Annotated in this window: 43 protein-coding genes (1 of these 43 running past the window's edge); 11 read left to right on the top strand and 32 right to left on the bottom strand. The window is 70.3% G+C overall.

Features of this window, described 5'->3' with window-relative positions; genetic code table 11:
* The 3 genes from OU415_RS16340 to OU415_RS16330 form a co-directional block, all read right to left on the bottom strand.
* A protein-coding gene (locus OU415_RS16340; RefSeq protein ID WP_270949647.1) for an SLC13 family permease crosses the window boundary here: on the bottom strand, positions 1-54 show its 5' end (the start). The gene continues 1,314 nt to the left of window position 1, outside the view; 54 of the gene's 1,368 nt are visible here — the first part of the coding sequence; it begins with the start codon at positions 52-54; its stop codon lies off the left edge, out of view.
* The gene (locus tag OU415_RS16335; RefSeq protein WP_270949646.1) at positions 51-1,523 is read right to left on the bottom strand and encodes an amino acid permease; all 1,473 of its coding nucleotides are present in this window, start codon (positions 1,521-1,523) and stop codon (positions 51-53) included. Before OU415_RS16335 ends, OU415_RS16340 begins: the two co-directional genes overlap by 4 nt.
* A 293-nt stretch (positions 1,524-1,816) precedes the next feature.
* Positions 1,817-2,755 carry an ornithine cyclodeaminase family protein gene (locus OU415_RS16330; protein ID WP_270949645.1) on the bottom strand — a complete coding sequence of 313 codons (939 nt, stop codon included), beginning with the start codon at positions 2,753-2,755 and terminating at the stop codon, positions 1,817-1,819.
* A gap of 436 nt (positions 2,756-3,191) precedes the next feature.
* On the opposite strand from OU415_RS16330, the gene OU415_RS16325 reads away from it, so the two are divergent.
* The 5 genes from OU415_RS16325 to OU415_RS16305 all read left to right on the top strand — a co-directional run bounded on the left by OU415_RS16325 (position 3,192) and on the right by OU415_RS16305 (position 10,502).
* Positions 3,192-4,769: an aldehyde dehydrogenase family protein gene (locus OU415_RS16325; protein WP_270949644.1), complete on the top strand. Its 1,578-nt coding sequence runs from the start codon at positions 3,192-3,194 to the stop codon at positions 4,767-4,769.
* Complete coding sequence (locus OU415_RS16320; protein WP_270949643.1) at positions 4,766-5,914, top strand: NAD(P)/FAD-dependent oxidoreductase; 1,149 nt, start codon at positions 4,766-4,768, stop codon at positions 5,912-5,914. Before OU415_RS16325 ends, OU415_RS16320 begins: the two co-directional genes overlap by 4 nt.
* Before the next feature lie 129 nt (positions 5,915-6,043).
* Positions 6,044-7,195 carry a Glu/Leu/Phe/Val family dehydrogenase gene (locus OU415_RS16315; protein ID WP_270949642.1) on the top strand — a complete coding sequence of 384 codons (1,152 nt, stop codon included), beginning with the start codon at positions 6,044-6,046 and terminating at the stop codon, positions 7,193-7,195.
* 161 nt (positions 7,196-7,356) lie between these two features.
* The gene (locus OU415_RS16310; RefSeq protein ID WP_270949641.1) at positions 7,357-8,283 is read left to right on the top strand and encodes a LysR family transcriptional regulator; all 927 of its coding nucleotides are present in this window, start codon (positions 7,357-7,359) and stop codon (positions 8,281-8,283) included.
* Positions 8,284-8,318: 35 nt separating this feature from the next.
* On the top strand, positions 8,319-10,502 hold the full coding sequence (locus OU415_RS16305; RefSeq protein ID WP_270949640.1) for a thiamine pyrophosphate-dependent enzyme: 2,184 nt from the start codon (positions 8,319-8,321) through the stop codon (positions 10,500-10,502).
* 60 nt (positions 10,503-10,562) lie between these two features.
* Here the strand turns inward: OU415_RS16305 and OU415_RS16300 are convergent, their stop codons facing one another.
* From OU415_RS16300 to OU415_RS16240, 13 genes are all read right to left on the bottom strand, one after another.
* The gene (locus OU415_RS16300) at positions 10,563-11,963 is read right to left on the bottom strand and encodes an FAD-binding oxidoreductase (RefSeq protein WP_270949639.1); all 1,401 of its coding nucleotides are present in this window, start codon (positions 11,961-11,963) and stop codon (positions 10,563-10,565) included.
* Positions 11,964-12,285: 322 nt separating this feature from the next.
* On the bottom strand, positions 12,286-13,266 hold the full coding sequence (locus tag OU415_RS16295) for a phosphatidylinositol-specific phospholipase C (RefSeq protein WP_270949638.1): 981 nt from the start codon (positions 13,264-13,266) through the stop codon (positions 12,286-12,288).
* Between the two features lie 58 nt (positions 13,267-13,324).
* The gene (locus OU415_RS16290) at positions 13,325-14,782 is read right to left on the bottom strand and encodes a carboxylesterase/lipase family protein (protein WP_270949637.1); all 1,458 of its coding nucleotides are present in this window, start codon (positions 14,780-14,782) and stop codon (positions 13,325-13,327) included.
* A 63-nt stretch (positions 14,783-14,845) separates the two neighbouring features.
* Positions 14,846-16,294: a carboxylesterase/lipase family protein gene (locus OU415_RS16285; RefSeq protein WP_270949636.1), complete on the bottom strand. Its 1,449-nt coding sequence runs from the start codon at positions 16,292-16,294 to the stop codon at positions 14,846-14,848.
* Between the two features lie 52 nt (positions 16,295-16,346).
* Complete coding sequence (locus tag OU415_RS16280; protein WP_270949635.1) at positions 16,347-17,669, bottom strand: wax ester/triacylglycerol synthase family O-acyltransferase; 1,323 nt, start codon at positions 17,667-17,669, stop codon at positions 16,347-16,349.
* 53 nt (positions 17,670-17,722) lie between these two features.
* On the bottom strand, positions 17,723-17,896 hold the full coding sequence (locus tag OU415_RS16275; protein ID WP_270949634.1) for a hypothetical protein: 174 nt from the start codon (positions 17,894-17,896) through the stop codon (positions 17,723-17,725).
* A gap of 424 nt (positions 17,897-18,320) precedes the next feature.
* Positions 18,321-19,214 carry a methylenetetrahydrofolate reductase gene (locus tag OU415_RS16270; protein WP_270949633.1) on the bottom strand — a complete coding sequence of 298 codons (894 nt, stop codon included), beginning with the start codon at positions 19,212-19,214 and terminating at the stop codon, positions 18,321-18,323.
* A gap of 144 nt (positions 19,215-19,358) precedes the next feature.
* The gene (ahcY, locus tag OU415_RS16265) at positions 19,359-20,816 is read right to left on the bottom strand and encodes an adenosylhomocysteinase (RefSeq protein ID WP_270949632.1); all 1,458 of its coding nucleotides are present in this window, start codon (positions 20,814-20,816) and stop codon (positions 19,359-19,361) included.
* 101 nt (positions 20,817-20,917) lie between these two features.
* Entirely contained in the window at positions 20,918-24,484 is a 3,567-nt protein-coding gene (gene metH, locus OU415_RS16260) for a methionine synthase (protein WP_270949631.1), read from the bottom strand.
* A gap of 20 nt (positions 24,485-24,504) precedes the next feature.
* On the bottom strand, positions 24,505-25,479 hold the full coding sequence (locus tag OU415_RS16255; RefSeq protein ID WP_270949630.1) for a carbohydrate kinase family protein: 975 nt from the start codon (positions 25,477-25,479) through the stop codon (positions 24,505-24,507).
* 120 nt (positions 25,480-25,599) lie between these two features.
* Positions 25,600-26,802, bottom strand: a complete 1,203-nt coding sequence (metK, locus tag OU415_RS16250) for a methionine adenosyltransferase (protein ID WP_270949629.1) — start codon at positions 26,800-26,802, stop codon at positions 25,600-25,602.
* Between the two features lie 75 nt (positions 26,803-26,877).
* Positions 26,878-28,581, bottom strand: coding sequence for a glycine/sarcosine N-methyltransferase (locus tag OU415_RS16245; RefSeq protein ID WP_270949628.1), 1,704 nt, complete (start codon positions 28,579-28,581; stop codon positions 26,878-26,880).
* 655 nt (positions 28,582-29,236) lie between these two features.
* The gene (locus OU415_RS16240) at positions 29,237-30,913 is read right to left on the bottom strand and encodes an AMP-binding protein (protein WP_270949674.1); all 1,677 of its coding nucleotides are present in this window, start codon (positions 30,911-30,913) and stop codon (positions 29,237-29,239) included.
* Positions 30,914-31,393: 480 nt separating this feature from the next.
* On the opposite strand from OU415_RS16240, the gene OU415_RS16235 reads away from it, so the two are divergent.
* From OU415_RS16235 to OU415_RS16225, 3 genes are all read left to right on the top strand, one after another.
* Complete coding sequence (locus tag OU415_RS16235) at positions 31,394-33,133, top strand: glycoside hydrolase family 2 protein (protein WP_270949673.1); 1,740 nt, start codon at positions 31,394-31,396, stop codon at positions 33,131-33,133.
* Positions 33,134-33,313: 180 nt separating this feature from the next.
* Positions 33,314-34,339 carry an aldose 1-epimerase family protein gene (locus OU415_RS16230; protein ID WP_270949627.1) on the top strand — a complete coding sequence of 342 codons (1,026 nt, stop codon included), beginning with the start codon at positions 33,314-33,316 and terminating at the stop codon, positions 34,337-34,339.
* Between the two features lie 69 nt (positions 34,340-34,408).
* Positions 34,409-35,248 (top strand): alpha/beta fold hydrolase, encoded by an 840-nt coding sequence (locus OU415_RS16225; protein WP_270949626.1) that lies wholly within the window; start codon positions 34,409-34,411, stop codon positions 35,246-35,248.
* 52 nt (positions 35,249-35,300) lie between these two features.
* On the opposite strand, the gene OU415_RS16220 is transcribed toward OU415_RS16225, so the two are convergent.
* Positions 35,301-36,176 carry an alpha/beta hydrolase gene (locus tag OU415_RS16220; RefSeq protein ID WP_270949625.1) on the bottom strand — a complete coding sequence of 292 codons (876 nt, stop codon included), beginning with the start codon at positions 36,174-36,176 and terminating at the stop codon, positions 35,301-35,303.
* 150 nt (positions 36,177-36,326) lie between these two features.
* On the opposite strand from OU415_RS16220, the gene OU415_RS16215 reads away from it, so the two are divergent.
* Positions 36,327-37,868: an acetolactate synthase large subunit gene (locus tag OU415_RS16215; protein ID WP_270949624.1), complete on the top strand. Its 1,542-nt coding sequence runs from the start codon at positions 36,327-36,329 to the stop codon at positions 37,866-37,868.
* A 268-nt stretch (positions 37,869-38,136) separates the two neighbouring features.
* Here OU415_RS16215 and OU415_RS16210 read toward each other — a convergent pair whose 3' ends face one another.
* From OU415_RS16210 to OU415_RS16190, 5 genes are all read right to left on the bottom strand, one after another.
* Positions 38,137-38,787, bottom strand: coding sequence for a LuxR C-terminal-related transcriptional regulator (locus OU415_RS16210; RefSeq protein WP_270949623.1), 651 nt, complete (start codon positions 38,785-38,787; stop codon positions 38,137-38,139).
* A 5-nt stretch (positions 38,788-38,792) separates the two neighbouring features.
* Positions 38,793-39,359, bottom strand: coding sequence for a sensor histidine kinase (locus OU415_RS16205; RefSeq protein WP_270949622.1), 567 nt, complete (start codon positions 39,357-39,359; stop codon positions 38,793-38,795).
* A gap of 241 nt (positions 39,360-39,600) precedes the next feature.
* The gene (locus OU415_RS16200) at positions 39,601-40,710 is read right to left on the bottom strand and encodes a glycosyltransferase (protein WP_270949621.1); all 1,110 of its coding nucleotides are present in this window, start codon (positions 40,708-40,710) and stop codon (positions 39,601-39,603) included.
* Positions 40,707-41,387, bottom strand: coding sequence for a LuxR C-terminal-related transcriptional regulator (locus OU415_RS16195; RefSeq protein ID WP_270949620.1), 681 nt, complete (start codon positions 41,385-41,387; stop codon positions 40,707-40,709). The genes OU415_RS16200 and OU415_RS16195 overlap by 4 nt, the downstream gene beginning before the upstream one ends.
* A gap of 78 nt (positions 41,388-41,465) precedes the next feature.
* Entirely contained in the window at positions 41,466-42,560 is a 1,095-nt protein-coding gene (locus OU415_RS16190; protein WP_270949619.1) for a LacI family DNA-binding transcriptional regulator, read from the bottom strand.
* Positions 42,561-42,749: 189 nt separating this feature from the next.
* On the opposite strand from OU415_RS16190, the gene OU415_RS16185 reads away from it, so the two are divergent.
* Both OU415_RS16185 and OU415_RS16180 read left to right on the top strand, forming a co-directional pair.
* The gene (locus tag OU415_RS16185) at positions 42,750-44,528 is read left to right on the top strand and encodes a glycoside hydrolase family 3 protein (protein ID WP_270949618.1); all 1,779 of its coding nucleotides are present in this window, start codon (positions 42,750-42,752) and stop codon (positions 44,526-44,528) included.
* Between the two features lie 68 nt (positions 44,529-44,596).
* Entirely contained in the window at positions 44,597-45,847 is a 1,251-nt protein-coding gene (locus tag OU415_RS16180; protein ID WP_270949617.1) for an MFS transporter, read from the top strand.
* A gap of 68 nt (positions 45,848-45,915) precedes the next feature.
* Here OU415_RS16180 and OU415_RS16175 read toward each other — a convergent pair whose 3' ends face one another.
* The 10 genes from OU415_RS16175 to OU415_RS16130 form a co-directional block, all read right to left on the bottom strand.
* A complete protein-coding gene (locus OU415_RS16175; protein WP_270949616.1) occupies positions 45,916-47,217 on the bottom strand; it encodes a glycosyltransferase family 2 protein in 1,302 nt (433 codons plus the stop codon).
* Positions 47,218-47,236: 19 nt separating this feature from the next.
* On the bottom strand, positions 47,237-48,418 hold the full coding sequence (locus OU415_RS16170; protein ID WP_270949615.1) for a glycosyl hydrolase family 18 protein: 1,182 nt from the start codon (positions 48,416-48,418) through the stop codon (positions 47,237-47,239).
* Between the two features lie 9 nt (positions 48,419-48,427).
* Positions 48,428-49,402 carry an NAD-dependent epimerase/dehydratase family protein gene (locus OU415_RS16165; RefSeq protein WP_270949613.1) on the bottom strand — a complete coding sequence of 325 codons (975 nt, stop codon included), beginning with the start codon at positions 49,400-49,402 and terminating at the stop codon, positions 48,428-48,430.
* The gene (locus tag OU415_RS16160) at positions 49,402-50,514 is read right to left on the bottom strand and encodes a glycosyltransferase (RefSeq protein WP_270949612.1); all 1,113 of its coding nucleotides are present in this window, start codon (positions 50,512-50,514) and stop codon (positions 49,402-49,404) included. Before OU415_RS16160 ends, OU415_RS16165 begins: the two co-directional genes overlap by 1 nt.
* Positions 50,515-50,647: 133 nt before the next feature.
* Entirely contained in the window at positions 50,648-52,090 is a 1,443-nt protein-coding gene (locus OU415_RS16155; protein WP_270949611.1) for a sugar transferase, read from the bottom strand.
* Positions 52,087-53,310, bottom strand: a complete 1,224-nt coding sequence (locus OU415_RS16150) for an NAD(P)-binding domain-containing protein (RefSeq protein WP_270949610.1) — start codon at positions 53,308-53,310, stop codon at positions 52,087-52,089. The genes OU415_RS16155 and OU415_RS16150 overlap by 4 nt, the downstream gene beginning before the upstream one ends.
* 115 nt (positions 53,311-53,425) lie before the next feature.
* Complete coding sequence (locus OU415_RS16145) at positions 53,426-54,709, bottom strand: carboxylate--amine ligase (RefSeq protein WP_270949609.1); 1,284 nt, start codon at positions 54,707-54,709, stop codon at positions 53,426-53,428.
* A gap of 10 nt (positions 54,710-54,719) precedes the next feature.
* Positions 54,720-56,066 carry a nucleotide sugar dehydrogenase gene (locus OU415_RS16140; protein WP_270949608.1) on the bottom strand — a complete coding sequence of 449 codons (1,347 nt, stop codon included), beginning with the start codon at positions 56,064-56,066 and terminating at the stop codon, positions 54,720-54,722.
* Positions 56,067-56,307: 241 nt separating this feature from the next.
* On the bottom strand, positions 56,308-57,048 hold the full coding sequence (locus tag OU415_RS16135; RefSeq protein ID WP_270949606.1) for a polysaccharide deacetylase family protein: 741 nt from the start codon (positions 57,046-57,048) through the stop codon (positions 56,308-56,310).
* 172 nt (positions 57,049-57,220) lie between these two features.
* Positions 57,221-57,671 (bottom strand): amidohydrolase family protein (locus OU415_RS16130; RefSeq protein WP_270949605.1); only part of this gene is annotated, 451 nt, incomplete at its 5' end.

The raw sequence follows: 57,671 nt of genomic DNA, 5'->3' as shown, positions 1-57,671 counted from the left end.
GACCAGCGCAGCGCCGAAGACCCCGGCCGCGACCCGCGGCTTCCAGCCGGTCATCGGGCGGGTTCGTCGAGGGAGGCGAGGTCGACCGAACCGCCCGGCATCACGCGGCGGGTGTTGCGGTAGCTGTAGAGCGAGTAGACCAGCAGGCCGATCACCAGCCAGCCGGCGAAGCGCAGCCAGGTCTCACCCGCCAGGAACGACATCAGCCAGGCCGAGAACAGCACGCCGAGGATCGGCACGAACGGCATGCCCGGGCAGCGGAACCCGCGCGGCAGGTCCGGCTTGCGGTAGCGCAGCACCACGACCGCGGCGCAGACCAGGACGAAGGCGAACAGCACGCCGATGTTGGTCAGCTCGGCGGCTTCCTCGACCGGCAGCAGACCCGCGAGCACCGCCGAGACGATGCCGAGGATCCAGGTCGCCCGGTGCGGGACCCGGCGCACCGGGTGCAGTTCGCCGAACCACTTCGGCATCAGCCCGTCGCGGCTCATCGCGTACCACAACCGGGAAGCGCCCATCATGAACGAGAAGCTGACCGTGACGATGCCCAGCACCGCCCCGACCGCGATCACCACGGCGACGCCGGGCATCCCGACGCTGGCGAAGGCGCTGGAGAAACCGCTGTCCGGGTTGACCTCGGTGTAGGGCACCATGCCGGTGAGCACGATGCAGGCGCCGACGTAGAGCACCATCGAGATGAGCAGGGAGAGCAGCATCGCCTTGGGCAGCAGCTTCCGGGCCTCGACGGACTCCTCCGCTGCGGTGGACAGCGCGTCGTAGCCGAAGACCGCGAAGAACACCGTCGCCGCGCCGGTGACGGCACCGCCCCAGCCGAACGGCGCGAACGGCGTCAGGTTCCCGGTGTCCACTTTGGAGAAGCCGACCACGACGACCAGCAGCACCACCGCGATCTTGACCACGGTGAGCACCACGTCGACCTTCGCGGAGGTCTTGGTGCCGCGGTTGAGCAGCCAGGCCACGCCGAGGCAGATCAGCATCGCGATCAGGTCCACCCGGTGGCCCTCGCCGGTGCCGGGCGCGCCGAGCATCCAGGTCGGGAGGTCGATCCCGACCGATTCCAGCAGGAACGCGACGTAGCCGGACATCCCGATCGACACGGTCGCGACGATCGCGGTGTACTCCAGCAGCAGGTCCCAGCCGATGATCCAGCCGACGACCTCGCCGAGCACCGCGGCGGCGTAGGTGTAGGACGACCCGGCGCGCGGGACCATCCCGGCGAACTCGGCGTAGGCGAAGGCCGCGCACAGCGAAGCCACGCCGGCGATGAGGAACGACACCAGCACGGCCGGTCCGGCCACGTCGCGCGCCACCGCGCCGGCCAGGCTGAAGATCCCGGCGCCGATGATGGCCCCGACGCCGATCATGGTCAGCTGCGGCAGGCCCAGCACGCGCAGCATGCGCCGATCGGTCTGCTCCTCCGGCTTCGGGATGGTGCGGCGGAAGATGCCGTTCGGTCCGGTGCCGAACAGCGACCCACCCGTCGCGGAAGTCTCGTCGCGCATGCGTTCCTCCCCGCGAGCTGCGCCTGATCGCTCCTGCGCTCAAGCGATGCGGGGATGGTCGTCCATGGAACGCACCCGGGAAAGACGCGAAGCGCGCGGATGCGTTCCCCTGAGCCCCAGCAGGCTTTCAGCTGCATTACGACGAACGGACCTCGCGGACCGCGCAAGTGCTTCACTGCCAACGGAAAAGCCTGCGCGGACCGGACTCCTGAACCGGCTTTTCACCGCAGTGCAACCGAAAACTCACCGCCGCCTCAATTGGACAAACTTCCTGTTCGGCTCAATTCGACCGGTCAGAGGGTGCCGAGAACGGCGTGCGCCGCGGCAGCGTCCTGCACGCCCAAGCCGACGCTGTTGTAGAACACGACCTCCGTCGCGTCACGGCGCCCCGGCGCCGCTCCGACGAGCACCTCGCCCAGCGTTCGCAGCTGCTCTCGCGTGACGTCGCCGCGCTCCAGCGCTCGCGCGATCGGGCCCGCGTGCGCCGCGGCCGTGTCGACATCGTCGACGACGACCGCTCCCGCGCGCTTGACCAGCTCCGCGTCGACCTCGCACCGGTGGTGCTCGAAGCTGCCGACGCTGATCACGGTCGCTCCCGCCGCTACCGCGCCGGTCGGCACGACCGGCTCCGCGCTCAGGGTGCACGCGGCGATCAGCGGCGCTCCGCGCACCGCCTCCTCCGCGCTCGCCACCGCTCGCACCGACAAGCCCAGCTCCGCCGCCAGCTCCGCTGCCGCAGCTTCGCGCCTTTCCGCTCCGCGGCTGTAGATCCGCACTTCGCGCAGCCCGCGCACGCGCGCGATCGCGCGCACGTGGGCGCGCGCCTGCACGCCGGAGCCGATGACCGCGAGCTCGTCGGCGCCCGGCGGCGCCAGAGCGTCCGCCGCGACGGCGCTGCCCGCCGCGGTGCGGATCTCGGTGAGCGCCGTGCCCTGCAGCGTGGCCACGAGCTGACCGGTCGTCGGATCCATGACCAGGACCGTCGCCGAGATCGCCGGCAGCCCGCGCTCGGCGTTGCCGGGGTGGACGGTGACGAGCTTGCTCACCGCGCCGTGCTTGGGCGACAGGCGGCTCAGGTAGGACAAGGCGGTGTCGTCTCCGGTCCGGATCGCGACCTTCTCGGCCAGCTGCGCCTCGCCCCGGCCGAGCGATTCGAACGCCAGCCGCTGCGAAGCGATCGCGGTGTCCAGGCCCAGCGCCGCGGCAACGTCGGCATCGCTCCACATGCTCATGAGCGGCACGCTGCCACACCCCACCCCGCTCCGGTAGAGCCCCATCCCCCAGCCGCCCGGGGTTCCCAACGCCGCAAATTCAATGGAAATCAGACCTCTGATTTCCATTGAATTTGCGGGAGTCCCGACACGCACCGGCGCGTCGGGGTCCGGACACGCCGGGGACGCACAGTTTCAATTGAAACTGCGGACTCCAGGCACGGCGGATCACAGTTTCAATTGAAACTGCGGGCCCGGGCCGGACGTGCGGAGCACGAGGCACGGGTGACGAGCAACAGGATTGCTGTTGTTCAGCTGGAGGAGAAATCACTCTCCTGATTCTCCGCGAACACCCCTCCGACGAACTACGGTGAGCCTGCGGCGAAGGTGGCGTGCAGCACATCGAGGCGTCACCTCCGACGGCACAGAGACGTTCGAGCAGGAAGAGGTGCATTCGGTGCAGTCGACGTTGAGCTCCGTGATCGGTCCGGACACCCCGGCACGGGTCGACGGCGGGGGCGAGTACCTCTCGCGGAACCCGGCGAACCTGGAGGACGTGGTCGCCGAGGTCACGCTCGGTGGTCCCGAGGTGCTGCCCGCGGCGACCGAGCAGGCTCAGCGCGCGCAGCGCGAGTGGGCGCAGGTCCCGGCACCGGTGCGCGGGCGCGTGATCGCCGGTCTGGGCCGGCTGGTGGAGGCCAACAAGGAGTCGCTGGCGCGGCTGGTGACCCGCGAGATCGGCAAGCCGCGCGCCGAGGCGCTGGGCGAGGTCCAGGAGATCATCGACACCTGCGACTTCTTCGTGGGCGAAGGCCGGCGCCTCTACGGCCAGACCGTGCCCTCGGAGATGCCGGACAAGCAGCTGTTCACCTTCCGGGTCCCGGTGGGCGTGGCGGTCGTGATCACCGCGGGCAACTTCCCCGCCGCGGTCCCGTCCTGGTACCTCGTACCCGCGCTGCTGTGCGGCAACGCAGTGGTGTGGAAGCCCGCCGAGTACGCCGCCGGGGTCGCCCGCGCGCTGGCCGAGCTGGCCTGGCGGGCGGGGGTGCCCAAGGGCGTGCTGAACTTGGTCTACGCCGACGGCGAATCGACCTTCCAAGGCTTGGAGACCGCGCTGGCGGCGGGCACCGTGAACAAGGTCGGGTTCACCGGTTCCAGCGCGGTCGGCGCGCAGGTCGGCGCGCTGTGCGGCAAGTACCTGCAGAGCCCGTGCCTGGAGCTGGGCGGCAAGAACCCGATGATCGTCACCCCGGACGCCGAGCTGGACCTGGCCGTGGAGGGCGCGCTGTTCTCCGGCTGGGGCACCGCCGGGCAGCGCTGCACCTCGCTGGGCAACCTGATCGTGCACCGGGACATCCACGACGAGTTCGTGCGCCGGCTCGACGCGGCGCTGCGCGCGGCCACCATCGGCGACCCGACCGGTGACGTGCTCTACGGGCCGCTGCTGGACCAGAAGTTCGCCGACAACTTCGAGAACATCCTGGGCCAGATCCAGGACCACCACACCGTGCTCGGTTCCGAATCGGTCGGCCGGATCACCGAATCCGCGCCGCGCAAGGGTTTCCACGGCGACCCGGCGACCGGCCTGTACTACCACCCGGTGCTGCTGGACGGGCTGCGCCCGGACGACCACGTGTTCCGCAACGAGACCTTCGGGCCGATCGTCGGGGTGAGCACCTACGAGACGCTGGACGAGGCGATCGAGCTGGGCAACGCGCCGGGCTACGGGCTGTCCGCAGCGATCTACACCACCGACCCGGCCAGCGCGTTCCGCTTCCGGCAGGGCATCGGCGCGGGCATGGTCAGCGTGAACAACTCCACCTCGGGTGCCGAGGCGCACCTGCCCTTCGGCGGCAACGGCAAGTCCGGCAACGGCAGCCGCCAGTCCGGGGTGTGGGTGCTCGACCAGTTCACCCGCTGGCAGTCGTTGAACTGGGACTTCTCCGGCAAGCTGCAGAAGGCCCAGATGGACGTCGACACCGTGGAACCGGAGCTGGACTACCAGCTGCCCCCCGAACTCGGCGGTGCGCGGTGACGCTGCCCGCGCGGGCGGAGGTCGTCGTGATCGGCGGCGGGGTGGTGGGCGCGAGCACCGCCTTCCACCTCGCCGAGGCCGGCGTGGACGTGCTGCTGCTGGAGCGCGACGAACTCGGTTCGGGCAGCACCTGCAAGGCCGCCGGCGGCGTTCGGGCGCAGTTCTCCGACCCGGTCAACATCGAGCTGGGCCAGCGCAGCCTGCGCGCGTTCGAGGACTTCGCGCGCAGGCCCGGTGGGGAGATCGACCTCAAGCAGCACGGCTACCTGTTCCTGCTGTCGGACCCCGAGGACGTCGCGGCGTTCGAGGACGGCGTCCGGCTGCAGAACGAGTTCGGGGTGCCGAGCCGGATGCTGAGCGTCGCCGAGGCCTGCGAGCTCTCCCCGTACGCGGTGCCCGACGGGCTGCTGGCCGCCGCCTTCTCCCCCACCGACGGGCACTGCACGCCGGAGGCCGTGGTGCAGGGCTACGCGCAGGCCGCCCGGCGGCACGGCGCGGTGATCCGGCGGCACTGCGCCGTCACCGGGATCGACGTGACCGGCGGTCAGATCACCGCCGTGAACACCGATCACGGGTCGGTGGCGACCTCGACCGTGGTGTGCGCGGCGGGTGCGTGGTCGGCGGCGATCGGCGAGTTCGTCGGCGTCGAGCTGCCGGTCCGCCCGCTGCGGCGGCAGATCCTGGTCACCGAACCGGTCGCAGACCTGCCGCCCCGGCTGCCGTTCACCATCGACTTCGCCACCAGCTTCTACTTCCACGACGAAGGCCCCGGGCTGCTCATCGGGATGTCCGACCCCGACGAGGAGTACGGGTTCAACCTGAGCACCGACGACCGCTGGCTCGGGCGGCTCTCCGACGCGGTGGCCCGGCGGGCGCCCCGATTAGCGGAGGTCGGCGTGGCGCACGGGTGGGCCGGGCTTTACGAAGTCACGCCCGACCACAACGCGCTGGTCGGTGAGGCCGACGGGCCGGGCCGGTTCCTGTACGCCACCGGTTTCTCCGGGCACGGATTCCTGCAGGGCCCCGCCATCGGCGAGGTGCTGCGCGATCTCGTGCTCGACCGTCCCCCGGTGGTCGACGTCTCGGCGCTGGACGTGCGCCGCTTCGCCGCCGCCGAGATCCGCCCCGAGCACAACTGCGTGTGACCGGCGGTCACCCGGTAACGCGATTTCAATGGAATTCGGACCTCTGATTTCCATTGAAATCGCGTGCCGGGAGGTGACCAGCACCGCAGAGCAAGACAAATTCCGCATTCTCTACGAGGAGCGCTAACCGTGCGTGATCTGTTGCAGGAGATCGACGAGTGGGGTCCGGAGAAGGTCGTGTGCGTCTCGGACGCGCGCACCGGGATGCGGGGCGTGCTGGTCATCGACAACACCGCCCGCGGCACCGGCAAGGGCGGCACCCGCATGAGCCCGACCGTCACCGTCGGCGAGATCGCCCGGCTGGCGCGGGTGATGACGTGGAAGTGGGCTGCGGTCGACCTGTTCCACGGCGGGGCCAAGGCGGGCATCTTCGCCGACCCCGACTCCCCCGACAAGGAGCGGATCGTGCGCGCCTTCGCGCGGCGGCTGGCCGACCAGATCCCCGCCAGCTACGTCGCCGGACTGGACATGGGCATGACCGAGCACGACGCGGCGATCATCCAGGACGAGCTCGGCGACCGCGGCGCAGCGGTCGGCGTGCCGGAAACGCTGGGCGGGGTGCCCTACGACCAGCTCGGCGTGACCGGTCACGGGGTCGCCGAAGCCGTCGAAGCCGCGCTGCGGCACCAGGGGCGCGACATCAAGGGCGCTCGAGTCGCAGTGCAGGGCTTCGGCGCGGTCGGTGCCGCTGCCGCCAAGCGGCTGCACGAGCTCGGCGCGCAGCTGGTCGCGCTGTCCACGATCGACGGTTCGGTGCACGACCCGGACGGCTTGGACGTGCCGAAGTGGCTGGACGCGCGCGCCGACTTCGGCGACGCCTGCGTGGCCAAAGCCGCTGACTCGCAACGCATCCCGCGCGGCGAGGAGCTGCTGGTGGACTGCGACGTGCTGGTTCCCGCGGCCGGGCAGGACGTCATCGACGAAGGCGTGGCGGCGAAGATCCGGGCCGATCTGGTCGTGGAGGGCGCGAACCTGCCGACCACGCCCGAGGCGCGAATGCTGTTGGCCGGGCGCGAGATCACGGTGGTGCCGGACTTCATCGCCAACGCCGGTGGCGCCATCGCGGCCGGTTTCGCCATGGACGCGCGGCACTCCGCGTTCCGCCCCGAACCGACCGCCATCCTGGCCGAGGTCGCCGAACGCACCCGCAACAACACCGTGCTCGTCCTCGACACCGCGAACCGCAGCGGAATGCTCCCGCACGAAGCGGCTCTCGACCTGGCCAAGCAACGGGTGCGCACCGCGATGGAGCTGCGCGGACGACTCCCGCAGCCCGCCTAGTCCGCAGGTCGAGGCTCGTGAGCACTTTGCGGTGCTCTGGCACCACAAAGTGCTCACGAGCGCTCACCAGGCAAAACCACCGCCGTCGAGTTCTGGGTATTGCGCCTGAGCACCCCGAAGGCCGAACGTTGCTTCGAAGCTCGAGAGTTGAAGGGGCCGGTATGCTGAACCCGATCCACTTGCGAACCCTCCAGGAATGCGTGCGCACCGGTTCGTTCGCCGAAGCGGGGCGGGCGCTCGGCTACACCGCATCCGCCGTCTCGCAGCAGATGGTGCTGCTGGAGCGCGCGATCGGATCACCGCTGTTCGAACGCTCCGCCCGCAGCGCCCGCAGCACGGCGTTAGCCATCCGGCTCGCCGACCGCAGCCGCGACGCGCTCGGCGCGCTGGACTCCCTGGAACGCGAGGTGCGCGCGATGGTCGCCGGCGAGGAAGGCAGCCTGCGGCTGGCCAGCTTCGCCACCGCCAACGCACGGGTGCTGCCGGACGTGCTGGCCGCGGTGGTCTCGCAACGCCCGAACGCCGAGGTGCAGCTCGACGAGGGCGAGCCGGACGAGGTGCTCGGCGGGGTGCTGGACGGGACCGTGGACGCCGCGGTGGTCTTCGAGTACGACCTGGACCCCCGCCAGTGGCCGATCGAGCTGTGCGTCGAGGAGCTGATGGCCGAGCCGCTGCGGCTGGCACTGCCCGAGACGCACCGGCTCGCCCACCACGCCGAGGTGGATCTGCGCGAGCTCGCCGACGACGCCTGGATATGCACCCGGCAGGACACCGCGGGCGCCCGGTCGCTGGTGCGGTTGGCCGCCGCGGCGGGCTTCGTCCCGCGGATCACCTTCCGCAGCAACGACTACTCGGTGATCCGGGACCTCGTCGGCCGCGACCTCGGGGTGGCCGTGCTGCCCGGGCTGGCGATCCCGGACCAGGCGGTGCGGATCTGCCGCATCGCCGGGTGGCAGCCCTACCGCCGGGTGAAAGCCCTGTACCGCAAGCAGAACACCAATCCGCTGCTGCCGATGGCACTGGAGTGCCTGGCCAAGTCCTGCGCCCTGGTGGCCAACGACTGGCACGCGGACCCGCACGAGTCGTGAGCGCACGACCGAAAGCACGCGACACGGAGGACCCCATGAGCGACATAGCCGAGCCCGTTGACGAGTTCTTCCATCGCACCGTGGCCGGTTGGTCCGCTCATCCGGCGACCGGTTCGGAGCTCGCCGACGACCTGCTGGCCCTGTTCGACGCGCAGGCGGGCAGCCGGCACCTCGACCTGCAGGCGCGGCAGTTGGGCAAGCAGGGCAAGGGCTTCTACAGCATCGGCTCGTCCGGCCACGAGTCCAACGCCGCGGTCGCCGCCGCGCTGCGGCCGACCGACCCGGCGCTGCTGCACTACCGCTCCGGCGGCTTCTACGTGCGCCGCGGCCACCAGGTGCCCGGCCAGCAGCCGCTGCGCGACGTGCTGCTCGGCGTCGTCGCCTCCGCCGACGAGCCGATCTCGGCCGGTCGGCACAAGGTGTTCGGCAACGCCGAGCTGGCCGTGATCCCGCAGACCTCGACCATCGCCTCCCACCTGCCGCGCGCGGTCGGGCTGGCCTTCTCGCTGGGGCGGGCGGCCAAGCTCGGCGTGACCAGCGCCTGGCCGGACGATTCGGTCGTGGTGTGCAGCTTCGGCGACGCCTCGGCCAACCACTCGACCACCACCGGGGCGATCAACTCCGCGCTGCACTGCGCATTCCAGGGCCTGGCCATGCCGCTGCTGCTGGTGTGCGAGGACAACGGGATCGGGATCAGCGTACGGACCCCGAAGGGCTGGATCGAGTCGACCTACGGCAACCGCACGGGACTGCGGTACTTCACCGCCGACGGCTCCGATCCGGTGGAGTGCCTGTCGGTCGCGCGGGAGGCCGCGGACTGGGTTCGCCGCCACCGCGCGCCGGCGTTCCTGCACCTGCGCACGGTGCGACTGATGGGGCACGCCGGTTCGGACGTGGAATCCGGCTACCGGTCCCGCACCGAGATCACCACCGACTACCAGCGCGATCCCCTGCTGGGCACGGCGAAGTCCTTGGTGGACAACGGGATCCTGAGCCCGGACGAGGTGCTGGCGCGTTACGAGGCCAAGCGCGCCGAGGTCGCCCGCATCGCCGAGGAGGCGTTGGGACGCCGGAAGTTGAGCAGCGCCGCTGAGGTGATGGCCTCGATCTGCCAGAACCGGCCGGACGTCGTGGAGCGCCGGGCGCGCGAGGTTCCTCCTCAGCGACAGGAGCACTTCGGCGCGCAACTGCCCGAGGACGAAGGTCCGCTGACGGTGGCGCAGGCGATCAACCGGTCCCTGGCCGAGGAGCTGGGGCGGGATCCGGGCGTGATCGCGTTCGGCGAGGACGTCTCCCGCAAGGGCGGCGTGTACGGCGTGACCCGCGGGCTGCGCAAGAAGTTCGGCGCCACCAAGGTCTTCGACACGCTGCTGGACGAGCAGAGCATCCTCGGCACCGCGCTCGGCGCCGGGCTCGCCGGGCTGGTCCCGATTCCCGAGATCCAGTACCTCGCGTACGTGCACAACGCGGCCGACCAGTTGCGCGGCGAGGCCAGCACGCTGAGCTTCTTCTCCGACGGCCAGTACCGGAACCCGATGGTGGTGCGCATCGCGGGTTACGGCTACCAGAAGGGCTTCGGCGGCCACTTCCACAACGACAACAGCATCGCCGCCCTGCGCGACATGCCAGGCGTGGTCCTCGCATCACCGTCCCGCCCGGACGACGCGGCAGCGATGCTGCGCACCTGCGTGGCGGCGGCCCGCGAGGACGGTCGGGTGTGCGTGTTCCTGGAGCCCATCGCCCTCTACCACACCCGTGACCTGCACGAACCCGGCGACGCCGAATGGCTGGCACCGTACCCGGCACCGGGCGAGCACCACGTGCCGATCGGCCGGGCCCGCCAGTACGGCGACGGCTCGGACCTCACCCTGGTCACCTTCGGCAACGGCGTGCCGATGAGCCTCCGCACGGCGAAACGCCTGCGGGAACGCGGAATCCACGCCCGGGTCCTCGACCTCCGCTGGCTGTCCCCGCTCCCGGTCGACGACCTGCTCACTGCGGCGGAAGCAACGGGCCGCGTCCTGGTGGTCGACGAAACCCGCCGCACCGGCGGAGTCTCCGAATCGGTGGTGACAGCTCTGATCGACGGCGGCTTCACCGGCCCGATCGCACGCGTGACCAGCGAGGACAGCTTCATCCCCCTCGGCGCAGCGGCCTACCACGTCCTCCTCGACGAAGAAACCATCGAAACAGCGGCCCTGAAACTCGCCAACGGCTGAGGTGGTCGTGAGTGCGTAACAGTGTTCGAGCACTGTTACGCACCCACGACCCCGTCCGAGTCAAGCGTCGGGGTCACCGAAGACCTTGCCCGGGTTGAAGATTCCTGCCGGGTCGAGGGAGTTCTTGATGGCGTGGTGCATGGCGACGACCGCGGGGCTCAGTTCGGCGTGGAGGCCCTTGCGCTTGAGGAGGCCGACCCCGTGTTCGCCGGTGACCGTGCCTCCCATGGCGATCGCGTCGGCGACGATGTCGTCGAAGGCGAGCTGGGCCCGTTCGCGGGCTTCGTCGTCTCCGGGCGGGGTGATGATCAGCGGGTGGAGGTTGCCGTCGCCGGCGTGGGCGATGTTGGCGATCTGGGTGTTGTGGCGCTGAGCCGAGGCTTCGATGCGGGACAGCATCTCCGGTACCTTCGCGCGCGGGACGCAGACGTCTTCGGTGAGCACCGGGCCGAGGCGTTCCAGCGCCGGGTAGGCCAGCCGGCGCGCGGCGAACAGGGCGTCGGCCTCGTGCTCGTCGGTGGAGCGGGCGCTCCAGGTCGCTCCGGCCTCGTCGAAGCAGCGCAGCAGCGTGTCGACCTCCTGCTCCCCCGCCGCGCCCGGGGTGTCCGAGCGGCCCAGGAGCAGCACGTTCGCCTCGGCGCTCAGGCCCATGTTCTTCCACTCGTCGACCGCGCGCAGGCAGTGCTGGTCGAGCAGTTCCAGGGCTGAGGGCACCACCCCGGCAGCGGCCACCGCCGCGACCGCTTCACCGGCCTGCACCAGCGAGTCGAAGTAGCCGACCACCGTGCGCTCTGGGGCCCGCAGGCCCGGCAGCAGCTTGACGGTGATCTCGGTGATCACGCCGAGCGTGCCCTCCGAGCCCACGAACAGGCCGCACAGGTCGTAGCCCGCGACGCCCTTGGCGGTGCGCCGGCCGAGGCGGACCACCTCGCCGTTGCCGACGACGGCTTCCAGGCCCAGTACGTAGTCGCGGGTCACGCCGTACTTCACGCAGCACACGCCGCCGGCGTTGGTGGAGGCGTTGCCGCCGATGGTCGACCAGGGCGAGCTGGCCGGGTCCGGCGGGTACCAGGCGCCGTGCTCGCGGCAGGCGGCGCGCAGGTCGTCGTTGACGACGCCGGGCTGCACCACGGCGAGCTGCTCGCGCGGGTTGATCTCCAGGATCTGGTTCATGTCGGCCAGCGACAGGAGCACGCAGCCGTCGATGGCATTCGCGCCACCGGACAACCCCGTCCCGGCGCCGCGCGGGACAACCGGAACGCCCAGCTCAGCGCAGATCCGGACGGTGGTCGCGACGTCGTCGGTGCTGGTCGCGCGCACCACCGCGAGGGGCTTGCCGAACGGTGCCCACTCGGCTTCGTCGTGGGCGAAGCTGGTGGTGGAATCGGGGTCCGTCAGCAGCACCCCCTCCGGGAGTTCCGCGCTCAAGGCCGCCAGCGCCTTCTCCGCCGTTCCCGACATATCGCCCTCCGTCCGGGTTGACCCCCCTCACGTTAACCAACGCCCCCGCACGTCCATTAGCCGAGGCAACGATCCGGCGGCCCGCTCGACCGGGAGACCACAGCTTCAATTGAAACTGCGGACCGCCGTGGCTGGAATCTGCAGTTTCAATTGAAACTGTGCTCCGCCCCGGAGCCGCGGGCCGACGGAGCAGCGCGGGAATCCTGGTCTTGGAGAGGGCGAACGCACTGATCAACGCGGGGTGATCAACCGCGGTGGGCAGCGCCATGTGCACGCCCGGCACCTGCCCGACCAGTGCTGTCAAGGACGATCACGGCGCAGGTCAGGTGTTCGTCGCGATGATGGTGTTCACCAGGTCTGCTCCTGGGAAGTCCATCATGATCACGCCGGTGCGCGGGAGGGCGTTGCTCTGCAGGTGTTCCAGGGCGTAGTCGTTCACGCCGCGGAAGCCCGCTGCTCCGCAGGCCACCGCGTTCGGGAAGGCCGCCGGGCTGGAGCCGCTGGTGAAGTTCAGGAACATCTCGCCCTGGTCCGCCGCCGTCGTCTTGTCCAGGTGGTCGCGGACCTTCGCCCACTTGTCGTCGATGTCGAACAGCGTCGGCACGTCGTACTCGTCCTGGACGTAGTCGCCCCAGGTGTCGTCGGTGAACTGGCCGATGCCGCGGCCCTGGTGCAGGCCGCCGCGCGGTCCCTGCAGCGCCGTCAGCACGATCTTGCCGCGCGCTTCGCCGAGCGTCGGCACCGCGCCGCCCGCCGGGTCGTGCAGGTACTTGCCGTTGGGGTCGTTGTCCCGGTACCAGTCCAGGATCTGCGTCTCGTCGAGCTGGCTGTTCTCGTCGGTGCAGGAGCCGGTTTCGCCGGTGCACTCGGCTTTCAGGCGCAGCAGCACCGTCTCGCCCGGGTGCGCGGACAGGAAGTCGCCCGCCTTCTGCAGGACGTCGGAGAAGTTCGCGTTCTGGTAGAAGGGCCCGTGGTGCAGGGTGAACTTGTCGTCGTAGCGGCGCACCCGGATGTCGATGGCGCGGATGCCCGACTGCAGCTGGACGGCGAGGGTTTCCGCGCTGTCGCCGTGGTTCTCCTGCGTCTGGGTCAGTTCGCCGCCGTGCAGCGACAGGGTCTGGTGCGTGCCGGGGATGGACAGCTGCGCCAGGCTCGCGTCGTCGGGCAGCCCGGCCATCCAGTCCGGGTTCGACGCATCGGTGATGCTCTGGCAGTACGGCGCGGCAGCCGCCGTCCCCGGCACCATCGAGACCGACAACGCCAGCGCGAGCGCAGCCGCCGCGCGAACCGTCTTCCCGGACATGCGCCCCAGAATTCCCGCCGGACAGTGCCAACGGCCCGAATGGCGGGAAATCGCCAGCTCAGCCGGAGAAGCGGTGCTGCCAGATCTCGCGCGAGGCCTTGATCGGGTCCTCGACCACCGACGACGGGACGTTCCAGACCCGGGCCCGCCGGTCGTCCGGTGCGTAGGCCGGCCAGCCCGGATCACCGGTGGTGGCGAAGGAGACCCAGGACTCGCGCAGTTCCGCGGAGAGGACCTCGAAGTCCTCCGGCGTCTCGTCGGGGAACACCTGCGCCGTGACGTCGCTCCGGTCCACCCCGAAGGTGAACGGCACGTCCAGCCCGTGGCAAGCACCGAACGCACCACCGCGGGCCGGGCTCGGCCACGCGAACTCGTAGAGGTAGCTGCGACCGCCCGCCAGGGCGTGCCCTTCCGCGCACCACAACGAGGGCATCCGGAACAGCTGGTCGCTGAGCACCAGCGAGTGCAGGTCCACGTCGGTGATCCCCCGGTACGCGGCGCGGTACTCGTCCAGCACCGACGGCGCCAGCCGCAGGCCGTGCGCCAGCACCGCCGGATCGGACAGCTCCGCCGGGAAGTCCACCGTGAACATCCGGGCTTCGTCGGTGTTGTACCCGCTGATCAGCTCGACGTCCCGGCCCGCGCCGCCGCGCAACGCGACCCACGGCAGGTCGTCGAGCAGCTCCCCATCCGGCACCACCGCGAACGGTGTGGAATTCGTCCAGGCCGCGCGGTTCTGGTTCTGCTCCACCATCACGGCCTGCTGCGCGGCGTGGATCGCCTCCGACGGCACCGCTCCCAGTTCTTCGGCGGTCGCGGCAACACCGAGCGGGCCGACGATCAGGTCGCTGATCTTGCGGGCCTCCTCCGCAGGGCAGAACACCGAGCCGACGCTCTGCGCGATCCCCCGGTGGAACAGGCCCGAATCCGACGAGCCCGCGACCAACGTCGCCACCGAGCTCGCGCCGGAGGACTCGCCGAAGATCGTCACGTTGCCGGGGTCGCCGCCGAACCCGGCGATGTTGTCCTGCACCCACCGCAGCGCCGCCAGCTGGTCCAGGATCCCCCGGTTCGCCGGAGCGTCCGCCACCCAGCCGAAACCCTCGTAGCCGACCCGGTAGTTCAGCGTCACCACGACCACGCCGGCCTTCGCCAACCTCGTGCCGTCGAAAGCCGGGCTGTCGCTCGTGCCGCCCATGTACACGCCACCGTGGATCCACACCATCACCGGCAACCCGCCGCCGAGGTCCGGCGACCACACGTTGACGCTCAGGCAGTCGGTGTCGTCATCGGGAGTCCACCACGGCGAAGCACCGGGAAGCAGGGTGGCCTGCGGCACCGACGCGCTGAACGCCGTCGTCTCCCGCACCCCGTCCCAGGGCTCGGGCGCCGCCGGGGCCTGGAACCGACGTGGCCCGTCCAGCGGTGCCGCGTACGGAATCCCCTTGAAAACGCACACGTTCCCGGCCGAAGCGCCGCGCACCGAACCGCTGCTAGTCGAAACCACGAGGTCCATGCCGATATGTAAGCACACTAGCCATCGGCTCGTCCGGCGTTCGAGCGAAGAGCCGCGCCGGGCTCAGCCCGAGAAGCGGTGCTGCCAGATCTCGCGCGAGACCTTGATCGGGTCGTCGGCCACCGACGACGGGACGTTCCAGATCCGGGCGCGGCGGTCGGCGTCCGAGTACGTCGGCCAGCCCGGATCACCGGTGGTGGCGAAGGAGATCCAGGACTCGCGCAGTTCCGCCGAGAGGACCTCGAAGTCCGCGGGCATCTCCTCGCCGAACATCTGCCGGAGGGCGTCTTCCGCAACGCCGAAGGTGAACGGCAGGTCCAGGCCGTGGCACGCGCCGAACGCTCCCCCGTTGAGCGGGGTGCGCCACGCGAACTCGTAGAGGTAGCTGCGGCCGCCCGCCCGGGCGTGCGTTTCAGCGCACCACAGCGCCGGCATCCGGAACAGCTTGTCGCTAAGCATCAGCGTGTACAGCTCCGCGTCGCCGGCTCCCGGATACCCGGCCCGATACTGATCCACCGCCGACGGGTCCAGCCGCAGGCCCCGTGCCAGCAGCGCCGGATCCTTGGCGGCCGCGGGCAGGTCCGCCGTGAACATGGTGGCTTCGTCGGTGTTGTAACCGCAGATCAGGTCCACCCCCGCACCCGAACCGCCGCGCAGCATCACCCACGGCAGGTCGTCGAGGACCTCGCCGTCGAAGACCACCGCGTACGCCGTCGAATTCGTCCAAGCCGCGCGGTTCTCGTTCATCTCCGCCATCGCCGCCGCCTGCGCGGTGTGGATCGCCTCCGGCGGCACCTCGGCCAGTGCTTCGGCAGTCGCCGGAATCCCCAGGCGACCGACGACCAGGTCGCTGACCTTGCCGAACTCGTCCTCGTCGCAGAACAGCGCACCGACGCTCTGCGCGATGCCGCGGCGGAACAGGCCTTTCCCCGCCGATCCGGCCGCCAGCGTGACCACCGAGGTCGCCCCGGCGGACTCGCCGAAGATCGTCACGTTGCCCGAATCGCCGCCGAACGCCGCGATGTTGTTCTGCACCCACCGCAACGCGGCCAGCTGGTCCAGGATGCCGCGGTTGGCCGGAGCGTCCTGCACCCGGCCGAAACCCTCGTAGCCGACCCGGTAGTTCACCGTCACCACGACCACACCGGCCTGCGCCAGCCTCGTCGGGTCGTACTCCCCGCTCGTGCCGCCGAGGTAGGCGCCGCCGTGGATCCACACCAGCACCGGCAGACCGCCGCCGCGGTCCGGCGTCCACACGTTGAGCGTCAGCGAATCCGTGCCATCACCAGGTTTCCACGCCGCCGGGATGCCCGGCAGCAGCACCGGTTGCGGCACGGCAGCGCTGAACCCGGACGCGTCCCGAACCCCGTCCCAGGGCTCGGGAGGTTGCGGAGCTTGGAACCGGCGCGGCCCGTCCAGCGGGGCCGCGTAGGGAATTCCCTTGAAAACGCTCAGCTCTCCGTCGGCGACACCACGCACCGCACCGTGCTCTGTCCGCACCACGAGGTCCATGCCCTCATGAAACCAGGAAAGCTCCGCCCGCGCGGCCGAATTTTCGCCGGGCTCAAGCGCGGTCGGCCAGTTCGGCCACCGCCAGCGGCAGGGCCTCCCGGAACTTCTCCAGATCCGGCACCGCAGCCCGGTTGGCCTGCACCCCGACGTGCACCGCGCCGTTGAACTGCGACACGGCGATCGCCAGCGCGTGCCCGGCGGCCAGCGGAGCCACCGGGTAGAGCTCGGCGAGCTCCGCGCCGTCCAGGGTCGCGCGGAAGCTCGGCAGCGGGACGTTGCTGATCAGCGCGTCGAACAGCAGCGCCGCACCCTGTCCCGCCAGCGGTCCGGCCACCTGGTGCACGAGTTGCGGCACCCGCCCGGCCAGCACCGGGAACGCGCCCGGCCCGCGCTGCGGTCCCGCGCTCTTGTTGCGCGCCATCTCCGCCCTGATCCACTGCAGCCGCGCGACCGGGTCCGGCTCGGCCAGCGGCAGCTCGCACAGGTAGCCGGACAGCTGGTTGTTGCCGCCGCTGCGCTGGTTCGCACGGCGGCGGCACACCGGGACCAGCACTCGGACCGGAAGTTCGAGGTCGTGCCCGCGGGCGGCCAGCCAGCGGCGCAGGGCCCCGGAGATCACCGCGAGCACCACGTCGTTGGTCGTGCCGCCGTGCTGGGCGCGGATCTGGCGCAGCTCGGCCAGGTCCAGCGGCACGAGGGCGACTTTGCGCGCGGCGGAGCCGGAGGCGTGCAGGGGCGAATCCGACTGCGGGAGCCGCACGTTGCGCACCACCGAGGAGGCGATGCCCAGCGACTCCCCCGACTTCGCCAGGGTCGAGCGAACTGTGCCGAACAGCTCCTGCGGACGTCCGAGCAGGCCCACCACGTCGCCGATCGGATTGCGCTGTTCCGGGACGGCTGCGGATTCCGGGGTGAGGCCGTCGAGCAGTCCGAGACCGACCTCCACCGCGTCGCGACCGTCGGCCAGCGCGTGGTGGAACTTCACCAGCACCGCGAACCGGCCCTCGGCCAGGCCCGTGATCAAGTGCAGCTCCCACAGCGGGCGACGCCGGTCCAGCGGCAGGGCGGCCAGTTCCGCGACCAGCTCGGCCAGCTCCTCGCGGCCGCCCGGGGTGGGCACCTGGTGGCCGTGCACGTGCTCGGCGGCGTCGAAACCAGGCGCCTCGGCCCAGCACGGCTGCATCCAGGACCGGTCCAGGCGCAGCCGCAGCCGCGCGATCCGCTGGGCGCGCTCGGCCAGCAGCGCGAGCAGCCGCTCGCGGTCCGACTCGCCCTGCGGGGCGAACACCGCGACCGCACCGAGGTGCATCGGCGCGGTTTCCCGTTCCAGGCACAGGAAAGCCCAGTCGAGCGTGTTGATCCCAGTCGTCATCATCGGCACACCTCGTCGCGCGATCGACGCCGCACCGGAATCATCCGGCGCAGCGGTCAGAGAATTGTTTCCGAGCCGGGAACGCCCAGAGATCGACAAATGTCGGCGGCGAGCTTCTCGGCGAGTTCACCGAATGCCCGATCCGGCGATTCCGAAAACAATTCACCTTCAACCGCGGGTCCGTCGCCTGCGATCACGCGAGGCTCGGGCACTGCTGGCGGCACCGACATCGACCTGGTCCTCCCTGCTGCGGACGCCATCCGGCACGACCGGAAAACCCGTTTCCCATTCCGGAGTCCGACACGTCCTCTTCACGCCGGCGCACCATTGCACCCAGCAGCCGAGTCCGAAGTGGACTCCACTGCGAGCGGCGAATACCCCGACCATAACGGAACGGAATACGCGCCGGCGAACAGGGCGCCGTTAAAAGTGCATGAAACGCGGGGATGATCGCTTCGTTGCGTGCGCCCGAGCGGCACCTGGTCCCCCACACGGCCCACCGGGTCAGCCTGAATGCGACATCTGGCTCCGGAATCGGTGACACCGCGCATTCACCGGCTCAGCGCCCTGTGAGCGGATTCACCGGCGGTGCAAGCGAAAGACCCCGCCGCCCGGCGGTCGGACCGGGGCGGCGGGGTCGTTCGGTTCAGCGGGTCAGGCGGCCTTCAGCACGCCGTCGATCAGCCCGAGGTTGGCCAGCACCTCGCGGGTGGCCTTGGACCGGTTCAGGCTGTAGAAGTGCAGCGCCGGCACGCCTTCGGCGATCAGCTTCTCGCACAGCCGGGTGGTGATCTCCAGCCCGGCCGCCCGGAAACCGGCCGCGTCCTCGCGCAGCGGGTCCAGCACCGCCGACACCTCGTCCGGGATCGTCATGTTGCTCAGCTGGGTGGTCATGCCCAGCACCCTCGGCGTGGTGATCGGCATGATCCCCGGCAGCACCGGCTGGTGGCAGCCGTGCTGGGCCAACCGGTCCCGCAGCCGCAGGAAGCTCTCCGGCTCCAGGAACATCTGCGCCACCGAGAAGTCCGCCCCGGCCCGCAGCTTGTTGACCATGTGCTTGGTGTCCGACTCCAGGTCGGTCGAGCGCGGGTGCATGTACGGGAACGACGCGACGCCCACGTTGAAGTCACCGCACTCGCGCACCAAGCGCACCAGCTCGTCGGCGTAGGTGATGCCCTCCGGGTGCGGGATCCACTCGCCCATCGGGTCGCCCGGCGGGTCGCCGCGGATCACCAGCACGTTCTTGATGCCCTCGGCCGCGTACGACCCGATGACGTGCCGCAGCTCGGCGATCGAGTGGTTCACCCCGGTCAGGTGCGCCATCGCCACCAGGGTGGTGTCGTTGGCGATCCGGCCGGTGGTGCGCACCGTGCGGTCCCGGCTGGATCCGCCCGCGCCGTAGGTGACCGACACGTAAGCGGGGTCCAGCGGCTCCAGCTCCCGGATGGCCCGCCACAGGTGGCGTTCCTCCTCGTCGGTCTTCGGCGGGAAGAACTCCACCGAGAACACCGTCTTGCCGGGGCGCAGCCGGTCGATGACTTTGGTCATTACTGGCCTCCCTCATTCCCAGCTTGGTCTCGTCAAGCGGCGGAGCCGCCCCGTCCGGCGCCACCGTGAGTCTTTTGGGCTGCCATGACGACCCAAAAGACTCACGGAACCCGCGCATCGGACGGGAGCGACTCCTCTAGAGGATCAGTACCGGTAGTGCTCCGGCTTGTACGGGCCGTCGACGTCGACGCCGATGTAGGCCGCCTGCTCCTTGGTCAGCTTGGTCAGCTTGACGCCCAGGGCGTCGAGGTGCAGGCGGGCGACCTTCTCGTCCAGGTGCTTCGGCAGCACGTAGACCTGCTTGTCGTACTCGCCCGGCTTGGTGAACAGCTCGATCTGGGCGATCGTCTGGTTGGTGAACGAGTTCGACATGACGAAGCTGGGGTGGCCGGTGGCGTTGCCCAGGTTCAGCAGGCGGCCCTCGGACAGCACGATGATCGAGTGCCCGTCCGGGAACGCGTACTCGTGGACCTGCGGCTTGATCTCCTGCTTCTTGACGCCCGGGGTCTTCTCCAGGCCGGCCATGTCGATCTCGTTGTCGAAGTGGCCGATGTTGCCCACGATGGCGTTGTGCTTCATCTGCGCCATGTGCTCGGCGGTGATGATGTTGAAGTTGCCGGTCGTGGTGACGAAGATGTCGGCGATCGAGACGACCTCTTCCAGGGTGGTGACCTGGTAGCCGTCCATCGCCGCCTGCAGCGCGCAGATCGGGTCGACCTCGGTGACGATGACGCGGGCGCCCTGGCCGCGCAGCGACTCCGCGGAGCCCTTGCCGACGTCGCCGTAACCGCAGATCACGGCGACCTTGCCGCCGATGAGCACGTCGGTGGCGCGGTTGATGCCGTCGACCAGCGAGTGGCGGCAGCCGTACTTGTTGTCGAACTTCGACTTGGTGACCGAGTCGTTGACGTTGATCGCCGGGAACAGCAGCTCACCGGTCTTGGCCAGCTCGTAGAGCCGGTGCACGCCGGTGGTGGTCTCCTCGGTGACGCCCTTGATCTCGGCAGCGATCTTGGTGAACCGCTTGCCGTCGGCGGCGATGCTGTTGCGCAGCGTCTCCAGGATGACCTTGTACTCGTCCGGGTCGTCCTCGGAGGCCTGCGGCACCACGCCGGTCGCCTCGAACTCGACGCCCTTGTGCACCAGCAGCGTGGCGTCACCACCGTCGTCGAGGATCATGTTCGGGCCCTGCTCGCCGAACTGGAACAGCTGGTCGGTGCACCACCAGTACTCCTCCAGCGTCTCACCCTTCCAGGCGAACACCGGGATGCCCTCGGGCTTGTCCGGGGTGCCGTTCGGGCCGACGACGATCGCCGCGGCGGCCTCGTCCTGGGTGGAGAAGATGTTGCAGGACACCCAGCGGACCTCGGCGCCCAGCGCGACCAGGGTCTCGATCAGCACGGCGGTCTGCACGGTCATGTGCAGCGAGCCTGCGATCCGCGCGCCCTTCAACGGCTGGGATGCCGCGTACTCCTCGCGGGTCGCCATCAGGCCCGGCATCTCGTGCTCGGCCAACCGGATCTGGTGCCGCCCGGCCTCGGCCAGCGCCAGATCCCTGACGGCGAACTCCAGGCCGTTGACCTTCTGCAGCTTCGCGCTCATGGCTTCCTTTCGTGTTTCCCGATCTTGTCAGGTCTTCGCGGACCGGGTTCCTGTGCAGGGTAGCGCCATTCCCACGGCGCCGACCTGCATCGATCCGCGCTTTACGTGTTGAAGTACTTGGCTTCGGGGTGGTGCGCCACGATCGCGTCGGTGGACTGCTCGGGGTGCAGCTGGAACTCCTCGGACAGCACCACGCCGATGCGCTCGGACTCGAGCAGGTCGACGATCTTGGCGCGGTCCTCGATGTCCGGGCAGGCGCCGTAGCCGAAGGAGTACCGGGCACCTCGGTAGCCGAGCTTGAAGAACTCCCGCACGTCCTCGGGGTCCTCCTGGGCCACCGTGCCGCCCTTGGCCCAGGCCAGCTCGCGGCGGACGCGGCGGTGCCAGTACTCGGCCAGCGCCTCGGTGAGCTGCACGCTCAGCCCGTGCACCTCCAGGTAGTCCCGGTAGGCGTTCTTCGCGAACAGCTCGTTGGCGTAGTCGGCGATCGGCTGGCCCATGGTGACCAGCTGCATCGGCAGCACGTCCACCTGGCCGGTGCGCTCGGCCTGCTCCCGGGTGCGGAAGAAGTCCGACAGGCACAGCCGCCGGTCGCGCTTCTGCCGCGGGAAGAAGAACCGGGTGCGCTCCGGGGAGTCCGGCTCGTCCTTGTCCAGCACGACGAGGTGGTTGCCCTCGGTCACGCACGGGAAGTAGCCGTAGACCACCGCCGCGTGCTGCAGGATGCCCGCGGTGGACAGCTCGTCGATCCAGTGCCGCAGCCGCGGCCGGCCCTCGGTCTCGACCAGCTCCTCGTAGGAGGGCCCCTCGCCCTTCTTCGCGCCGCGCAGGCCCCACTGGCCGAAGAACGTCGCCCGCTCGTCCAGCAGCGCCAGGTAGTCGGCGACGGCGACGCCCTTGACCACCTTGGAGCCCCAGAACGGCGGGGTGGGCACCGGCTCGTCGGTGGACACGTCGGACCGGGTGGTGTCGTCGTAGCCGGGCTCGTCGCCCTGCTCGGCCTTGCGCTTCTCCGCGATGCGCAGCGAACGCTCCCGCCGGGCCTTGCGCTCGGCCTTCTTGGCCTCCTCGGCGGCGTCCTCCTCGGGGTTGTCACCGCGCTTGATGGACATCAGCCGGTCCATCAGGTGCAGGCCCTCGAAGGCGTCCTTGGCGTAGCGGACGTCGCCCTGGTAGACCTCGTCGAGGTCGTGCTCCACGAACGAGCGGGTCAGCGCCGCGCCACCCAGCATCACCGGGTACTTCTGCGCCAGCCCCCTGGAGTTCATCTCCTCCAGGTTCTCCTTCATGATCACCGTGGACTTCACCAGCAGGCCGGACATGCCGATGGCGTCGACCTTGTTCTCCTCGGCGGCTTCGAGGATGGCGCCGATCGGCTGCTTGATGCCGATGTTGACCACGTCGTAGCCGTTGTTGGAGACGATGATGTCGACCAGGTTCTTGCCGATGTCGTGCACATCGCCCTTGACCGTGGCCAGCAGCAGCTTGCCCTTGCCGCCGGAGTCGTCCTTCTCCATGTGCGGTTCCAGGTGCGCCACCGCCGCCTTCATCACCTCGGCGGACTGCAGCACGAACGGCAGCTGCATCTGCCCGGAACCGAACAGCTCGCCGACGACCTTCATGCCGGCCAGCAGGTTCTCGTTGATGATCTCCAGCGGCGGCTTCTCGGCCATCGCCGCTTCCAGGTCGGCTTCCAGCCCGTTGCGCTCGCCGTCGACGATCCGCCGCTCCAGCCGCTCGAACAGCGGCAGCTTCGCGAGCTCCTCGGCGCGGGAGGCGCTGCTGGACTTCGCGGTCTGCCCCTCGAACAGCTCCATCAACTTCTGCAGCGGGTCGTAGCCCTCGCGGCGCCGGTCGTAGACCAGGTCCAGGGCGACGTTGCGCGCCTCCTCGTCGATCTTGCTCATCGGCAGGATCTTGGAGGCGTTGAGGATCGCGGTGTCCAGCCCGGCTTCCCGGCACTCGTTGAGGAACACCGAGTTGAGCACCTGCCGCGCCGCCGGGTTCAGGCCGAAGGACACGTTGGACAGGCCCAGCGTGGTCTGCACCTCCGGGTGGCGCGCCTTGAGCTCCCGGATCGCGTTGATCGTCTCGACGGCGTCCTTGCGGACCTCTTCCTGACCGGTGGTGATCGGGAAGACCAGGCAGTCGATGATGATCGCGGACTCCTCCAGACCCCAGTTGGTGGTCATGTCCTCGATCAGCCGCTCGGCGACCCGCAGCTTCCACTCCGCGGTGCGCGCCTGGCCCTCCTCGTCGATGCAGGTCACCACCACGGTGGCGCCGTGCTCGACGGCCATCTGCATGACCCGCTCGTACCGGGAGCCCGGCTCGTGGCCGTCCTCCCAGTTGACCGAGTTGATCGCGCACCGGCCGCCCAGGTGCTCCAGTCCGGCCTGGATCACCTCGGGCTCGGTGGAGTCGACCATGATCGGCAGCGTCGAGGCGGTGGCCAGCCGCGAGGCCAGCTCCCGCATGTCGACCGTGCCGTCCCGGCCCACGTAGTCCACGCACAGGTCGAGCATGTGCGCGCCCTCGCGGGTCTGGGCCTTGGCGATCTCCACGCAGTCGTCGTAGCGGCCTTCCAGCATCGCCTCGCGGAACGCCTTCGAGCCGTTGGTGTTGGTCCGCTCGCCGACGTTGAGGATCGAGGCGTCCTGGTCGAACGGCACCGTCTGGTACACCGACGACACCGCCGGGATGTGCTCCGGGGTGCGCGGCTCGGGGGTGATCCCCCGGACCGCCTCGGCCACCGCGCGCACGTGCTCGGTGGTGGTGCCGCAGCAGCCGCCGACCAGGCGCGCGCCGTAGTCCTTGACGAAGCCGACCAGCGCTTCGGCCAGCTCGTCGGGCTGCAGCGGGTACACCGCGCCGTTGGGGCCCAGCTCGGGCAGGCCGGCGTTGGGCATCACCGACAGCGGGATCCGGGCGTTCTGCGCCAGCACCCGCAGGTGCTCGCTCATCTCCGCCGGACCGGTCGCGCAGTTCATCCCGATCAGGTCGATGCCCAGCGGCTCCAGCGCGGTCAGCGCCGCGCCGATCTCCGAACCGACCAGCATGGTGCCGGTGGTCTCCACGGTGACCTGCGCGATGATCGGCACGTGCCGCCCGGCCTGGGCCATCGCGCGCTTGGCGGCGACGATCGCGGCCTTGGTCTGCAGCAGGTCCTGCGAGGTCTCCACCAGCACCACGTCGATGCCGCCGTCGAGCATGCCCAGGACCTGCTCGTGGTAGGCGTCGCGCAGCTGCGTGTAGGGAGCGTGGCCCAGCGTGGGCAGCTTGGTGCCCGGGCCGACCGAGCCCAGCACGAACCGGGGCCGGTCCGGGGTGGAGTACTCGTCGGCGGCCTCGCGGGCCAGCGCCGAGCCCTTCTCGGCCAGCTCCCGGATGCGCTCCGGGATGTCGTACTCGGCGAGGTTGGCCCAGTTCGCCCCGAAGGTGTTGGTCTCGATCGCGTCCGAACCCGCCTCCAGGTAGCCCCGGTAGATCGAGGACACCACGTCGGGCCGGGTCACGTTCAGGATCTCGTTGCAGCCCTCCAGGTTGGCGAAGTCGTCCAACGTCAGGTCGAAGCCCTGCAGCGCGGTGCCCATCCCGCCGTCGGCGACCAGGACGCGCTCGCCCAGGGCGGTCAGGAAACCGCTCGGATCGTTCTGCCGATCTGCCATGCCGTGCCTACTCCCGTTGCTCAGCTGAGCTTCGCCCCGATCTCACCCGCAGCCTCGTCACCGTATGCCTCGGCGACTCGAGCGAGGAACGATTCCCGCTCCACCTGGTACTCCTGCGGGCCGTCCGCCTCCAGTGAAACGGTCGCCAGCGCGCAACCTAGCTGGAGCGTCCGCTCGAGTTCCAGATCGTGGGAAAGGCCGGCCAGGAAGCCGGCGCGCAGCGCGTCGCCGACGCCCGTCGGGTCGCCCTTCTGCTTCTCCTTCGGCGGGGCCACCTCGATGGCGGGCTGGCCCTTGGACTCCACCTGGACGCCCTTGGGGCCCAGCGTCGTCACCCACTTGCCGACCCGGTCGAGCACCTCGCCGTGGCTCCAGCCGGTGCTCTGCAGCAGCAGGCCGTGCTCGTACTCGTTGGTGAACAGGTATTCGGCACCGTCGACCAGCTTGCGGATCGCGTCGCCGTCCATCCGGGCGAGCTGCTGGCCGGGGTCGGCGAGGAACCGGTAGCCGCGGTCCCGGCACTCCTGGGTGTGCCGCAGCATCGCGTCCGGGTCGTTGGCGGAGACCACGACCACGTCCAGCCCGCCGACGCGGTCGGCGACCGGCTTGAGCTCGATGTCGCGGGCCTCGGCCATCGCACCGGCGTAGAAGGTGGCGATCTGGTTGAAGTCGGTGTCGGTGGTGCACAGGAACCGGGCGGTGTGCTTGGTCTCCGAGACGTGCACCGAGGCGGTGTCCACCCCGTGCCGCTCCAGCCAGGAGCGGTAGTCGTCGAAGTCGCGGCCGACGGCGCCGACCAGGATCGATCCGACGCCCAGCTGCCCGAGGCCGAAGGTGATGTTGGGCGCCACCCCGCCGCGGCGCAGCACCAGCTCGTCGGCCAGGAACGACAGCGACACCTGCTCCAGGCGGTCGGCGACGAGCTGCTCGGCGAACCTACCGGGGTAGGTCATCAGGTGGTCGGTGGCGATGGATCCGGTCACCGCAATCCGCACTGCACTACTCCTTAACCAGGGGGCGATCGCCCCAAAGCTCCATTGAACGGCCGGCGCACCGGGCTGCGGGGCGCAGTCTCCCGCGCCCCGCAGCCCGCGCACCAGCTCCGGGCGACCGACTCAGATGCCGGCGGCGCTCTTCAGCGCCTCGGCGCGGTCGGTGCGCTCCCACGGCAGGTCGACGTCGCTGCGCCCGAAGTGACCGTACGCGGCGGTCGGGGCGTAGATCGGGCGCAGGAGGTCCAGGTCACGCACGATGGCGGCCGGGCGGAGGTCGAAGACCTCGTTGACCGCCGCCTGGATCTTGACCGGGTCGACGTTCTCGGTCCCGAAGGTCTCCACGAACAGGCCCACCGGGGCGGCCTTGCCGATCGCGTAGGCGACCTGCACCTCGATGCGGCTGGCCAGACCGGCGGCGACGGCGTTCTTGGCGACCCAGCGCATCGCGTAGGCGGCGGAGCGGTCGACCTTCGACGGGTCCTTGCCGGAGAACGCGCCACCGCCGTGGCGGGCCATGCCGCCGTAGGTGTCGACGATGATCTTCCGGCCGGTCAGACCGGCGTCGCCCATCGGACCGCCAACGACGAACCGGCCGGTCGGGTTGACCAGCAGCCGGGTGTCGGCGGAGTCCAGCCCGACCCGCTCGATCTCCGGGTCGATGACCTTCTCCTTGATGTCGCCGGCCAGCATGCCCTCGAGGTCGATGTCGGCGGCGTGCTGGGTGGACAGCACCACGGTGTCCAGCCGAACGGCCTGGTCACCGGCGTACTCGATGGTGACCTGGGTCTTGCCGTCGGGACGCAGGTACGGCAGCACGCCGTCCTTGCGGACCTTGGTCAGCCGGCGCGACAGGCGGTGCGCCAGCGCGATCGGCAGCGGCATCAGCTCGTCGGTGTCGTTGCAGGCGTAGCCGAACATCAGGCCCTGGTCGCCCGCGCCCTGCTTGTCGATCTCGTCCTCGGCGCCCTCGACCCGGGTCTCGTGGGCGGTGTCCACGCCCTGGGCGATGTCCGGGGACTGCGATCCGATCGCGACGTTGACGCCGCAGGAAGCACCGTCGAAGCCCTTCGCGGAGGAGTCGTAGCCGATCTCCAGGATCTTGTCCCGCACGATGGTCGGGATGTCGGCGTAAGCGCTGGTGGTGACCTCACCTGCGACGTGCACCTGACCGGTGGTCACCATGGTCTCGACGGCCACGCGCGACTTGGGGTCCTGGGCCAACAACGCGTCCAACACGGCGTCGCTGATCGCATCGCAGATCTTGTCCGGGTGTCCCTCGGTCACCGATTCACTGGTGAACAACCTGCGGTTGATCTCACTCACGACTGCTCCTCACCTCACACTGCTGCGGCTGTGATCCTTGCGTACGGCGGTGACCATTTACGGCACCGGGGGGTCTCAGGCCCGGGCGTGGATGATGCCCCAGGACAGGTTGCCCGCCTTACCACCGGAGACCCAGTTCTTCAAACCGGTCTTCATCTTGGCCCGGTACTCGTCGCTGATCTTGTCGGCGAGCTCGCCCTCGCGGCTCTCGAGCACCTCCAGCACGCGCCCGTAGTGGACGGGCAGGTGCTCGGTCAGGTCGTCGAACTCGAAGTTCTGCAGACCGAGCCGGGCCAGCTCGCGGCGGTAGAAGCCGGGGGACCCCATGGTGTCGAGGTTGATCCGGTTCAGGATCGGCCCGAGGTCCTTCATCCGCGCACCGTCGGCCGCCATCGGGTCGGTGAAGATGAAGGAACCCCCGCCCTTGAGCACGCGGGTCACCTCCTCCAGCACCCGCTCCCGGTCGCCGCTGTGCAGGATCGCATCCTGCGACCAGACGATGTCGAAGGCATTGTCCTGGAACGGGATGTCCTCGAAGGAACCGTCCTTGACCTCGATCAGCTCGTCCAGGCCTGCCTCGCGGTTGAACTCGACGTTGCGGGCGTTCTCCACCTCGCTGAGGTTGAGGCAGGACACCTTGCAGCCGTAGGTCGCGGCCAGGTGGCGGGCGGCGCCGCCGTAACCGGAGCCGATGTCGAGGATCCGGGTGTCCGGGGTGATCTCGACCTTGCTCGCCATCCGCTCCACGGTCCGGCGGGACGCGACGTCGATGTCCTCGTCGGGGCTCTGATAGATGCCGACGTGGATGTCGTTGCCGCCCCAGACGTGGTAGTAGAAGTTGTCCGCGTCCTCGGAGTTGTAGTAATCGCGGGCGGTGTGCACCGCGGTCGAGTAGACGTCGGAGAGCTCCTCGTCCGGCCGGTACTTCTTCTCCGCGACGTGGATGAAGAAGTCCGGTTCGTCGTCGTGGTAGGTCTCCTGGAAGTCGCCGTAGGTGTCGATCCGCTGGAAGCCGACCTCGCGCATGAGCCGCCGCATGTAGTTCTTCCGCAGCGGGTACATGTTCAAGAAGAATTCAGACTTGTCCGGGAACGTGTACTTGAATCGAGCCAGACCGTCGTCGATGTAATCCGGTTCGGCGGAAACGTCATCGCCTGCGTAGTAATAGGTGTGCTTCGAGGAGAATCCGTTGTCCAGAATCGCGTCGTAATTGCGCTGGTCGATGATCAGCACGCCGTCGTGCTTGAGCATCGCGTAGAACTCGGCGAGCGCTTTGCGGCGGTCCCGCTCGGAGAACAGGTGGGTGAACGAGTTGCCCAGGCAGATGATCGCGTCGTATTCGCCGTGCACGTCACGATTCAGCCAGCGCCAATCCGCGTGCACCACGCGCAGGATGTGACCGCCGTAGGTCAGACCGTTGCTGAAGGCCTTGGCCAGCATCTGCGGGCTGCCGTCGGCGCTCACCGCGTCGAAGCCCTCCTCGAGCAGCCGCACCGAGTGGAACCCGGTGCCGGTCGCCACGTCGAGCACCGAGCTGACGCCGCGGGCCTTGAGCTGGTCGATGAAGAAGGAGCCCTCGCTCTCGTAGCGCTTCTTCCAGTCGATGAGCTCGTCCCACTTCTCCACGAAGCTGCCCACGTACTCGTGGGTGTAGTGGTCGGACTCCCGCACTTCCAACGGATTCTCGCCGAACACCTGCTCCTCGCGCGCCACCAGATCGGCGGTATCCGGAGATCCGGGGGTTGCGCTGGATGCGAGGTCGTCCACGCTCTTGGCCATGCTCCACTCCCACCACTCACGTTGGTCATGCGCCACCGCACACACTCGAGCACGCGCAAAATCGCACCCGAGCTCGTCCGTGGCCGTGCCGGGTCGCCACTGCAATAAGGCAACACCTCAGATCGGCGCGGGCAGCCGAGAAACGCTCAAGGCCGCAAAGCACAACGCCGATCGCACTCGATCGGCATCCTTGCCGATCGGCGTGACGCGGAATTCCTGCGTCAGTTGAACAACCTATGCGAAGGAGATCTCAAAGCAAGCGTACAAACGTGTGACGCTAATCACTGCAATACGATGAATGCGTGATTTGAAAAGTCACCCTGGGTGAATAAATGCGCTACTACCTGCGCCAATTCAGAGCATTTGCACGATGGGTAACGATCGGATACGTGCAGTGCGTCATGGAGTTGTGTACACTGCGCGCGCATCGGCTTAGCACAGCGGTTGAAAATTCCGCAACCGCGAGCCGATGAGAATTGGATGAGCAACCGCCGCGGTGGTCGGCCCTTCTCTTCTCAGCCGTTTCATCGCGACGCGGACCAAAGATGTTACGATGCCGCTCCGCGCAATTCCAGCTCCATTCGCGGCGTTCGGCTCCTCCGTTCGGCCCCGCGGTGGGGCGTGGCACGCACCCGGAGGCGCGTGCCACGCGTGCTCACCCCTTCAGCTCCGGGAAGTCCTCCTCGCGGAACTCCTCCGCCCGGCCGTCGGCGCCGGCCAGGTCGTCCTCCCGGCGGCGCAGCTCCACCCGGCGGATCTTGCCGGAGATCGTCTTGGGCAGTTCGTAGAACTCCAGCCGCCGCACCCGCTTGTACGGCGCCAGCTGCTCGCGCGCGAACCGCAGGATCGACAGCGCGGTCTCCCTGGTCGGCTCGTGCTGGCCGGTGAGCACGACGTAGGCCTTCGGCACCGACAGCCGGATGGCGTCCGGCGCGGGCACCACCGCCGCCTCCGCCACCGCCTCGTGCTCCAGCAGCACGCTCTCCAGCTCGAACGGCGAGATCCGGTAGTCGGAGGCCTTGAACACGTCGTCGGTGCGGCCCACGTAGGTGATGTAGCCGTCCGCGTCGCGGGAACCGACGTCGCCGGTGTGGTAGTGGCCGCCCCGCGTGACCGCCTCGGTGCGCTCGGTGTCGTCGGCGTAGCCGGTCATCAGGCCCACCGGGCGCGGCTGCAGCGCCAGGCAGATCTCGCCCTCCTGCGCGGGCTCGCCGGTGACCGGGTCGAGCAGCTCGACGTCGAACCCGGGCAGCGGCCGCCCCATCGAACCGGGCCGCACGTCCTGCCCCGGGGTGTTGGCCACCTGCACGCTGGTCTCGGTCTGGCCGAAGCCGTCGCGGATGGTCACGCCCCAGGCGCGGCGCACCTGCTCGATGATCTCCGGGTTCAGCGGCTCGCCCGCACCGACCACTTTGGACGGCGGAGTGGCCAGGCTGGTCAGATCGGCCTGGATCAGCATCCGCCACACCGTCGGCGGGGCGCAGAAGCTGGTGATGCCGCAGCGCTGCATCTGCGCCATCAGCGCGGCGGCGTCGAACCGCTCGTAGTTGTAGATGAACACCGTCGCTTCGGCGTTCCACGGCGCGAAGACGTTGCTCCAGGCGTGCTTCGCCCATCCCGGCGAGGAGATGTTGAGGTGCACGTCGCCCGGTTCCAGACCGATCCAGTACATCGTGGACAGATGCCCGATCGGGTAGGAGACGTGGGTGTGCTCCACCAGCTTCGGCAGCGCGGTGGTGCCGGAGGTGAAGTACAGCAGCATCGGATCGTCGGAGCGGGTGGGCCCGTCCGGGGCGAACTCGTCGGCGGCGGCGGCGCTGTCCGCATAGGACGTCCACTCCGGAACCGGCTCGCCGACGGCGATCCGGGTGTAGTCGCCGGGGACGTCGGCGAACTTCGCGGCATCGGCCGAAGTGGTCACCACGTGCTTGGCGCGGCCCCGGTCGATGCGGTCGCGCAGGTCGGCCGGGCCGAGCAGCGGGGTCGCCGGGATGATCACCGCGCCGAGCTTCATCGCGGCCAGGATCGTCTCCCACAGCTCCACCTGGTTGCCCAGCATGAGCACCAGCCGGTCGCCGCGGGCCACGCCGAGGCCGCGCAGCCAGTTCGCGACCTGGTTGGAGCGCTGCGTCATGGCCCGGAACGACACCTTGCGCTCCGAGCCGTCGGCCTCGACGATCCACAGCGCGGTGCCGTCGCGCCGCCGGCCGATCGAGTCGAACCAGTCCAGCGCCCAGTTGAACTCGGCCGGACGCGGCCACTGGAACTCCCGCCGCGCGGTGTCGTAGTCCGTCCGGTGCCGCAACAGGAAGTCCCGCGCGGTCAGGAACATCTCGGTAGCGCTACCTCGGGCCTCGGTCACGTCCACACCCTCCTGGACTCGGCAACATCGCCGGGTTGCTGAAGCGGGCCAACAACGTAACCCCGTTGATCCCAGCGGATCCACGACATTGCTCCGATTTGCGGGCCCTCTTTCGGCCGCGTTGACTGTCCGTGCGTTCATGGTCATTGTTGTCGATTGATGGTGCTCCGTGTTCGATCGACATCAACAGCTCGCCACCGGCGATGAGGAGTGGTTCCAGGATGGGCTTGCGCGGCGATGCGAGCAGCGATCCGCTCTCCGGCTCGCCCGCCACCTGCCCTCCGCCGACCACCGCAACGCGACTTCCGCGGAGACCGGACCTGCGGTCCCGGCGGAACTCGCCCCCGTCCCTCTCGGTTCCGCCTGCACCTGGAGGCAACGTTGTTGTTGCGCGCCCTGCTGCTCACCGCACTGCTCGCGGCCTCTTCCGGGATCACCGCCCCCGCCGTGATGGCCTCCGCTGAGGCGTGGCGGCCGAAGCCGCCGCCGCTGACCACGCCGTGGACCGACCAGGTCGGCCCGGACAACGCGCTGCCCGAGTACCCGCGCCCGCAGCTGACCCGGGAGCGCTGGCTGAACCTCAACGGCCTGTGGGCCTACGGCGGTGGCAGCACCCCGCCGCAGCAGACCCGCGAGCAGATCCTGGTGCCCTACCCGCCGGAATCCGGGCTGTCCGGCATCCAGCGCCACGACGACCACATGCTGTACCGGCGGACGTTCCAGCTGCCGCCGGACTGGGCCGGGCAGCGCGTGCTGCTGCACTTCGGCGCCGTCGACCAGAAGGCCGAGGTGTCGGTCAACGGCCGCCAGGTCGCGGTGCACGAGGGCGGCTACACCGCGTTCAGCGCGGACATCACCGACGCGCTCAACGGCCGGGGCGCGCAGGAGGTCTCGGTCGCCGTGGAGGACCGCAACGAGGCCGGCCCGTACCCGGTGGGCAAGCAGCGCAACGCCCCGAAGGGAATCCTCTACACTGGGGCCTCCGGGATCTGGCAGACCGCGTGGCTGGAGCCGGTGCCGCAGGAGCACGTCGCCAAGCTCGACATCACCCCGGACCTGACCGGCTTCGACCTCACCGCGCACACCTCGGCGCGGGGCGGGCAGCCGTTCGAAGCCGTCGTCCGCGACCGGGACGGCCAGGAGGTCGCGCGGGCCGAAGGCCGAGCCGGCACCGCGCTGCGGCTGCCGGTGCCCGAGCCGCACCTGTGGACGCCCGACGACCCGTACCTCTACGACATCAAGGTGCGGCTGCTCGACTCCGGCGACGAGGTGGGCAGCTACGCGGGCCTGCGCACGGTCGAACTGCTGCCCGACGCGCAGGGCCGGCCGCGGATGGCGCTCAACGGCGAGATCGTGTTCCAGCACGGACCGCTGGACCAGGGCTTCTGGCCGGACGGCATCTACACCGCGCCCACCGACGAGGCGCTGCGCTTCGACCTGGAGGCCACCAAGGAGCTGGGCTTCAACATGGTCCGCAAGCACGTCAAGGTCGAACCGGCCCGCTGGTACTACTGGGCCGACCGGCTGGGGCTGCTGGTGTGGCAGGACATGCCGTCGCTGCCGATCGACCTCGCCGACCCGCCGGGCACCAACCCGCCGCCGACCGAGCAGGAGCGCGCCCACTACCGCACCGAGCTGACCGCCATGATCGACCAGCTGCGCAGCGTCACCTCGATCGTGGCCTGGGTGCCGTTCAACGAGGGCTGGGGCGAGTTCGAGACGGCCGACATCGCCGACCTGACCAAGCGCACCGATCCCACCCGCCTCATCAACATCAGCAGTGGCGTGAACTGCTGCTACTCGCTGCCCGACAGCGGCGCCGGGGACATCTACGACGACCACACCTACGTCGGGCCGGGCAGCCCGCAGGTGCGCGACCACCGCGCGGTGGTGGACGGCGAGTACGGCGGTCTCGGGCTGGTCGAGGAAGGCCACCTGTGGCCGGGCCCGCCCGGCGCCTACGAGATGACCGACAGCCGCGAGGCGCTGACCCGCCGCTACGTCGAGGTCAACGACGACCTGGTGCGGATCATCGGGGCCAACGGGCTGTCCGCGGCGGTCTACACCCAGACCACCGACGTGGAGAACGAGGTCAACGGCTTCCTCACCTACGACCGCCGCATCCTCAAACCCGACCAGGACGCGGTCCGCGCCGCCAACCGGGAAGCCATCGACGCGGGCACCCCCTGACATCGACTGGCACCCCCAGCACCCCCGGGCCACAGTGGACCCGACCGCCACGCCGTCCCCTCCGAGGTCCCGTCACCCGACGAAGAACCGCAGTTTCAGTTGAAACTGCACAACCCAGCCACGGCGGAACGCAGTTTCGATTGGAACTGCGGTGGTCCACCGCACCGGGAGGAAAGCACGATGCGACGCTTCAGCAGACGCGCGGCGCTCGTCACGGCGGCCGGAGCCACCACCGCCGCCGCGCTCGCCGGACCGGCCGTCGGCTCGGCCGTGGCGCAGCCGCCCGGCGGGGCGCAGACCGCGAACGGCCGGTTGTACGAGATCCGCTCCGGCAGGCAGCGGGCGGTGATCGCCGGGGTGTCCGCGACGCTGCTGTCCTGGCAGGTCGACGGCCGGGAGCTGCTGCTCACGCACAGCGCCGACGAGGTCGGCGAGGGCTACCGGGGCAAGACGATCCTGCCGTGGCCCAACCGGATCGACCACGGCAGCTACACCTTCGAAGGCCAGAAGTTGCAGGTGCCGGTCAGCGAACCGGAGCGCGATGCGGCGCTGCACGGCCTGATGAGCTTCGTGGAGTGGCAGCCCGTCCAGCACCGGGCGGACGGGGTGGTGCTGGAGTACCTGCTGCCGCCGACCTACGGCTACCCGTTCCAGCTGTTGTTCCAGATCGAGTTCGCCGTGGACGACGCCGGGGTGCGCAGCACGCTGACGGCGAAGAACGTCGGCCGCACCGCCGCACCGTTCGGCACCGCCAACCACACCTACCTGGCCGCGGGCGCCGACCGCATCGACGGCATCGTGTTCGAACTGCCCGCGAGCACGCACTACCTGGTGAACGACCGGCTGATCCCGACCGGGAAGGACTCGGTGGAGGGCAGCCAGTACGACTACCGCCAAGCCCGGCCGATCGGCGACACCAAGATGGACACCGCCTTCACCGACCTGACCCGCGGTCCCGACGGCAACGCCGTGGTGCGCTTCGCCCGCCAGGACGGCGTCACCGCCGAGCTCTGGGTCGACCGGACGCACGGCTACCTCCAAGTCTACACCGACGACAGCCCGAGCACGGAGCGGCCGACGCGCCAGGGCATCACCGTGGAGCCGATGACCTGCGCCCCCAACGCCTTCGTCACCGGCGACGGCCTGATCACCCTGCAACCGGGCGAAACCCACCGCGGCACCTGGGGATACCGCATCGCCCGCTGACGCAGCGCCGTCGCGCAGCGGTCGGCCGCTGTTCCTCCCGGCGCCAGGTCCGGCCAGTAGAGTGGCCGGGTGGCCGAGTACATCCAGATCCCCACGCCCGCCGGGAAGTTCGACGCCCTGACCTCCGGCCCGCAGGACGGCCGCCCGGTCCTGCTGCTGCACGGCTTCCCCGAAGCCGCCGTGGAGTGGAGCGAGCAGCTCTCCGTGCTCGGCGCCGCCGAGTGCTTCGCCGTCGCGCCGGACCAGCGCGGCTACTCCCCCGGTGTCCGCCCGGAGCAGGTCAGCGACTACCGGATGTCGGAGCTGGTCGGGGACGTGCTGGCCATCGCCGAGCACTTCGGCTGGGAGCGCTTCGACCTGGTCGGCCACGACTGGGGCGCTGCCGTGGCGTGGGCGACCGCCGCCGGGCACCCCGAGCGCGTCCGCACCCTGACCACCGTGTCGGTCCCGCACCTGGACGCGTTCAGCACGGCACTGCGCAGCGACGAGGACCAGGCCCAGCGCTCGGCGTACATGCAGGGATTCCGCAGTTCCACCGCGGAGAAGGCGCTGCTGGCCGACAACGCCAAGAAGCTCCGGCAGATCTACTACCCCGGTGTTCCGGAGCACCACGTCGACGACTACGTGCAGCGGCTGACCGAGCCGGGCGCGCTGACCGCGGCGCTGAACTGGTACCGGGCGGCGCGCTACGACAGCGGCGGAATCGGGCCGGTCGAGGTGCCGACGCTGTACGTCTGGAGCACCGAGGACGTGGCGTTCGGTTCGACGGCGGCGATGGCCACCGCGGCGCACGTCACCGGGCCCTACCGGTTCGAGATGCTGGAAGAGGTCTCGCACTGGGTCCCGGAGGAAGCGCCGGACAGCTTCACCCGGCTGCTGCTGCAGCACCTGGTCAGCCACCAGGCGTGAAGAAACGCGCGGCGGGATCCAGGTCCCGCCGCGCGTTTTCGCAGATCGAGGCTCAGGGGCGGTGCTGCGGCAGCGAATCCGCCAGGAACCCGACGAACTCCGTGCCCACCGCGTCGAACACCGCGCCCTCGTGGCCGCCCGGCAGGTAGGTGACCACCGGGGTGTTCGGGTGCCGCTCGACCAGCGCGTTGATGCCGTCCAGGAACGGGTCCGCGTCACCGGTCCACACACCGACCGGCACGTCGCCGAGCTCGTCGAGGCGGCGCAGCGGGTCCACCTCCCGCCACTGCTCCTCGCTGGCGAAGGCTTCCTTCTCCTTCATGCCCTCCCAGTCCAGCTGCAGCGCCGGGGCGAGTTCGGCGACGGCGGCGACGGGCTTGCCCGCCGCGCTGCGGTCCTCGGCGTAGGTCAGCGCGCCGAACCCGCCGGTCGATATCCCCGCGACGGCGAAGGGCAGCCCTTCCTCGTCGCCGAGGCCGCGCTCGCGCAACCAGCCCGGCAGCTCGTCGTTCAGCATCGACGCGAGGTCACCGTTGGCCGAACCGTCGTTCCAGTACGGGTTGTAGCCGCCGTCGACCACCGCGAACGCGAACGCCGGGATCTGGCCCTCGTGGTAGAGCCGCTCCAACGAAGCCAGCGTGTCGTACGGGATCGGCGTCGGGTTCACGCCGTCGCGGCCGTGCAGGTAGAGCACGACCGGCAGGTTCTCGGTGGACTCCAGCCCGGTCGGGTGGGCCAGGTAGAGCTGCACGTCGGTGCCGCGGCTCTCGGAGCGGACCTGCTCGGTGCGGATCTCCGGCATGTCCTGTTCGGACACCGCTGGTGCCGCGTCGACCGCCGGCGGAGCGGGGGCTGCGGGTGGAGCCGGTGGCGCGGCGCACCCGGTGAGCGAAACAGCTGCTGCCGCCGCCACGAGCAGGCTTCCCATTCTCCGAGCGCGGGACACGCCACCTCCAAGTCCGTTAGGTCTGATTCCCACGTTACCGACCCGTAGATCCTTGCCCGGACCTCGGGTGGCCGCGAGCATGGCAGCAAGATCCGCCAGCGCGGGCGGATCAGGAGCGCTGAGGAGCGGCACGTGAAGGGTTCCGAAAGCCTGCTGGCCACTGCGGTCAGCGCCGGCGTCCAGGTCTGCTTCGCCAACCCCGGCACCACCGAGATCCCGCTGGTCGAGGCGTTCGACCAGGTCGCGGGACTGCGGGCGGTGCTGGCGCTGTCCGAGGGAGTGGTCACCGGGGCAGCCGACGGTTACGCCCGGATGACCGGTGCACCGGCGATGACGCTGCTGCACCTCGGCCCGGGATTCGCCAACGGGATCGCGAACCTGCACAACGCGCGCCGCGCCCGCACGCCGATGATGAACCTCATAGGCGAGCACGCCTCCTGGCACCAGGCCGCCGATGCGCCGCTGACCAGCGACATCGAGTCGTTGGCGAGCCCCGTTTCGGGTTCGGTGAGCCGCACCACGTCGGCCGCGAACGCCGCTGCGGAGTTCGCCGAGGCCTATCGCGCCACCATGCAGCAACGGCTCCCCGCGACGCTCATCGCCGCTGCCGACCACATGTGGGAGCAGGGCGGCGAACCCGTCGAGGTCGCGGCGGTGCCCGAGCCGCCGTCGGTGGACGACGACCAGGTCACCGCGATCGCCAAGCTGCTCGCCGGAAGCGGGCGACCCGCGTTCCTGCTCGGCGGGCGCGCGCTGGAGCCAGCCGGGGTCCGCGCTGCGGCACGCATCGCCGCCACCGTCGGCGGTGAGCTGTTCGCCGAACGCTCGCCCGCTCGCATCGACCGGGGACCGGGAATCCCGCCCATGCGGTCGATCCCGTACTTCCCGGAGGACGTTCTCCGCACCTTGGAAGGGTTTTCGCACCTGATCCTGGTCGGCGCCCGAACCCCGGTGTCGTTCTTCGGATATCCGGACGTGCCGAGCTACCCGGTGCCCGACGACACGCAGGTGCACACCCTCGCCGACGTCGAGCAGAACGCCGTCGAAGCGTTGCAGGCGCTGGCGGAGGCGACCGGCAGCGCCGCCACCGAACTACCGGTCATCGCACCGCCCGAAGTGCCGACGCCGAGCGGCGCGCTGTCCGCGGCCGGCATCGCGGCGGCGATCGTGCTCACCCAGCCGGAGAACGCCGTCGTGGTCAACGAAGGCGTGTCCTCCGGTGCTGCGTTCCCGGCGATCGCCGCTGCGGCGCCGGCGCATTCGGAGCTGACCAACACCGGCGGCGCGATCGGCATGGGGTTGCCGGTGGCCACGGGTGCCGCGATCGCCTGCCCGGACCGGCCGGTCATCAACTTCCAGGCGGACGGCAGCGCGGCCTACAGCGTCCAAGCACTGTGGACGCAAGCCCGCGAAGGTTTGAACGTCACGACCGTGATCTGCGCCAATTCCCGCTACGGAATCCTGCAAGCGGAACTCCGCAGAGCGGGCGTCGACCAGCCGGGCCCAGCGGCCGCGAGCATGACGAGCCTCGCCGGGCCCACAGTGGACTGGACAGCCGCGGCACGCGGCTTCGGCGTCCCCGGAACCCGCGCGACGACCGGCCCCGAACTCCTCGACGCCCTGCGCCGGGCACATGCCGAACCCGGCCCCCACCTCATCGAAGCGGTCATCTGAATTCCAGGGCAGGACGGCGATTCCTAGGACGACCAGTGCCGCGACCTTGAGCAGTTCGAGCGCGACGTACCAGAGGTGCGCGGTCGACCTCGGGCCGTCCTCCCCGGCGAGGACGGCGGGCGTGCGTCAGCCGGGGCCGCACGAAGACCAGCTGGGACAGCAGCATCGCGATCGCAACGCCACCGGAGGCGATCGCGGTGCTGCCCGGCGGCATACGACCGCGAGTCCCCTCGGGGCTCGACCGAGGGGACTCACGGACCCCCAGTGCTCAACCCGCGACGAGCATCCGCTCGTCGTCGAGCAAGCCGTGGCGCATCGCGAACGACGCCGCTTCCAGGCGGGAGTGCACCCCGAGCTTGGTCAGCACCGACTGCACGTGCGTGCGCACCGTCGTCGGCGCCACCCCCAGCTGCTTGGCCATGGCCGTGGTGTGCGCGCCGTCGACCAGCATCCGCAGGCACTGGCGCTCCCGGGCGGTCAGGTGGGAGGCCAGCCTGCGGGCGTCGGTGGTGCCGGCCAGGCGCGGCGTGCGCGAGGCGGCCAGCTCGACGACCACCTCGCCGTCCATCACGCCGCGGATCGCGCCGGCCAGCACCTCCAGCCCGCACATCTTGTTCACGTAACCCGCCGCCCCCTTGCCCAGCGCCGCGCGCATGCCCCGGACGTCGCCGTCGGCGGTGAGCACCAGGATCCGGGTGCGCCCGCCGGCGTTGAGCAGCTCGCCGATCACGTCCAGGCCGTCGCCGTCGCCGAAGAACCGGTCCAGCAGGCAGAGGTCCGGCCGGTGGGCCCGGACCTCGCCGACCACGTCCCGGACGTTGGCGGCGGTGCCCACGACCCGGTGGCCGCGCTGCGGCAGGGTCGCGACCAGCGCGTCGACGAAGATCGCGTGGTCGTCGCCGAGTACCAGGTCCGCCATCCCCGTCACCTCGCCAGGTGCGACGGGAACACCAGCCGCGCGCAGGTCCCGCCACCCGGTGCCGGGTCGACGCGCAGTTCGGCACCGCAGCGCCGCGCCAGCGCGACCACGATGCCCAGTCCGAGCGATGCCGTGCCGCTCGGACCACGACCGAATCCCGGTCCGTCGTCGCTGATCTCGACGTGCAGCTCCCCCGCGGACTCGCGCACCGCCACGGTCACCCTGCTCCTCGCGGCTCGCACCGCGTTGTCCAGCAGGTTCGACACCATCCGCCACAGCAGCGTCTGATCGGTGCGGATGGTGACCTCGGCGCCCTCCAGCAGCTCCACCTCGACCGTCCCGCGCAGCGACTTGACCGCGACGAGCTGGGTGAGCAGATCGCGCAGCGCGAAGCCGTCCTCGCGCGGGTGTTCCCGCAGCTCCACCAGCTCCAGCAGCCGGTCCAGCTCGAGTTCCATCAGCTGCAACCGGTGCAGCGCGTCGCCGGGCAGTGCCGGGTCGGCGCGCAGGCCGTCCGCGAGGTAGGACAGCGTCGCCAGACCGTGCCCGAGATCGTGCAACAGGCTGCGCAACTCAGCGCCACCCCGCGAACTGCGCGGACCGGGTAGTTCAGGTGCCCGGACCGTTTCGGTAATCGTGTGCACAGTGACCCCTCTCCCCCAACAGCAGTCTGTGCTACCCGGCAAATCGCCTACTGCAGGCGAGGTGTTGCAGCTGCTGCACGATGGGGAGGGCGGCTACTCCACGTGCAGAAGGAAATCGGGCTTCCGTGCGGCACCGGACGTCGTCACCGCGGCGAACCGCTACGGTGCGTCACTCCGCTCGATACGCCCGGTCCAGGGCAGTTGCCAACGCCCCGATCTCGTGACGACCTTCCAACCGGGCCCGTGCGGCTCCTGCCATCCGGGCCGCTTCGACCGGGTTGTCCAGGAGGTGGGCCACGGCAGCGGCCAGCAGGTCGGGCCGGTGCGGTGGCACGAGGAGCCCGGTCTCGCCGGGCGCCACGACGTCGCTGACCGCGTTGACGGCGGTGGCCACCACCGGAACCCCGCAGACCATGGCTTCCACGACCGCCAGCGGCAGCCCTTCGTACCGGCTGGGCAGGGTGAACACGTCGAACGCGGGCAGCAGGTCCGCCACGTCGTCGCGCTCCCCGGTGAACACCACGTCGACGCCGGCGTCGACGGCGAGCGTGCGGACTTCCTCGGCCTCCTCACCACCGCCGATCCACACTCCCACCACGCCGCGGTGCCTCAGCTCGACCAGCGCGGCGACGAAGTGCTCGGGCGCCTTCTGGTAGGTCAGGCGGCCGACCGCGCCGATCACCACGTCCTCGGGTTCCAGTCCGAGCAGCTCCCTGGCGCGGTGCCTGTTGTCGTCCGTGCAGGTCGGCGCGGCGTGGTCGACTGCAACGCCGATCGTGCGGATGCGCTCGGGCGGCAGGAGTCCGCGCTGCAAGGCCTCGACCGAGACGCCGGTGCCGACGCACAGCGCGAGGTCGGTGATGCGTCCGAGGCGGCGCTCGACCTCGATGTAGGTGCGCCGCCGATAGGCCGGTTGGAAGCGGTGGAAGCCGAAGCCGTGGAAGGTGTGCACGACCCTGCCCACTCCCGCCCGGTGGGCGGCTGCCCTGCCGACCGCGCCCGCTTTCGAGCAGTGCGTGTGGACCACGTCGAACCGCCGCAGCAGCCCGGTCAACCGGTGCAGGGCGAGCAGGTCGTGGACCGGTGAGATCGGGGTGCGCAGCGCGGGCTCGACGACGGTCTCCAGCCCTGCTGCCTCGGCTTCCGGCAGCAACCGGCCGGATCCGGCGATCACCGTGACCTCGTGCGCGTCCGGGTCCAGCGCCTTCGCCCCGCGCAGCGCCATGACCCCGGCACCGCCTTCGAGCCGGGTGATGACGGTGGCGACGCGCAAGCTCACCGGACGAGGTCCGGTTCGTCGTCGGCCCGCAGGCCGGCCGAGCAGGCGAGGCTGACCGCTTCCAGCTGGCTGTGCACCTGCAGCTTGGCCAGGATGCTGCGGGTGTGCGTGCGCACGGTTTCGGCGGAGATCAGCAGGTCTTCGGCGATCTGCGCCCCGCGCTTGCCGTTGACCATGCGGGTCAGCACATCCCGCTCCCGGTCGCTGAGCACGTCCAGCGGGCCGTTGCGCTCACCGGCGCGCACGGCGTCCTCGCGCAGTTCCCGCAACACCGGGCCGAGCAGGTCCGGCGGATACCAGCTGTGCCCGCGGCACACGCCCAGCAGCACCTCGGTGAGCTCCTCGAAGCTCCGCTCCTTGGGCACCCAGGCCGCCACGCCCGCGCGGGCCGCCGCGATGGCCTGGCCCGGTTCGCGGACACCGGTGAGCACGACGATCGCCGTGCTGGGCCGGATCCGCTGCAGCTGGGCCAGCAGGCGCCCGGTGCCCGCCCCGGCGGGTTCGACGTCGACGGTGAGCACGTCGGGTCTGGTCTGGCGCACCACATCGGACAGTCGCGGATCGCTGGTGGCGCAGTGCCCCACGACCCACAGGTCGGTCACCTCGGCCAGCCTGGCGCTGAGCGCCTCGGCGAGCATCACGTGGTCGTCGACCATGAGCAGTCGCAACACGTTCACCGCCCCAGCGTGACCGAACGGCCGCGCCGAGTCCTCGTCCAACCGCACGAGAACGCCTGTGCGGGACGGCTTGGCGGGTCAGGACTTCTCGGGGGGCAGGGGCGTGCCGTCGGCGGCGTGGGGGCCGCAGGTGTCGCGGACGACCAAGTGCGTGGGCACGGTGGCGTTGGCGGGGCCGGGGCCGTGCTCGATGATCTCCAGCAACAGCCGGACTGCGGTCTGGCCCATTTCACGCAGCGGCTGGTGGACCGTCGTCAGGCCCTTGATCATCAGCGCGATCTCGGGGCGGTCGTCGAAGCCGATCAGACCGATGTCCGCGCCCAGCCGGAGCCCGAGCTCGTGGACGACGTGGCCGACGGCGGTGGCGATCTCGTCCCACCCCGCGACGACCGCATCCGGCGGCCCGTCCGGCTCCTCGGCGGTGAGCAGCTCGCGGATCTCGTCGTCGGAAGGCATGTCGTCTTCGCTGCGCAGCACCCGTTGCGGAACGTGCGGGAGGCCGGCGTCCCGCAGACCGTCCAAGTAGCCCTCGTAACGGGCCTCGGCGAAGGCGAGGCCGGAGGTGCCGCTGGCGAAGGCGATGCGGCGGTAGCCGTGTGCGACGAGGTGGCCGACCGCCTCGCGCACCCCTTCGCGGTTGGTGGTTTCCACGTAGGGGATGCCGGGGCGGGTGCCGCGGTCGTCGAAGGCGACGACCGGTGCTCCGGACAGCGGGATGATCCCCTGGTGCGGCACCATGTCGTCGGGCATGAGCGCGACTAGCCCGTCGACCGGCAGGTGCGGGAGCGTCCTGGTGGTGAACTGCCGCTCGGCTGCCCGCCCGGCGGGGAGCGGGAACACCATCACGTGCATCGCGCGGGCGGCCGCTTCCTCGGACACGCCGTAGACGATGTCCACCAGTCCGCCCCACGGTTCGGACGGCAGCAGCAGACCGAGCGCGCCATGCCTGCCGGTGCGCAGCGCCCTGGCTCCCGTGCTGGGAACGTAGCCGAGCTCGGCCGCGACCTGTTCGACCTTGCGGCGGGTGGCCGGTGCGACATCGCCGCGCTGGTTGAGCACGCGGGAGACGGTCGGCTTGCTGACGCCCGCCGCGGCGGCGATGTCGGAGATGGTGGCGCGGCGCTCAGGAGCCGGCTCGGGGTGCGCGGCGCCCCTCCGCCAGGTGTTCGTCACAGCCTCTCCGCTCCTGTCGATGGTCCGGAACTGCGCACCAGACGCCCTTTCCGGAACTCCCGCACCAATCTACCAGTGGCGATGCAGGTCACAGGGTCTTGTCGAGCTCAGGTCGCGGAGTTACTGTGACGCGGTTTCCGAAATCGATTCCGGAAGTTGTTCGGAGTCGCCTCACCGCCTAGGAGCGTCATGGCCGCCGCCTCCACCGATCCCCGCTACCTCGACCCCCGGGCCCCGATCGCCGAGCGCGTCGAGGACCTGCTGTCCCGGATGACCCTCGAGGAGAAGGCCGGCCAGCTCTTCCACCCGGGCACGCTGATGAACGACGACGGCACGCTGCTCGAGGAGCCGATGCCCGGCTACGGCATGGCCGCGACGCACGAGCTGGTCGTCGAGCGCCACATCACGCACATGAACCTGATCAACGGCGCCGACCCGCGTGCGATCGCGCAGTGGCACAACCGGCTGCAGGAGCAGGCGGCCGCGACCCGGCTCGGCATCCCGGTCACCGTGTCGACCGACCCGCGCCACGGCGTCTTCTCCTCACCGCTGACCGGCATGTCGACGCAGGCGATGTCCCGCTGGCCCGAGCACCCGGGTCTGGCTGCGCTGCCCGACGCCGAGCGGCGCGTCGAGGAGTACGCCGACGTCGTCCGCCGCGAGTACCTGGCGCTCGGCATCCGCGTCGCGCTCGGCCCGATGGCCGACATCTTCAGCGACCCCCGCTGGTCCCGCGGCTCCGGCACCTTCGGCGAGGACCCCGCCACCGTCGCCCGCCTGACCGCCGCTTTCATCCGCGGTCTGCAGGGCGCGGCGCCCGGGCCGGAATCGGTCGCGGCCATGGTCAAGCACTTCCCCGGCGGCGGCCCGCAGAAGGACGGCGAGGACGCCCACGACCGCCGCTTCCCCGACCAGGTCTACCCGGGTCAGCAGCAGGAACTGCACCTGCAGCCCTTCGAGGCATCGCTGGAGGCCGGTGCCCGGCAGATGATGACCTACTACGGCCGCCCGATCGGTGTCGACGGCTGGGACGAGGTCGGCTTCGCCTTCAACCGCCCCGTCGTGCAGGGCCTGCTGCGCGATCGGCTCGGTTTCGACGGCATCGTCTGCACCGACTGGAACGTGGTCGACGCCACCACGATGGACGGCGTCCACTTCGGACCCAACGCCTACGGTCTCGAGGACTGCACGCCCGCCGAGCGCATCGTGCGAGCCCTCGACGCCGGTGTCGACCAGTTCGGCGGTGACCGGTGCACCGAACTGATCGTGGAGCTCGTCCGCGACGGCCGCGTCGACGAGGCGCGCATCGACGTTTCCGTGCGCCGCGTGCTGCGCGAGAAGTTCCGCATGGGGCTCTTCGAGCACCGCTACGTCGATCCGGACGAGGCCGCCGAGATCGTCGGCGCCGCCCCGCTGCGGGAGCTCGGCGAGGCCGCGCAGCGCGACTCCACCGTGCTGTTGAAGAACGACGGTCCGCTGTTGCCGCTCGGCCACGGCACGCGCGTGTACGCCGAGGGCATGGACCCCGCCGCATTCTCCGGTCGCGTCGAGATCGTCGGCGCTCCCGAGGACGCCGACGTCGCTGTCGTGCGGCTGCACGCCCCTTACGAAACCGACCAGGAGGGCATCGCGTCCTTTTTCCACCGCGGCACGCTCGAGTTCTCCGCCGAGACGGTCGAGAAGGTGCGCCAGCTCGCCGAGACGCTGCCCACCGCGGTCGCGGTGTTCCTGGAACGGCCCGCGTTGCTGGCCGAGGTCGAGTCGGCCGCCACCGCCGTGCTCGGCGACTTCGGCAGCAGCGACGCGGCGGTCGCCGACGTCCTCACCGGCGCGGCAGATCCGTTCGGCGGCCTGCCGTTCGACCTGCCCTCCTCCGCCGAGGCCGTGGTCGCTTCCGCCGAGGACACCCCGTTCGACACCCGCGATCCCTTGCACCGGTTCGGGTTCGGCTTGCGCTACGGCAAGTGATCGACCCCCAGGCCCCTCCCCGTCCACTTCCCGCACTCGTCCATGGCAGGGTCAAAGGAGATACTTCCATGAGCACACCATCGACCGCTGAGGCTGCGCCGCCACGCGTTGGCGCGCGCTTCATCGTCCTGTTCACGCTGGCCACCTTCGGCATCTGGATGGCCATCAACACCCCCGCGATGGTCACGGTCGCGCTGCGCGTCGGCGAGGTCGACCCGGAGGGCAAGACCACCAGCTACTCGGTGGTCAGCGGCGTCGGCACCCTGGTCGCGGTCATCGCCAACCCGCTGTTCGGGCGGCTGAGCGACCGCACCACCAGCCGCTTCGGCATGCGCCGCCCGTGGATGGTCATCGGCATCCTCGGCACGGCGGCGGGCGCGGTGTTCGTCGGGACCAGCACCGGTCTCGCCGGTGTGATCATCGGCTGGCTGCTGATGCAGGCCTTCGCCAACGCCACCATCGCAGGCACCTTCGCGGTGCTGGGCGATCAGGTGCCCGAGGAGCAGCAGGGCTTGCTGGGCGGGCTCGCCGGCATGACCAGCGGCGGCTCCGTGGTGGTCGGCACCTTCTTCGTCCAGCTCTTCCCCACCGATCCGCTGCTGCAGATGGGCATCCCCGTCGCCGCCGCGGCGATCTTCCTGCTGCTGTTCGCCCTCCAGCTGAAGGACCGCCGGCTGGACGCGGCGCAGCGCCCGCCGTTCAGCGCCAAGGAGTTCGCCGGCAGCTTCTGGTTCAACCCGCGCAAGGCCCCCGATTTCGCGTGGTTCCTGCTCTCGCTGTTCCTGATCTCCGTCGGCATCGGTGTCGTCAGCACCTACCTGGTGTACTTCTTGCAGGACCGGCTGCACATCGCCACCGACGATCTGGCCAACGCCGCATTCCTCGCCAACCTGGTGCTGATGGCGGTCAACACCGCGGTGTCCTTCCTCTCCGGCTACATCTCGGACCGCATGGACCGGCGCAAGCCGCCGTTCGCGTTCGCCGCGCTGCTGGCCGCGGTGGGCATCTCGGTCATGGTCCTCGGCGGCAGCATGCTCTGGGCCTACGTCGGCATCGCGCTCGTCGGCGTCGCCTACGGCAGCATGTCGGGCGTCTACCTCAGCTTCGCGATGGCGACCCTGCCCGACAGCGACAACATCGCCCGCGACCTCGGCATCGTCAACATCGCGCTGACGCTGCCGTTCTCGCTGGTGCCGTTCGCCGCCCCGGCGATCCTCGCCATCGGAGGTGGCGACAACTACACCGCGCTGTTCCTCGTCAGCGGTGTGCTGTCGCTGCTCGGCTGGCCCGTCCTGTCCCGGATCCGCAAGGTGCGCTAGTCAGCGGCGAAGGGGTCCGGGTCGCAGGTCTTGCGGCCCGGGCCCCTACGGCTTCCACCAGCTCTCGGTCACGCGCTCTGATCCACCACGTGGCGGTCGGGGCTGCGCCAGCGGCCGGAGGACTTGGTCAGCCAGGCACCGGGGATCGCGTACAGCGCGATCGCCGCGTCGAGCACGCGCAGCGGCAGGAACAGCAGGCCGACCAGCAGGTAGCGCGGTTGGCGTTGCAGCAGCGCGACGATGCAGGTCAGCGCCAGGTCCGGGATCAGCACGCCGAACAGCAGGGCGGACGGTGTCGCGAATCCGCTGACGAACTGGTGCGCCTCGCCCAAGACCGGCACGTCGAGCAGGCCGGGTAGCAGCGCGGGCAGCAGGAGCGCCACGAGCACCACCGGCAACACGACCAGGAGCACGCTGCTGGTCAGCATTTCCAGCAGCAGCAACGCGAGCATGGCGGTGAACAGGTTCGCCCGCGGCGGGTGCAGCCGCACCGTCTGCCACAGGCCCAGCGCCCAGCGCTTGCACTGCTTCACGTAGTCCTTGAGCGTGCCCGGGTCCTGGGTCGCGGCCACCGCGGCCGGGGTGAAACCCACCTTCCCGAGCTGCTTCTGGTACACCTCGAAGGTCATGTTGAAGTCCTCGATGACCAGCCCCGGCGGGTTGACCTCGATGCGCGGCAGCACCTCGGTGCGGTACAGGCTGGCGAAGCCGGGGACGATGTGGGTGGCGTTGGTGCGCCGCCAGGTCTGGCCGAACTTCAGCAGGTACTGCGTCATGGTGTAGATCCGCTGCCGGTGGAAGGCGACCAGCTTGCCGATCGCCCCGAGACCGCGTCCGCGCCAGGTCGTCTTGACGCAGCCGGCGACGGCGACCACCTCGGGATCGTCGAAGAGCCGCAGCGCCGCGTCGAAGTCGCCGGGCTGGACGTGGGTGTCGGCGTCCAGCAGCATCACCACCGGGTACCGCTCGACCAGCGCGAACCGGCGGATCGCCTCCTTCAGCGCGCCGGCCTTGCCGACGTTGCGCGCCGTGCTGATCACCTGGACCCCGCACTCGCGCGCCAGTTCCACGGTGCGATCGGTGGATCCGTCGGAGACCACGTGCACGTTCTCCGCCGGTACCAGCGCGGTGATCGCCGCGATGCTGTCGACGATCACCGCTTCCTCGTTGTGCGCGGGTATCAGCACCGCGACGTCGTCGACGTCGAGCCCGCCCTGGAACCGGTTCAGGTCCACCACCGAATCACCGGCGCTCCGGCGGTCGCGCCAGCGCTGCGCCGAGCTGTCCAGCAGGCGCAGCAACCCGATCACGCCCCACAGCGCGAAGTTGGCGCCGAACACCGCGATCGCCAGCAGCCACCACGGAACCATCCCACCCACCCCCGACCGGTCACTTCGCCACCGGCATGCTGCGCGCGAGCTCGCGCCAGGTGTCGGTGTCCTCGTAGCCGAACATCCACAGGTAGACGCCGCCGATGCCCGAGCCCCGCGCCGCCTCGAACTTCGCCTTCGAACTCGCCGCGTTCTCGAACCACACCTCGTGCTGGCGCCCCTGCCCGTCGGTGTAGCGGAACCACGGCGACTGCGTTTCGGCGTCGTACTGCGGTTTCGCGCCGTGCTCGGTGGCCAGCTGGAACGCCTTCAACCAGGTCACCCCGGTGCCCTCACCGCCGACCACCCAGTCGTAGCCGTAGAGCGGCACCCCCAGCACGATCCGCTCGGGCGGGATCTGGGTCTTGGCGTAGTCCAGCACCGCGCGGATCCAGCTGATCGGCGCGATCGAACCGGGCGGCGAGGTGTTCCAGTGGTAGTCGTAGCCCATCAACCGGACCTGGTCGGCGACCCGGCCGATCGCCGCGTAGTCCTGCGCCACGTTGCGCTCGTCGTAACCGGCGTCGCTGTCCTTGGCGAACACCGCCACCGACAACGTCTTGCCCTTCGCGTGCAGCGCCCCGCCCAGTTCGGCGACGAAATCGCTGAAGGCCTGGCGATCACCGGCGCGCAGGTTCTCGTAGTCGATGTCGATGCCCGCGTAGTTCTCCCGCTCGACCAGGTCGACGATCTCGGTGACGTGCCGCTGGCGCCGCGCCGGATCGTGCAGCACCGCGGCCACCGGTTCATAAGCCCAGTTGCCGTCGGTGATGTTGGCCAGCGACGGCACGATCGGGATCCCGGCCTCGCGCAGCTGCCCGATCCGGTGCCCGACCTCGGCGGTCTGCTCCGTCGGGTACTGCTCGAGCACCCCGCCGTCCTGGTCCAGCCCGTAGATCCAGGGCGAGACCTCGTTGACCGAGTCCCGGTGCTGGACCACCACGTCGGTGCCGTTGCCCAGGTTCCAGAACGGCAGCGAGGCCACCACCGCCGGGCTGTGCGCCATCGGGCCGCTGCCGCGGGGCACCACAAGGAAGGCCACCACCAGGATCGAGATCGCGATCAGCACGAGCAGCCAGATCGACCCGCCGAGGCGGCTGAAGGTGCGGACACCATGCGCCGCGCCGGGCCCGTTCGGCTGCAGCTCGAACCGCTCGCGGCGATCGCGCACGGCCGCGACCAGCCACCGGATCGGTCGCATGTCGCCCCCTCACGCCGTGGCCGGCTCGCCGGTGCGCACCTGTTCGTCGATCACCGCGCGGATGATGTCGTCCAGGCTGCGCTGCGGCCGGAAGTCGATCAGCTCCCGCGCGCGGGAGCAGTCCGGCACCCGCCGCTGCAGGTCCTCGTAGCCCGGCCCGTAGGCCTCCTCGTAGGGCACCCGGATCGTGGTGCTCGGCGATCCGGTCATCGCGATGATCCTCGCCGCGAGGTCCTCGATGGACACCTGCTCGGTGCTGCCGAGGTTGATCGCCATGCCCTGCGCGCGGTCCAGCCGCGCCAGGCGGATCAGCGCGGGCACCACGTCGGCGACGTGGCAGAAGCAGCGGATCTGCCGCCCGGTGCCGAAGATCGTCAGCGGTCGCCCCTGCAACGCCTGGGCCACCAGCCGCGGGATGACCATCCCGTAGCGCCCGCTCTGCCGCGGGCCCACGGTGTTGAACAACCGGACGATCACAGCTTTGAGGCCGAGTTCGCGCACGTAGGAGTAGGTCAGGCTCTCGTCGATGGCCTTGGCCTCGGCGTAGGTCCAGCGGGACTTCAGCGGCGAGCCGATCACCCGGTCGTCGCCCTCCACCAGCCCGACCTTGGCGTTCTTGCCGTAGATCTCGCTGGTGGAGGCGATCAGCGCGCGGGTGTTGTGCCGGACCGCGGCGTCGAGCACGTTCTCGGTGCCGTGCACGTTGGTCAGCAGGCCCTGGCGGGTGCGCTCCTGGATGACGAAAGCGCCGACGGCTGCGGCCAGGTGGAACACCACGTCCGCGCCCGCCATCACCTCGTCGACCACCGCCGCGTCCAGGATGCTGCCCGGCACCAGTTGCAGGTCCGGGTGCTCGATGGGCAGGTTCGACCGCCGACCGGTGCTCAGGTCGTCGAGCCCGATGACCTGGTGCCCGTCGACCAGCAGCTGTTCGACCAGGTGCGATCCGATGAAACCGGCTGCGCCGGTGACCAGTGCGCGCATCACGCCCTCCCCGCAGGCACCGCTGCGCCGTTGCGCTGCCACAGCTGGGCGTAGAGGTCGTCGATCCGCCCGGTGACCGCCTCGATGCCGTACTGCGCGCGGATCGCCGGTTCGTCCGCGCGGGGGCGGCCGGCCATGATCTCCGCGGCGATCTCGGCGCGCATCCGCTCCACCTCGCCCGGCACCTGGCGGGCCCGGTCGGTCTTGATGCCGACCAGCGCCGGGCACGTCGTGTAGAGCACCGGGATGCCGTTGGCCATCGCCTCCAGCACCGACAGGCCGAACGTCTCCTGCTCGGAGGAGGCCACGAACAGGTCCAGGGAGGACAGCATCGCGGCGACGTCGTGCCGCTGACCGGCGAAGATCACGTGCTGGCTGACCTCGTGCGCGCGGGCCGCGGCGGCCAGCCGCTCCCGGTCCGGGCCGTCGCCGACGATCAGCAGCTTGGTCTGCTGCCCCAGCAGCGGCGCCATCGACTCGATGACCAGGTCGAACCTCTTGTTCGGATCCAGCCGCCCGAGCACGCCCACCACGTAGGTGTCCGGGCTGATCCCGTGTTCCCGGCGCACCCGGTCGCGGGCGGCGTCGTCGAACGCGACCCGGCCGAAGTCGACGCCGTTGGGGATCACGGTGATCTTGCGCGTCGGCATGCCCCAGTTGCGCAGCCGCTCGGCGACGGTGTCGGAGACCGCGATGGTGGCGTCCGAGCACAGGTCCGTGCCCAGGTACAGCGCGCGCACTCCGAACGACATCCGCCGCCGCTCCAGGTGGGTTTCGCCGATCGAGTGCTCGGTGGAGACCACGACCTTCGTCCCCGCCATCCGCGCCGCCAGCCGCCCGTAGACGCAAGCCCGGTACAGGTGGGTGTGCACCACGTCGAAGCGCCCGGATCGGATCACCTCGCGAAGTTTGAACACCGCGCTGACCTGGGTGTTGCGCGTCATGCCGAGATCGCGCACGCGCACCCCGTCCCCGGCGATCATCCCGGCGACGTCGCCCGGGTTGTACAGCGACACGACCTCGGCGTCGTGCCTGGTGTGCTGCAGTACCGACCGCAGCTGCAACTCGGCGCCGCCGACACCGAGACCGGTGATCACGTGCAGGACCTTCATCCCTCTCCCCCAAAAATCCACAGTGGACGTCTTCCTCCGACTCCGCCTGCCTTTCCGCAGGTGGTGGCTCGTGAGTACTTTGCGGGGCTATAGCACCCCAAAGTGCTCACGACGCTTGACCTGCGACGGTGCGTCATCGGGCTCCTCGGTCAGGTGCGTCGATCCCTCGCGGGACCGGCACGTCGTCGTCACCCGGCGGGATGGTGGCGTGGTCGTGGTGGGCGTGGGGCGCGCAGCGCTTGCCGCCGAGCTCCCACCGGAGGCAGGCAGCCACCGACGCCCGACCCACGACCACCGCCGTGCGGAGCACGATCACCGCGTCCCACCACGGTGACCAGTGCTCGACGTACTGGTTGTCGAAGCGCGCCCGGTCCGGGATGGACGTGTCGCCGTGCAGGCCCTGCACCTGCGCCCAGCCGGTCATCCCGCCGGGCATCCGGTGCCGGCCGGCGTAGCCCGGGATCTCCTGCCCGAAGCGCAGCGCGTAGTGCGGCCGTTCCGGGCGCGGCCCGACCAGCGACATCTCGCCGCGCAGCACGTTGACCAGCTGCGGCAGTTCGTCCAGGTGCGTGCGGCGCAGCCAGCTGCCGAACGCCGTGCACTCGCCGGCGGGCACGGCCCACCCCTGCGCGGCACCCGTGCGGACGGTGCGGAGCTTGAGCACCTCGCTGGTCCGCCCCGGACCGGTCACCCGCAGTTGGCGGAAGAACGCCGGGCCTCTGCTGTCCAGCCGCACCGCGACGGCGAGCGCCAGCAGCAGCGGGGCGAGCAGCGCCAGCAGGACTGCGCTGAGCACGACGTCGAACGCCCGCTTGGCCAGCGCTCCGGCCCGACCGTGGCTGAACCGGCGCAGCGGAACCAGCGGAACGCCCCAGATCTCGTCCAGCGCAGCACGCGGCAGCGCCGTGCCGATCTCGGGCAGTCCGGGCACCACGCACACGTCGGCGGGCAGCGGGCGGCTCGCCCGGATCACCGGCACCAGAGCCACATCACCGGTGCAGATCAGCACCCGGCTGATCCGGTGCGCGGCGATCACCTCGACCAGTCGGTCCACTTCGGACGGATGAATCACCCGGGTCCGCAGCCCGAACTCCGGGTGCTCGTGCGCGCTGTCGACGATCCTGCCCGCCAGCTCACCGGCCCCGACGACCAGCGTCGGCTCGTTGAGCACCCCGTGCCGGTAGCCGCTGCGCAACGCCGCGTAGAAACCGCCCCGGGCCAGCACCAGCGCGCCGAACCCGGCGGCGGCGAGCCCGAGCAGTCCACCACCGGTCAGCCACGGCGAGAGCACCACGACCGGCAGCCCCGACGCGACCGCCAGCTGCGGCACCTGATCGGACACCCGCAAGCAGATCCGCAACCGGTGCTGCCCCTGAACCGCCAGGACCAGCAGCACCGCCACCGCGAACGCCGCGCCGAGCTGCCAGCCGGCGAGGAGCACCGCGGGCACCAGCGCGACCAGGTCGACCACCGGGAGCAGCCGACCACCGACCCGCCGGTGCAGCAGCGACCGCGCATCGGGCGTGTTCGCCGCGAGCGGCCACGGCTGCGCCACGGCGGAGTCGGTCAAGCTCATGCAGCACCTCCGAGGACCAGCGGCCGGGTCGCCGTCCGCTCGATCCGCGCGGTGATCCGCCGGACCGCGTGGTCGGCGCCGTAGACGAACCGCATGACCGGGCCGTGGCTGGGCGCCACCAGCGGGCCGGTGAAGTACAGCCCCGGCACCGAGGACTCGAAATCGGCGTCCACCCGCGGAGTTCCACCGACCAGCGCGATCGAGGACCGCAGCCCACGACCGACCATCGGCAGCCTGCTCAGCGACGGCGGGTAACCGGTGGCGCAGATGACGTGGTCCGCGCTGAACTCGCGCACCTGACCACCGACCCGCACCCCCAGCCGCACCTGGTCACCGGTGGGTTTGGCCCAGTCCAGCCGGTGCCCGACGTGCACCGGGAAGCGGCCCTCCACCCGCTCCCGCAGCCACCAGCCGCCGGCCGGGCCGAGCGCGGTGCGCGCCCGCTGGATCCGCACCGACTCCGGCAGGCGCCGGAACAGCTCCGGGTGCTCGGAGTAGAACCAGGTGGACAGCCCCGACCCCAGCCCGGCCTCCGGCTCCCGCATCCGCTTCCACAGCGGACGGTCCGGCAGCAGCGGGTACCCGTTCCAGTTCAGCTGGGGCGTTCGCGCGACCAACCGCGTCTTGGCGCCGTTCTCGTGCAGCAGCGCCGCGGTCTCCAGGGCCGACTGCCCAGCGCCGATGACGATGACGTCCTGCCCGTCGAAGCCGCCGAGGTCGTCGTACGCCGAGCTGTGCGTGCACAACTCGCCCGGCAGCTCCGCCAGTGTCTCCGGGATCCGCGGGAAGTACTCGACGCCGACCGCGACCACCACCTGGCGGGCGTCGACGTGCTGCCCGTCGTCGAGGGTCAGCTCGAACCAGCCGGGCCGCTGCGCGATGTCGGTCACCAGCTGCTCCTCGACCTCCAGCCCGCGGCCCTGCTGGAACCACTCGCCGTAGTCCACGAAGTCCCGCAGCGACACCGGGATCCCGTAGTCGGCGTAGCGCTTGCCGGTCTCCAGGCAGAAGTTGCGCAGCGTGTGCGAACCGTCCGGGTCGGACAGGTTCGACGCGAAGCCCTGCGACTTGAGGAACATGCCGCGCGGCATGTGCGCGCGCCACAGGTTCATCGGCAGGCCGAACTGCCGGTGCGACACCCCGGCCCGGCGCAGGTGCGCGGCCAGCGAGAGGCCGTACGGTCCGGCACCGACGACGGCCACGTCCACGAGATCGTTCATCTGTTCCGCCTCTCCGCGATTCACAGTGGTGGTTGCTTCTTGTGGCTGAGTTGCGTCACGTTCCCCTGAGGTGCGGTTGGCATGGGGGGTTGCTCATCTGTCCTCAACAGCGGGGTCAGCGCCTCCCCAGGTGTCTGCTGTCGTAGTTGCGGCCTGGGACGTACTGGGGTTCGGCCAGGTCCGGGTGCCGGGTGCGCCGCCGCCACGGCTTGGCCCGGGCCACCCCGCGGCAGAACATCCAGGCGCACATCAGCGCGAACGGCAGCAGGTCGTCGCGGGCGAACCAGGCGCGCTCGTGCACCCGGCGCACCGACCTGGCCCACTCCCGCAATCCGATGTCACCGCGCGACCAGTACCGCAACGCCGCGATCGGGTCGTAGTTCTCCACCTGGAACCGGCGGCCGACCTCCGGCTGCCCGGCCGGCACCGGCTGCCCGGTCAGGTCCAAGTAGGACGCCAGCGCCACGTCCACGCCTGCGCTGTCCCGGAACAGCCGGAACTGCGCGCCCAACCGCGGGTTGAAGTCCAGCAGCTTGTACTGCTGGTCGCGGTCGTCCCACCGGAAGTCCAGGTCGACGATGCCGGTGTAGGACAGCTTCTCCAGCAGCGTCGCGACCGAGCGCGACAACGGGTCGTTGCCCTCGCAGCGCCCCAAGCTGGTCAGCCCCGCGTGCGCCGGGTAGGAGCGCTCCTTGACCCCGGTGAACGCCGGACAGCACACCGAGTCGCCGTCGCAGTAGCCGTGGAAGAACCAGTCGTAACCCGGCCCGCCGGGGATGTGCTCCTGCAGCATCAGCCCGCCGACGGTCTCCCCGCACCGCCGGTAGAGCGCGGCGAGATCGCCCTCGTCGCGAACGATCGTGGTGCTGCGCACCTGACGTCCGCTCGGCAACCACGGCGCGGCGAGCTTGCCCACCAGCGGATAGCCCACCTGGTCGGCGAACTCCAGCGCCTCGTCCCAGTCCTCGATCAGCCGCGCCCGCGGGCACGGCACGCCCAACCGGCGGCACAGCTCGTACATGGTGAACTTGCCGGCCAGCTGGCGCGGCAGGTCGTGCGGCGGCTGCGCGAACTGGAACCACATGCGCAGCGGATCGCCGTGCTCGGCGAGGAAGATCGCCGCCGCGTCGTCGGTGGGGATCAGCACCGCGGTGCGGCCGATCCGCTGGGCCAGCTGCATCAGGCCGAGCCGGATCGCCTCGGCGTCCTCGGGATCCGGGCTCCACAACCACCGGCCGCGCACGTACCGCGAATGCGCCGCGGGCGCGAGGGAATCCTCGTGCACCGCGTACACCGGAACCCCGACGCGGCCGAGGCTGCGGATCACCCCGAGCCCGCCGTGGTGCAGCACGTTCGGATCGAGCTTGAACACCACGGCGGGGGTCGTCGTATCGAACATCGGCGGCACCTCACACCACGCGCCGGTGCGGCACGGCGTCGAACTGGTAGGTCGCGTCGAGCACCCGCGGGCAGTCGCGCGCCCAGCTGTAGTCGCAGCCCGGGTGCACGGTGTGGATCACCGTGGCGTCCCAGTCCCGGCCGCGCGGCTCGGGCTCGCTGGTCATCGGGGAGCCGTCGGGCAGCTCGATCTCCGGCAGCAGCGGATCGTGGTAGTGCACGTCCATCCCCAACCGGCGCAGCCCGACCAGGATCGGCAGCGCCGGGGATTCCCGCAGGTCCCGCACGCCCGCCTTGTAGCTGACGCCGGCCACCAGCACCCGCGCGCCGGAGTGGTCGATGCCCGACTCGCCGAGCATCTCCACCACCCGCTGCACCACCCGGCCCGGCCGCCGGTCGATCGAGCGCATGGCCTCCTCGATCAGCGGCGAGGACAACCCGCGCCGTCCCAGCTGCCACAGCAGGTAGTGCGGGTCGCAGGGGATGCAGTGCCCGCCGACGCCCGGTCCCGGGAAGCTGCCCAGGAAGCCGTACGGCTTCGTGCCGGCCGCGACCGTGACCTCGATCGGGTCCAGGCCCAGCACCGCGCAGGCATCGGCGATCTCGTTGGCCAGCGCCAGGTTCACCGCGCGGAAGATGTTCTCGTAGAGCTTGGTCAGCTCAGCGGCCTCCGGCGAGCTGACCAGGTAGACCTGGTCGGTCATCCGCCGCACCACCTCGGCCGCGCGCTGCGCGCACCGCTGCGTGACGCCGCCGAGGACTCGCGGGGTTCGGCGCTGCACGTGGTCGAAGTTGCCGGGGTCGATGCGCTCCGGGCTGAACGCCACGTGCACCTCCTCGCCGACCTGCAGCCCGCGCTCGCGCAGCGGCTCCACCAGCAGCTGCCGGGTGGTTCCGACGTAGGTCGTCGAGGTCAGCACGATCACCTGGCCGGGCCGGGCGTGCGACACCGCGGTCCGGCAGGCCGCCCGCAACGCCGTCAGGTCCGGGGCCCGCGCGGCGTCCACCGGCGTCGGCACGCACACGATCACCGCGTCCGCACCGGCCAGCGACGCCGGATCACTGGTCAGCGCCAGGCCTCCCTCAGCCAGCGCTGAGGCCAGTCCGCGCCGGTCGTCCTCGGACAGGTCGGCCTCGCCCGCCTCGATCTCGCGAAGGCGCTCCTCGCTGGTGTCGAACCCGATGACGCGGGTCGTGGAGTCCTGCAACGCGCAGGCGGTGGGCAACCCGACGTAGCCCAGGCCGACGACCGCTACCGTTTCGGTGCGCTGCGGTGCGGCCGGTTCGAAGGCGATCAGCCGGTCGGTCAGCAGCCGTTCCCGCCCGTTGATCGCCAGCGACAGCGAATGTCCGCTCACGGTCCCTCCCCCAGTTCGCCGTGCTCGCTGCGGAAAACCGTCGCACCCAGGGCCTCCGCGGGTCTCCCACACCGAGGGGAACCCGCTTACCGAAACTTGAGGACCTCTCCCACTTGCGCCCGAACCCGCCACGTCCGGTCGACCCCCGGGATCGCAGTTTCAATTGAAACTGCGATCCGCCGTGGGTGGGATCTGCAGTTTCAATTGAAACTGCGGTCCCCCCTCACCCGCACGGCTGAAGTCAGCGGTTGGTGGTGAGCCGGTGGCGCAGGTGCTTGGCGCGCAGGCGCAGGGCACCGTCGCGGTCGCCGATGTAGGTGCGGGGCAGGGCGTGCACGCCGGATGCCTCGGAGCGCCAGATGGCGCAGGCGTAGTCGTAACCGGCCGCCTCCACGGCGTGCACCACCCTCCGGTCGACGTCGCCGTACGGGTAGCAGAAGCCGGCGACGTCCTGGCCGGTGATCTCGCGCAGCAGTTCCCGGCTCCCGACCACCTCGGCGAACAGCTCGTCCTCGTCCACATAGGACAGGTGCTGGTGCAGCAGCCCGTGCGAGCCGACCTCCACGCCCGCCCCGGCGACCTCCTGCACCTCCTCGGCGGTCATCAACCGCTTGCGCGGCCCCGCCGGATCCCACTCGTTGTCGCCGCCGATCCGCCCGGCGATCACGAAAACGGTGGCGCTGCACCCGTGCCGCCGCAGCGCGGGCACCACGTTGCGCGCGAAGTCGGCGTAGCCGTCGTCGAAGGTCAGCCCGACCAGGCCGCGCGCGTCCCCCGCTCGGCGGGCCTGCATCAGCTCGCGCATCGACACCCCGCGCAGGTCGTTGCTCCGCAGCCACCGCAGCTGCTGGTCGAAGCGGCGCGGGTCGACGGTCACCAGGTACGGATCGTGCTGGTAGACGGCGACCGAGTGGTACATCAGCACGTACGGGAACGGACGCCCGGTGTCGCTCCAGGTCCGCTTGCTCACGGTCTGCGTCATGGCACGCCGCTCTCCTCGGCAACGGGACCCGGTTGGAGCGAACGGACCGTTCGTCGCGTTGGACGAGGCGAGCAGTCCGTTCACCCACACCAACCGGTCAGCCGAGCCTAAGCACCGCTCAGCCGTCCGAGATCCGATCGGTGCAGTACGCGCCCTACCGCATCGGCACGGTCTACAGCTCCCCGTACTCGCCGACGCGGCGCCCGGCGACCCAGGTCTGCAGCGTCTTGGTCTGCCAGCGCGCCCGCCCCGGCGGCGGGTCCAGCGGATCCTGGTCGAGGATGAGGAAGTCCGCCCACTTGCCGGGTTCCAGGCTGCCTATCACCCGTTCCTGGTGCGCGGCGAACGCGGCGTCGAGGGTGAACGAGCGCAGCGCCTCCACCGGGTTCATCGCCTGCTGCGGGTACCAGCCGCCGACCGGCTGGCCGTCCCGGTCGGTGCGGGTGATCGCGGCGTGCAGCCCGTCGAACGGGTTCTCCGAGGACACCGGGAAGTCGGACCCCGACGCGATCGGGATGCCCTGCTCCAGCATCGTCCGCCACGCGTAGGCGCCCGCGATGCGCTGCGGCCCGACGCGCTTCTCCGCCATGTTCATGTCGTCGGTGGCGTGCACCGGCTGCATC

The organism is Saccharopolyspora oryzae (assembly GCF_027853915.1).
In the GTDB taxonomy this organism is placed as follows: domain Bacteria; phylum Actinomycetota; class Actinomycetes; order Mycobacteriales; family Pseudonocardiaceae; genus Saccharopolyspora; species Saccharopolyspora oryzae.
Note: the sequence above shows the minus strand (reverse complement) of the source record. Positions and strands in the feature narration are given on the sequence as shown.

Coding starts and splice junctions, on each gene's coding strand:
- OU415_RS16335 (WP_270949646.1), bottom strand. CDS start 1,523: ATGCGCGACGAGACTTCCGCGACGGGTGGGTCGCTGTTCGGCACCGGA.
- OU415_RS16330 (WP_270949645.1), bottom strand. CDS start 2,755: ATGAGCATGTGGAGCGATGCCGACGTTGCCGCGGCGCTGGGCCTGGAC.
- OU415_RS16310 (WP_270949641.1), top strand. CDS start 7,357: ATGCTGAACCCGATCCACTTGCGAACCCTCCAGGAATGCGTGCGCACC.
- OU415_RS16305 (WP_270949640.1), top strand. CDS start 8,319: ATGAGCGACATAGCCGAGCCCGTTGACGAGTTCTTCCATCGCACCGTG.
- OU415_RS16300 (WP_270949639.1), bottom strand. CDS start 11,963: ATGTCGGGAACGGCGGAGAAGGCGCTGGCGGCCTTGAGCGCGGAACTC.
- OU415_RS16295 (WP_270949638.1), bottom strand. CDS start 13,266: ATGTCCGGGAAGACGGTTCGCGCGGCGGCTGCGCTCGCGCTGGCGTTG.
- OU415_RS16290 (WP_270949637.1), bottom strand. CDS start 14,782: ATGGACCTCGTGGTTTCGACTAGCAGCGGTTCGGTGCGCGGCGCTTCG.
- OU415_RS16285 (WP_270949636.1), bottom strand. CDS start 16,294: ATGGACCTCGTGGTGCGGACAGAGCACGGTGCGGTGCGTGGTGTCGCC.
- OU415_RS16280 (WP_270949635.1), bottom strand. CDS start 17,669: ATGATGACGACTGGGATCAACACGCTCGACTGGGCTTTCCTGTGCCTG.
- OU415_RS16275 (WP_270949634.1), bottom strand. CDS start 17,896: ATGTCGGTGCCGCCAGCAGTGCCCGAGCCTCGCGTGATCGCAGGCGAC.
- OU415_RS16270 (WP_270949633.1), bottom strand. CDS start 19,214: ATGACCAAAGTCATCGACCGGCTGCGCCCCGGCAAGACGGTGTTCTCG.
- ahcY (WP_270949632.1), bottom strand. CDS start 20,816: ATGAGCGCGAAGCTGCAGAAGGTCAACGGCCTGGAGTTCGCCGTCAGG.
- metH (WP_270949631.1), bottom strand. CDS start 24,484: ATGGCAGATCGGCAGAACGATCCGAGCGGTTTCCTGACCGCCCTGGGC.
- OU415_RS16245 (WP_270949628.1), bottom strand. CDS start 28,581: ATGGCCAAGAGCGTGGACGACCTCGCATCCAGCGCAACCCCCGGATCT.
- OU415_RS16240 (WP_270949674.1), bottom strand. CDS start 30,913: ATGTTCCTGACCGCGCGGGACTTCCTGTTGCGGCACCGGACGGACTAC.
- OU415_RS16235 (WP_270949673.1), top strand. CDS start 31,394: ATGGCCTCCGCTGAGGCGTGGCGGCCGAAGCCGCCGCCGCTGACCACG.
- OU415_RS16230 (WP_270949627.1), top strand. CDS start 33,314: ATGCGACGCTTCAGCAGACGCGCGGCGCTCGTCACGGCGGCCGGAGCC.
- OU415_RS16220 (WP_270949625.1), bottom strand. CDS start 36,176: ATGGGAAGCCTGCTCGTGGCGGCGGCAGCAGCTGTTTCGCTCACCGGG.
- OU415_RS16210 (WP_270949623.1), bottom strand. CDS start 38,787: ATGGCGGACCTGGTACTCGGCGACGACCACGCGATCTTCGTCGACGCG.
- OU415_RS16185 (WP_270949618.1), top strand. CDS start 42,750: ATGGCCGCCGCCTCCACCGATCCCCGCTACCTCGACCCCCGGGCCCCG.
- OU415_RS16180 (WP_270949617.1), top strand. CDS start 44,597: ATGAGCACACCATCGACCGCTGAGGCTGCGCCGCCACGCGTTGGCGCG.
- OU415_RS16175 (WP_270949616.1), bottom strand. CDS start 47,217: ATGGTTCCGTGGTGGCTGCTGGCGATCGCGGTGTTCGGCGCCAACTTC.
- OU415_RS16170 (WP_270949615.1), bottom strand. CDS start 48,418: ATGCGACCGATCCGGTGGCTGGTCGCGGCCGTGCGCGATCGCCGCGAG.
- OU415_RS16165 (WP_270949613.1), bottom strand. CDS start 49,402: ATGCGCGCACTGGTCACCGGCGCAGCCGGTTTCATCGGATCGCACCTG.
- OU415_RS16160 (WP_270949612.1), bottom strand. CDS start 50,514: ATGAAGGTCCTGCACGTGATCACCGGTCTCGGTGTCGGCGGCGCCGAG.
- OU415_RS16155 (WP_270949611.1), bottom strand. CDS start 52,090: ATGAGCTTGACCGACTCCGCCGTGGCGCAGCCGTGGCCGCTCGCGGCG.
- OU415_RS16150 (WP_270949610.1), bottom strand. CDS start 53,310: ATGAACGATCTCGTGGACGTGGCCGTCGTCGGTGCCGGACCGTACGGC.
- OU415_RS16145 (WP_270949609.1), bottom strand. CDS start 54,709: ATGTTCGATACGACGACCCCCGCCGTGGTGTTCAAGCTCGATCCGAAC.
- OU415_RS16135 (WP_270949606.1), bottom strand. CDS start 57,048: ATGACGCAGACCGTGAGCAAGCGGACCTGGAGCGACACCGGGCGTCCG.